Genomic DNA, 57671 nt, shown 5'->3' with positions numbered 1-57671 from the left:
CATAATCAATTTCTCCCAAGTATGTAAATGGTAGTGTCATAGCATGTATTTCAGTAAATTTACGAACGAATAAATGGCGGCAAGGTATATAGTTACGCCAACTATTAATGCTGTAAACCGAGGAATCTTGAATTTAAACTCTGAAATTATGAGATCCTCTATGCCGTTATTTGATTTTGCTACAATAAATGAACAGGAATTAAAAGGGAAGATTAAAACGGCTCACCGTAATACTGTTCGTATGATATTGAAGATTCTTGCTTATCAAGGCAAAGAGGAACTACTTCCCGAGAAATGGGAAATAGAGCATATTCTTCCTCAGATATGGCAATCAAGTTATTTTCCAAGCAATTCTGATGGTAAAAGAGCTAGTGGAACATATTGGAAATAAGATTCCTTTTGAGAAAAAGCTAAACATTATTGCAAGTAATGGATACTTTAAAAAGATACAAGAAGGTTACAATAAATCAAAAGTACAGTTTTTACTTGATCTTTCTAACCAGCATAATGAGTGGGGATTAAATCAATCTGAACTTCCAGTTCAAGAAAAACAATCTCCAGTTCCAAATGCTGAATAATCAAAGATAATTGAAGAGTTAAAAAGAAAAGGTTTAATTTAAGAGTATGTGTTGAATTATCCTAATTAAATGCAAACATATAAAAAATTATCATGGCAATAATAAAATAAATAAGGAGAAAGGGCTACAAAAATGCACTTTCTCCTTTTATAATTTTTACAATTCAGCTAGTTAATCAGAGAATTGGTTTCAAAAGAAAATGAAATTTTTCAGAGTGTCGAGTTTAACTTTTATTCCTCTACTAAATAATGGTAAATATCATAATGCACAGGTTGCTCTAGTACTAAATTCATCGTAACGACTGATAGATGATTTCCTTTTCCATCAGGCATTTTTTCGTTTTTTGCACTACCATCTGCAATATCTGCTTGGCCCAGGTAATAGAAATCTGTGCCTTCACCGTCATCTTTTTTCGTAAATAGATGAATTTTCATCCCTGCCTCTTTATAAGTTAAGATGTTCTTTACTTCAATGGAATCCAGTGTTAAACGATTGCGGGTGAACCATCTAAATAGTTCGGGTGCTAAAAATTCATCACCATAAGCTTGGCTTGTTTCGACTTCATCCTTTTTATGGTACGTAACAAAGATTGGGCAAGTGTTATGTTTTGCGCGGTAACCATAAATGGTTGATGAATCATCATGCGGCCAGTTCAATAATCGGCAAGCATCCCTACGGGAATATTTCTCAAATAACGTCATTGCTTTTGTTTTATCATACTTTTCATTTTTCACATAAGCACATTTTACAATATCCTCAATGTATCCTTTAAAATTTGAATCTCTCAAACTCTCTTGAATTTCTTTATTAAATTGATAGTGTCCATCAACGATTTCAATAACAGGCTTAAATTTATACTTTTTCACATCATTTTGAACATGGAATTTTAGTGAGAACATGTTTTCAACGGAATGAATTGTTGCATCATCTGCATATGTTCCAAATTCTTTTAATCTTTGAACGAAAGACTCTCTGGAAATTGATTCATCAGAAAGTAACGTTTCAATTAAAAGAATTTCGTGTACTCGTTTTCCATTCAAAAACTCTTTTGAAAACATTCCTAAAACAGATAATTCATATTCAGTGAGAGAAGGAATTGACTCCTTCATTTTCAATATGAAATTATAGTAGTTATCGGCATAACCTACAATAACTTCAGGGTCAATTGAGTTTTGCTTAATAAAGTCAATGAGGAAAGGGATTCGACCTAAACGATTTTTCAATTCTGTATAAGCATCCCGTAATGTTTTTAATGTCGATAAATTTGTATTGTTAATAGCATCAAAAATTTTCTTTTTGGCAATTTCCTCAAAGTTTATCGTCGACACGCCTTGTATATAGTCTGTATTTACCGTTTTTCGGCGGACGTTATCTTTGTTCATAGTTTGGTCCCCAGAAAGGGCAATCGGAATCAGATAGTTATTTTTATAGTTTCCGATAAAATCAATAATTGTTACATAATCTTTAGAATCGTGTTTACGTAGACCACGACCAAGCTGTTGTATAAATATAATGCTCGATTGTGTTTGGCGGAGCATTACGATTTGATTTAAGAATGGGATATCAATTCCTTCGTTAAAAATATCAACCGTTAAAATGTATTCGAGTTCACCACTATTCAATTTGTGAATTGCTTCTTCGCGCTCATTTTGTGAATTGTCACCAGTTAGCCCAATCGTTTTTAAACCTTCATGGTTTAAAGTAGTAGAAAGTTCATGAACTTCCTCCTTAGAACTACAAAACATTAATCCACGAATACGATCACCAGAATAGCCATAATAATTAATCTTCTCAATAATGTGTTTTACACGTTCAGAAGATACTAATTTTCGAAGTTCTGTTGTATCATCAATGGTTAAGCCATTTTTTTCATAGTCCAAAACACCAAAATAATGGAAAGGGCAGAGCATCTCTTCTTCAAGAGCTGCTTGTAGACGGATTTCATAGGCGATGTTGTAATCAAACAACTCATAAATGTTGAATCTATCTGTTCGTTCAGGTGTTGCGGTCATACCGAGTAAAAAATTCGGAGTAAAATAATTGATAATTTTTAAATAGGATTCAGCACCTGCTTTATGTACTTCATCTATCAACACATAATCAAACTGATCTTTCGCAAATTGTCGAAAGTAGCCATCTCTTGAAATTGTTTGGATCGTTGCAAATAAGTATTTAGCATGAACATCTTTTGAGGTACCGGAAAGAATGCCAAAATCATCTTCATGTCCACCGAGAATTTTCCGATAATCTTGCATCGCTTTCTTTAAGATTTGCTCACGGTGTACAATAAATAGCATTTTTTTAGGAGAAAAGCTTCGAACATCAAAAGCAGATAAATACGTTTTACCTGTACCTGTTGCAGAGATAATTAATCCTTTTTTAGCGCCTGTTGCACGAAGCGCATTTAATTGTTCCAGCGCAGCTGTCTGCATTTTATTTGGTTGAATAGCTAAGCTTTCAGCAAACGCATTTGTTAAATATTCAGTATTTAGTTCTAGTGTATTCGAAGTAGCATATTTAACAAAAGGTTGTAACTCGTAATATTGTTTGTAATTAGCAATCCATTCTTCCATTAAAGGAATCGCTTCATCCCAAGCATCTTCAAATTGATTTTTAAAATGATTAATAATTTCTCCACTTTCTAATGAAGTTAAAAATACATTCCACTCATAGTTTGCTTTTAAAGCACTGTCAGTTAAATTGGAGCTTCCGACAATTAAAGAGTAGTAGTCTTGATGTTCAAAAATATAGCCTTTTGAATGGAAACCTTTTTCACTAGTTACACGCACTTCAACGTTATCAAGTTTAAGAAGCTCTTTAAACATTTTCGGCTGGTTAAAGTTTAGAAACGTTGACGTTAAAATGCGTCCAGTTATCCCCTTTTGTTTTAAGTCGTAAAGCATTGTTTTTAAGGTTGCTAAACCACCTTCAGTAATAAAGGCGACAGAAAAAATAAATGTTTTACAAGTTTTTAATTCTTGAAGTATTGTCGATAAGACAGTTTCATGATGCTTGTTTGTTAAAAGTTTTGGTTTAAATTGTGCTGAGACTGTCTTGTTTTGATCGATAAATCCTTTGTAAAGGGAGTTTTCGATTTTTCGAATCAGTTGCTGTTGTTCCATTTAAATTCACATCATTTCATTCATTTTATTTTTCTTCCTTTGTGATCTTCTCTACTGCAGGTACATCTGCAGGGGAGAAATTCAGTTGTGTAAGTTTGTCTCACTTAACCCGTTTCGTGGCAGTATGTTCTAATGCGTTCGGTTGTCCATCTACTAATTTTGCTTTGTATGTTTCAAGTCGTACAATTACTTTTTCATATTCATATGTTGTTTCTTCTACTTTTGCACCTACTTGAATCGTACAAGTAAATTCCTCTTGAATTTCTCGTTTTAACGCTTGTTCAGGTGTTTTTCCAACTTCAATTTTATATCGAAAACGAAAAAAATGGAATCTTCTGTGCGTTAAGAAGTCCAGAAATGAATTTGGCGAATTATTGGGAATTTCCGATAATTCGAAATCCCATCACTAAACTCCTTAACTAAAATAAGCTAAGCTTAAATTGAAAAATAAAATAAAGGTGATGTATTATAAAAAAAAACAGTCCATGTTGTTGGTGTTAATTTACCATTTTAATTGATTTTAACATTTATAAAAATATGTACCTACCTTACACTTTGAATTTACCATAAAATCAGAATTGTTCAGAGCCTTCTTTATCAATTCTTTATTATTAGGTAGATGTAGCGTTGGGACTTTATCCATAGAATCACGAAAAGAAGGCAATTTATCCCACAAATTCTTTATTTGTTGATTAAATTCTTTTGAATTACATTTTATTATGTCACTTTTCTCTTTATATTCGGGATAAACCACTATAAAAAGAATGGGAAAACAAGTAGCGAAGCGAAAGTAACGGTTCTAGATGTAGCTGAGCCAGGAGCGCCTGTTGTGGGTGAAGTAAAAGATATATAGTAGAAACGTGTCAGGAAAAGCAGAGCCAGGAGCGAAAGTAATGGTAAAAACAGGTTCTAGGATATTAGGAACTGCAACAGCGGATTCAAATGGAAGCTTTAAGTTAACTCTTGAATCTTTGTTGAAAGCAGGGACAGTTTTAACAGTAACAGCTGAAAAAGATGGGGAAGCTAGTCCTGAAACGAAGGTAAAGGTAGTTGATGTAACTCCAACTGCACTACCAGTTGTTAATGAAGTAAAAGACAATAGCAAAAATGTAACAGGAAAAACTGAGGCGGGATCAAAAGTAACAGTAAAAGCAGGTTCAGAGGTTTTAGGAACTGCAAAAGCTGATTCTAAAGGAAACTTTACGATAACACTGAAATCAATGCCAAAAGCAGGAAGGATTTTAACAGTAACTGCTACAGATCAAGCAGGAAATAGTAGTAGAGCTTCCGAAGTTACTGTAAAGGATGCAATTCCTCCATCAAAACCTGTCGTAAAAGACATAACTAGTAAAGATAAGAAAATAACAGGAAAAGCAGAGGCAGGAACAAAGGTAACAGTAAATGCAGGAAGTAAGGTTCTAGGAACTGCATTAGCAGATTCAAAAGGAAACTTTACAATTACACTTAAATCCCCACTGAAAGCAGGGACAGTAGTGACGGTTGTTGCAAAGGATAAAGCTGGGAATGAAAGTACTCTGTTAAAAGTAATTGTAAAAAAATGAATAAATTAAAAAACTAAAGTTTACGGGCTGTCGGGAACATAATCTCGACGGCCTGTTTTTTGCTTTGGAGTTAATGTTTATAAGATTAAAAGAAATCATAGGATGGTGACAGGCATCCTAGATATGACACTATTCAAAATTGAAACACTATAAACAACCTTAGTTTGCCATCCTCCTTTTCTTAGGTACCAAATAAAAGGAAACAAAATAAGTAACACAACAATCTGTCCAATCTCAATTCCAAGGTTAAATGAAAACGTCTCCGTTACTGCTAAAGCTAACGTAATACAATGACCAACAGTAACAGCAGTTAAGATCTTTAAGTAATCACGGATCGTATAGCTGTTTTTTCATTATATGATCCTTCAAATTATAAGCCCCAATGTATTTTTATCATTCCTAAAATCATAAGTCTCTTTTTCCACATTCAGTATTTTGTTCTCTATTTTTATAGTATCATTGTCAATCCATTCAATGTTTAATGGACCCTCTACAAAATTATAATAAATAGTTTTTGATTTTTTAGTTTTATTATTAACTATTTCCACTCTCACATTTTTGTAATTAATGAAACCAGAATAATTATACATTCAGCATCAAAAGTACCCTTTGGAGAAGTTAATGATTTACTAAAATATCCTTCTGGTAAGAGTTTCGGATTATAAATCCAATTTAGGAAAAAAGTAGAAGAAAGTATTGCGCAAACAATAATAGATATGAAGTTATATCGTGGGAATTTTTTATTTCTATTAAAAAATCTTATTAATAGTCTTATTAACAAAAAAATTAGTAAGATAAAAGTTGCTATTGTTATTCCTATACCGAATATCATGACGACATTAAATAGTGTATTGTTCATATGATCACCTCAATCATAGATTAATATATTCTATAATATAACCTAATAAAATAATTATAGTTAGACAAATGTCTACTTCCTCAATTTTTAAACAAAAAAGCGACCGATCTTAGTCGCTTAAAACTCTGGTAAGTTACTTAAATTATTCTCTGGAATACCATCTGGTTCATTTCGAATGATCTCTCGACGGTATTTATGGATGATGTCTACATGAGAGAGTTTTCCTTGTTTGATTTCCTCTAATGCTTGAAGGTAATCTAACTCTCTATTTTGGCTCGTTTTAAATGCGATAAGGTCCCCATCGTCATTTTTTCGGACCGCCACAATGTGATCACGATCAAGCTCTTTTCTAACTTTTTCATACTCGCTTACTTGTCCACTGTCCTTTTTGTATTGTTCATATGCTTCTTCAAATCGGTCTGTCAATTTGACTCACTCCTTTATTCTCATTGTGACCCTTTAAAGAAATAGTATGAAGATTTTTGAATAACGTTATAGATGTAGTAACTCTTCTGATTATTTTACTCACTGTTTTATTATGTTTTTTCTTCAATGTCCTTCGTATATTCTAAAAAAATAGTAAGGTTTTGATTAATATATTGTTCAATAGCTGGTTTTGACTGAGTTATTTTAGCAGCTGTTATATCCCCATCTTACACTTGACTGGTTAAGAGTTTTATTCTATTCATATACAATGAAAAATTTATAAATAGTAATAGACATTTTCCGATATAATGAAGTTACATAATTTACCAATTTAGTTACTGAAGAGTATTTATTTACTATTAATAGAAAGTAGAAAACGATTTAGTGTGATTTACTATTTTTTTTTGATGGTAGGAAGTAATTCATCTTGGACCAAGGAGGGAGAACATGCTGAAACCAAAACGTTCTATTCGTCACTTTAAGGAAACAGCTTCACGTCAATTTACGGATCGTGAAATTCCAAGACAATCTTTTCGTAAAGCATTCAATTCATTAAGAAATGACCAATACAAGGTGCTTGTTTATTATGGGGTCGGTGGTGTTGGTAAATCTAGATTATTAAAAGAATTGCAAAATCAAACAAGTTCTCTAGATGATTCAGCTGTTAAAGTTTCAATTGATTTTCGAGAATCAAAACACCGTGATCCATCCGAAGCACTTATTTGGCTTAGACAACAGTTAACGAAAGAATATAACATCAAATTTACTACCTTTGATCTTGCTTATGCTGTGTATTGGAGCCGAATGAAACCACAACTTTTATTAAAATCAGAAGGAAGAGCAATTCCATTTTTAGAGGAAGGTAATTTCGTAGGCGATTTAATCTCGCAACTTGATAATATTCCAGTTGTACAGTGGATTCCAAAAACATTAAAACTAATTGACGGATTCGCTCAATATAAAGAGATTACAAAATGGTGGAATCGAACTGGTAAAGAGATTCTGTCAGATCTAAAAGACATGCATCCAAAAGATATTGAGGATATGTTCTTAGTCTATTGGACTGATGATTTAAGGGAATGGCTTAGAACATTTAATCGAAAAGCAGTTTTCTTTTTTGATACATATGAAGCACTTTGGGAACATGATCGTTCAAAGGGTTCGTTTTGTGAAAAAGATGAATGGATAAGGGAATTTATTCTTCAGTTTGAAGATGTTTCAGTTTTAAACGTCATTTGTGGGCGAGAAAAAATTACATGGGAAAATGAGAAACCTGAATGGGGAGATGTTGTTGAACAGCATTTAATAGGGGAATTATCTCCTGCAGATTGCATTAGCTTCTTAGACTCTTGTAATATTACGGATAAAAGTATACAAGAAACGATCATTCAAGGTAGTAGAGGGTTACCGTATTATCTAGATTTAATGGTAGATACCTATCAACTTGTTTCCAAAAAAGGTGAACCTACAGTTGAAGACTTTTCAAGTAGACCTAACGAAGTACTGCAACGATTTTTAAAGTACTTAGATCGACCTGAGAAAGAAACACTAAAAGTCTTATCTGTACCTCGTTTTTGGTCAGAAAGTTTGTTTGCTGATTTGGTTACGGAATTCCAGACATTTTATCAACCTACTGCTTTTGATGGTTTCTGTCACTTTTCTTTTATAAAAGAAATTGATCGAAGTGGTTACTGGTCTATGCATAAGCTAATGAAGGAAGGGTTATACGAACAAATTATAACCGTTTCTCCACAGCTACTTGATAAAGTACATTTATTTTTATTCAACTATTATACTGAGAGATTAATAACGAAAGACACGAGTGTTGAACGAGATACAGCATTTGTTGAAGGCCTATACCACGGTCAATTTATCTTAGATGAAAATGAATTAATAAATTGGATTTCTAGAAATTCTATCCTATTAATTAATGAAGGAAAGTGGCCTACACTTATCCAAGAATATTTAAGAATAATAGAAGGAAGCCTGTCAAACAAGAAATTATGTGCTTATCTAAATCACCAGCTTATCAGTTTATATATTTTAAAAGGTCAATATCAATTAGCAGTAAAGTGTAGTCAAAATGCTATGAAGTATTATCAAGAAGACCTTCATTCAATCACAAACAATACAACTTATAAAAATATGGCTGATATCCAGAAGAAACTCGGTGATTTATATCGAAATACGAATGAATACGAAAAAGCTGTTCAAGCGTTTACAGATGCATTAGATTATTTGAAGAAAGGATCTGGAGATGATGATCCACAGATAATACTAGATATAGCTTTTGTATCTACTCATCTTGGAAAAGTATTCAAATTACAATCTCGTTATGATGAAGCGATACAATGCTACGAGCTAGCGCTAGAAAAATGTAATAAACTAGTAAGTTCTGAACATAAATCATCTTCGCTTTATGCGGTATTAGGTGAAGTTCATGAAAAATTAGGAGAAATAAAGCATGGTGAGTTTCAGGAAAAAGAGAACAACGACCTAAGTCATTATTTTCTGGCGATTGATGCATACAATCATGCGTTACAAGATAAAGAGATTGAAAACTATATTCCAGTGCTTGCTCAACTAGGACTTACATATAAAAGACTTGCTGAAGCTTATTCATTGAATACCCATTCAAGTGAAAAACTTCAATACTTCCATCAATCTATTACTATATATAATGAGGTTATTAAAGTTGTACCAGATTATGTTGATGGGTATGAAAAGCGTGGTCATGCATCTGTTGATTTACTTGATCTATGTATTGATTTAGAAATGTATAAAGAAGGAATGGATAGCTTTAATCTTGCTGTGGATTCGTTCGAATTTGCTTTAGAGTTATCTGAGAAACAAGGAAGTTCACTAAATAGACTTGGTTCAGCATACCGTTCTCTTGGAAGGCTGCACCGAAAGCAAAAAAACTATTCATTGGCAATTCAAGACTGTGAAACCGCACTGCAAAAAAGTGATGAACTGTTTCGATATTCACCAGATTATATTTATGCTTATAACAGCAGAGGGAAAACGTACAAGGAAATGGGAGATTGTTATCTTGATATGGACAATAGAACTAGTGCAGTAAATAGTTTTAAAAAGGCAGCAGCATGTTTTGAAACAACGTTAAAGAAATCACCAAATTCGAAAACGGCGTTAACTTATCTCGAAAAACTGAATAAATTGACTCAATAATTAATATAGAATGGGTCAGTTGCTGTAGGTTTAAGATTTAATAGAATATAAGGTCAAGGGAGAAGAAAAATCATCTGATTATGATTTCTCTTCTCTTTTTTGTTAAGCAGTTTAAAGAGGAAAGTAATTCTTGTATAGAAGAGAGTATTGTATTCATAAAAGCCAGGTCAACTCCCAATGTCCGTTATTAGATTGAAAACACTAGTCTGGCTATCAAAGTAGTTATATATTATTGCTCATATCATAAATTTATAATAATGAGATCAAATAAATTAGGAGGCTTCTTATGAAAGCAATGGTGTGCACAAAATATGGACCACCTGAAGTTCTTCAGCTCAAAGAAGTTGATAAACCTACTCCAAAAGATAATGAAGTACTAATAAAAATTCATGCAACAACTGTCACATCAGGAGACTGTAGAATTAGAGGATTTAACAGTCCAATTTTGTTTTGGATCCCCATGAGATTAATTTTGGGTTTAAGTAAACCAAGAAAATCAATATTAGGGTCGGAGTTAGCTGGAGAAATTGTGGAAATTGGAAAAAATGTGACACGTTTCAAGGTAGGTGACCAGGTTTTTGCATTTCCAGGGATGCGTTTAGGAGCGAATGCGGAGTACACATGTCTACCGGAAGATGGATTTGTGGCAATCAAGCCAGCAAATAGCACCTATAATGAAGCTGCAGCTATTCTTTTTGGAGGAACGACAGCATTGCATTTTTTTCGAAAAGGGAACATCCGGAGCGGTCAAAAAGTTCTCATCTATGGAGCCTCAGGAGCAGTAGGGACATCAGCAGTTCAGCTTGCCAAATACTTTGGGGCAGAAGTAACTGGAGTTTGTAGTACCACAAATGTAGAATTAGTAAAATCTCTTGGTGCCGATCATATCATTGATTACACGAATGAGGATTTTACGAAAAGAGGAAAGCAGTATGATCTGATCTTAGATGCCGTTGGGAAAACTTCGAAATCTTGTTGTAAGAAAGTACTAACTCCGAACGGAACATTTGTGACTGTTGCAAGTAACGTGGCTAAGGTACTTCCTGAAGATTTAGCTTTTCTAAAAGTGCTAACTGAAAAAGGGAAGATTAAATCAGTTATTGATCGAACTTATCCCTTGGAACAAATTCCAGAGGCTCATCGATACGTAGAAAAAGGGCATAAAAAGGGAAATGTTGTGATAACGTTGGATCAGATTGTAAGTATTTAACAAAGATATTCTTTGTGTTTAACACGACACTTGTAAATAAAAAATTGCGAAGGCATTCTCTTAAATAAGGAGATACCTTCGTTTTTTTATTGTCTTTGTTAAAGTTTCAAGTTGATAATTCACATCGGAGAGTGACAGGCACTCTAGATAAGACAATTATTCTGATAATCTAAATTTTTTTTGAAAAATGTATTATAAAACTGTTTAAATTTTGTAAATAATCATAAAATTCCCTCCATTCATATTGACATGTAATTTTTAGGAGGCTAATATAATTGGGGAATCTTACAAATTTATTATATTTTCAGGAAGTAGGCACTTATTTTGTGAATTGTTTAAATTTTGTGGATTTTTAAGATTAATAGTTTCTTAGTTCTCAAATTGGTCAAATGCCAGTTTGACATAAAAATTATCGAGGGGGAATAAAATGAAGAAGCGTTTTAATGTTGTAGTATCACTTCTATTGATATTGTTATTAGTGTTGCCATATTCAAATTTTGCTCATGCTGCGACCACTGATGGAGATGGGGTAAAGCATATTACGATCTTCCATACTAATGACATGCATGGCCGTTTGGTTAGCAAGTCTGATGTGGTCGGTATAAATTACATAGCAGCCATGAAAAAAAGCGTACCGGACTCGCTGCTGATTGATGCAGGCGATGCTACGCAAGGTTTGCCATTTGCGAATATTAGTAAAGGTGCAGATGTAATCAAACTAATGAATGAAGCTGGTTATGACGGTATGACATTAGGCAACCATGAGTTTGATTTCGGATTGGACCAAGCCATTTCGAACGTCAAGCTTGCTAAGTTCACGATGGTTACAGCTAATACCTATTATAATGGCAATCTATTATTAAAGGACATGCAGCCGGGAAATAATGGTGCTGATTTTATTAAAACGGTCGATGGCGTTAAGATTGGATTCTTTGGAGTTACGACGCAGGAAACCGCATACAAAACTAATCCAAATAATATTAAAGGGGTTACTTTTGCTGATCCAATTGAAACTTCAAAAAATGAAGTAGCCAAATTGAAAAATGATGGTGCACAAGTTATCGTTGGGATTATGCATATCGGAAATGATTCATCAAGTGATCCGACCAGCGAAAAAATCGCCCAAAGTGTTTCTGGTATTAATGTCATTCTGGATGGACATAGTCACACAAAAGAAAATAAAGTCGTGAATAACACGTTAATTGCGCAAACAGGAAGCTATAACTCGAATGTAGGGAAAGTTGATATTACCGTTACCAATAATACTGTGACGGAAGCAACGGAAAGTCTTATTAATCCAGCAAAAGCCATGTCAGATTTCACGCCGGATAAGGCTGTAACAGCGCTCGTAAATCAAATCAGTGATTCACAAAAATCCTTTTCTCAAACAATTGTTGGTCGCACAAAAACGGCTCTTTGGGGCGGAACAGTTAATGCGACGTCTGTTGCAAGACTTGGAGAAACTAATTTAGGGGATATAATAGCGGATTCCATGATTTTTGGTGCTCAATCTCAAGTAAAAGGTACCAAGTTTGAAGGACTTCCAATCATTGCGCTTGAGAATGGCGGAGGTGTGAGGGACACTATCCAGACAGGATATATTAACAAAGAGCAGGTAATCGGTGTCCTTCCATTTGGGAATATTTTATCGTTGAAAGTGGTCACTCCGAAGATTTTATTTGAAACACTTGAAAACGGCGTTTCCAAAATAGGGGTTGATCCTAAAACAGGTATCGTTTCTGGTGCAGATGGCCGCTTCCCGCAAATTGCCGGAATGAAGTTTGAATATGATTCGTCACAACCTGCTTCGAACACGGATCCTTCAAAAGGTGCTCTTGTAACAGGTTCTCGTGTACAAAAAATAACATTAGACAATGGTACCATACTTGATCGTAATGATGATAAAACAGAAATTGTGTTAGCGTCCAATGATTTTGAAATTGCTGGTGGCGATGGGTACTCGATGCTAAAAAGCCTTAAGAACATTGGTGAAGGTGACGCTCTTGATGTATTATTCGAGAAATATATCAAGAAATTAACAAAAGACGGAAATGGTGTCTTCGCTATTCCAAGTAGCCAAAATCGAATTAAAGCGATTACTACTTATCAGTACCAACCATATTCAGCAACTGTCACTGTAAAAAATGGAACAGATTTAGTTTCTGGAAAAAGTGTTTCTTACTCTATTGATGGCCAAACTCCAGTTGCTGTTTTAACAGATGCAAATGGTGTGCTGACAATTACAAATATTCCATCCGGCCCTCATTCTGTAATGGTTACAGTGGATAACTTGGTTGCAGATGTCTTTGTAAATAATTTGATTTCTGGTTTTACAAATGTGACTGCAAACCTTGCTAATGTCGATGCAAAAATGGCGGAAGCAGTAAGCAAAATCATTGCTGCCCTTCCTGAATCTGTAACCATTAATGACGGAGAGACAATTAAAGCTGCAAGAGCGGCGTATAATGATCTTACAGATGCTCAAAAGGCTTTAGTAACGAACTATAGCAAGATACAAGACTCTGAGGAAGCACTTGCGAACCTTAATGCAGTAGATGATGTTAAGAAATTGATTGGTAAGCTTCCAGCTAAGGTTACTCTACAGAATGCACAACAGGTAGCCGAAGCAAGGGCAGCTTATAACAAATTAACAAATGATCAGAAAGTATTCGTTACAAACTACAATCATCTTGTTGCAGCGGAAAAAGCGCTTGCGGATTTAAAAAAAGTAGCGTCAGTGAAACTGAATGTAACATCTACGACAGTGAAAACTAAAGCGACGATAAAATTAGTTGCAACAGTCAGTCCATCTACAGCTGCAAATAAAAATGTAATTTGGACTTCAAGCAATCCAGCGGTAGCAACCGTGGATGCAAAAGGACAAGTGGTGACGAAAAAAGCCGGGACAGCGATTATTACCGTTAAAACTATCACTGGCAACAAAACGGCAAAATGTACAATTACCGTTGTTGAACCTGTCAAAAGTGTGAAGCTTTCAAAGGCCAAATTGACTTTGAAAGTTGGCCAAAAGTCAACTCTTAAAGCAATGATTAACCCATCAAATGCGACGAATAAAAAAGTCGTTTGGACGTCTAGCAACAAAGCAATTGCGACAGTTGATGCAAATGGTAAGATTATTGGCAAAAAACGCGGTACAGTCAAAATTACGGTTAAAACCGTTGACAGTGGAAAAACGGCAGTATGTACTGTGCAAGTTAAGTAAGAATATGTGCCGGTTTATAAGTAAACGCCCTTTATAGGGCGTTTTTTTAAGTTTTTGAAACCCTTGAGTCGTAGGGCTAAGTAAATTCATTTATTTACCTAAGTCTTGTAACACATTTTTTATTAAATAATAGGGGCAAAAGAGAAGATTTACCAATTGAGGCCGTTTAAACGCGAATGACATACTAAATTCTTTGAGGGAGGTTAATTTTCATCAATAGGTTCCATTAGTTTATAAAAGTGTCTAATTATATAAAACTAATCATCTAAATCAATTGTATTTTCCTTTATATTAAACTTTAATAATTGTCGCCCGTCATAAAACTTCTCATAAATCATACCCAATACATAGTAGAATACTAGACCGAAACAAATATGAATGAGTGTAAACTTAACGCCAAATGAAGCAATTTCATATACAATGGTTGGTAGCTTTGCAGTCGTCCAAACTCCTAAAAAAAATACAATGTAACGAATGCTTGCTCCCTTTTTTAGAAAAAGTACGGCCATTGGAAATGCTACATAAAGGGGACCTGCTGCAATGACTCCTAATAATAAGGAGAAGAAGGTGCCGTAGAGGCCAGATTTTTTTCCCATATATTTAATTAGTGTTTCTTTCTCCACCCATTTATCTAGCAAACTTACGAATAGTAAGACAGGAGGAAGTAGAAACAGCATATTTAAGATGTTTGTTCCTGTTATTTCAAATGCCTTCCAGCCAAGTTTAAAATTTATGAAAGTGAGTATGATGAGCCCAGAGAATAAAATAAAGAAGAAGCGATATTTTTTTACTTCATTCATCTCATCACCACCCAAATAATATACGCAAATAGTAGAGACATTACGATCCCGGCGGCATTGCGAGTATAAGCAAAACTTCGGCCAAATAATTTTTGTTCCATCGGTAAAGTTACGATTCCTACTGACATAAGTGTAGACATTAATACAGCTACTTGAGGGAGGCCAGCACCATTTTGGAGTAATGTATGCCCAAGAGGAAATACAATAAAGCTTGGAATTAGCGCAAAAGATCCAATTATTGTGGAATAGACAATTCCCATTATTCCAGATTTTTCTCCAATAATTGAAGAAATTAAGGATGGAGTTAGTAAAGATAATGAAAGTCCAACAAAAAGCATAATTGATAAAATATCCGGTAAAAGATTACGAAACATTCTCCATGACTTTAATAGAGCGTCTGTTGTTTTAGTCCGATCCTTCATAAAAGAAATACTTGTAAGAACAATCGCGATGGTGTAAAGGGCCACGCCATTAATCATGATTTGACTCCTTCCATTTTTTATATTTGTTTAAGAAAAATGATAAATTCTTAAGTTTTAATTCAAGAGTGATTTTAAATTCTTCTAATTTTCTTTTTCCAACTGAAGTCATTTTGTACATTTTTATCGGCTTATCTTGTTCAGATGTATCCAAATAGGACTCAACAGCACCTTCTTTCTCTAATTGTTTTAGTGTACGGTATAAGATGGCACTATCTATTGGATTGATGGGGAGCTCTTCCTCACATTTTTGTAAAAGCTTACCTCCATAGCAATCTCCATCTGTTAAAAACAGTAAAAGAAATGCATCTGTATGCCTCCCTGTATGTTTCATAAATAACTAACCTCCTGACACCATCATTTTAAAATCTATCCTGTTAATAACAATATACTGTTAATGACAGTAATATGTTCCTAACAGTATATTTTTCTTTCAAAAAATCAAATTGAAATTATAAAGATTTGCCACTCTTCGATATGTAGAACAAGGACATAAATAGAGAATTGTCATAGTTACGTTGGAAAATAATGTGAAAGGTTAATAGCGAGATTACAAATACACTGGATTACCTTTAATACTGATTTCATCTCCATTAATGATAATACTTAATTCATATATTTTGCTTCTCTTCACTATACATTAAGTTGAAGAGGCGGTATTGAAATGGAATATGTACACAGAAGAGTAACAATGCCTGACAATGCTAATTGGGCTGTTGAGGCGCGTGGACTTGTCAAACATTTTGGTGATAATCGAGCGGTTGATGGCGTTAATCTAAACGTGCGAGCGGGTACTATCTATGGGGTACTTGGTCCGAATGGTGCTGGTAAAACCACCACAATCAGAATGTTAGCTACCTTACTTCGGCCAGATGCAGGTTCGGCACGTATCTTTGGGTACGACGTAGTGAAGGAGCCAAACGAAGCGCGATCTTAAGATCATTCATTCGATAGTTAGTAGTGTAATTAAGATATGTAAAGTAAAAAAACTAATTAATAATGGTAGCAATCATTATTAATTAGTTTTTTCATTCGCCTTATTTTACTTCTATTCGTACCTTTGTTCCATCTTTTAAACCACTTAATTGATGGCTAACCCATGATCCAGCACCTCGATTGTCAGCTGACGGAATGAGTTCTACATCTGCTCCTGTTCCACCTTCTTTGCACATCGCCATTGGGTACTCGTCGCGGTCATATCCTCTTTTGGTTGCGATACCTTGAAGCGAATGCTTTCTATTCTCTTTTACTCCCTTTCTATCAATCGTGCAAATATGTGTAAATCCTTTTTTAAATGCGTGTTCCATATGTAAAGCTGTTTTTGGATAACGGTCGGAAGGTAAATAAATAACTTTATCATAGTTCGTGTCGTTTTTCGTAGTTGTATTATGATTGTGATGAAGTAATCCAGTGATGGAAGAAATCAATAGTATGACTATTATTAAAAAATGTTTTAAACTAAACTTTCTCATAGTTCCTCTTTTAAACCCCTTTATTTTACTTTCATAATGTTCTATTATAGCAAATCCCTCTGAAACTCTTAACAATTGTGGTTAAGAGTTTCATTGTGTTTAATAAAACTAGAATTGTAAATGTTATTTAAATTGTCGATAATTTTCTGTAAAAATACACTCTATTTCCGATATTAGTATAAATGACATAATTTTCCTTAAGTAAAAGTTCAGTTTGGTAGTGATATTATCTTGATCGTTTAGAAAATCTATGTCTTCTTTCATGATTTAATACTACCCTGGATCTATAATTCGCCACCGGATAATCCATCAATTTACTAAATCCATCCATATTTTTTATCTTTATCAAATCAAATATTATCTAGGAGGATATCATATTGAGTTCACATAGTTTTAAATTATGGAGCATCATGAGAGATGTTCGATCGGAAAATCCTGCAAAACGATACAAAGCTCTATTTAAATTAAACGAATTAAAGGAAAAAGAAACCGCTCCAAGGGGGATTGTGTTAGAGAAGTTAGTTAAAGAAGCAGCTCGTCCTTTTCCAGAACCGGTAGATGTTTGGGATGATCCAAGTTACCATCTGCTAAGATTTGTGAGTGATTTTTATGAAGATGATTTAGCTCAGTTGATGATCGACAACTACAATGGATTCAGCGTAAATGCAAAGGGAGAAGTTGTTCGCTATTTATGTGAGCTAAGCGGTGAAAAATATAGAGTACTTATTTGTGATTATTTAGAAGCTTCGTTAAAGGACAACACTGCTATTCTACCGCTCGATGCTTTATTTGATGAACCAAATCTTGTAAGAAGAATAGTCCAGAATTTTTATACCTATATAGAAAATGATTTTTATAAATATGAATTTTACCGGATGTTATTATTTTGTTTAAGAAATGAGTCGATCATACCGTTTAAGCATAAATATATAGTTCCTTTGCTGATTGAAGATTTTAAGAAGCTAAAAGAAGACTATTTACAGTACGATTCCTCCTACGATCCTAAATTTGTTTATAACAATTGGAAAGAAAACTATTTAGCCATTCGTTCTAATTTCGAGGTTTTACTGTCTCTTATCGAATTTTATTATAGTGATGATTTTGTTGGGACATTGAAAGAAGCAATGACATTTAAAGATCCACAAATAAAAACAAGGGCAGCCATCATCTCTTTACAAAAACAAATTGATGTAGAGGAAAAAATATTATTCGAGTGTGCTACTAATGTTGAAACTTCAGAATTGCTTTACTGGGAACTGCTTAGAATTCATAAAGAGCATCTATTTCCAATAAAAGAGAATAAACAGCATTATTTTGCCAAAAGTCATTTATTTAACCTTGTTATTGATAATAGTAATGAGCTTAGTTATCCAGATCAAATTGAGATTATTGAAAAAATATTTACAACAAATTACTACGGTCAAGGTATTCGATACTATTTCATCTCATTTATTCATGAAGATGAAAAGAAACTTGCTTGGGTAGGTGGATATGGTATTGATGATGAGGATGACTCAATTTATATGTGGGAAGGTACATATATAGATCAGAATAAATTTAGTGATTATTCTATCCAGGAACATATACAAAATTTCTTATATGACCGGAAAGAAATGATTAAAGAAATAGAGGAAACTGTTGAATTTACTAGTCGTCCACCAATATTCAAGATGAATCTATTTATTGCTGCTATCTATTGTTATTTTACGTTTGCAAGTTGGGGTGGATACTTTTTAGAAAATGATATGAATTCGTTGCGATTTGGAATAGTAATGGCAATTATCGGTACAGTATTTATTACATGGAGAATCATTCGTTACAATAAAGTTAAAGTTGAACTTAAGACCTTTACCTTAAGTTATCATAATGGCTTTAAGACAAAAGAGGTTCAAATAAATCACATCAATAAAATTTTAAATCGAAAGTCACCTATATTAACGAGAATTTTTAAAAGACAACCAAAAACTATCTTAATTTATAATGAAGAGAATGAACTGATACTTAAGATTCCTGCAAACTATGTAAATTATGAAGAGTTTTCGAAAGAGCTTTATTCTGGAACATTACATTTATCTGAACAACCGTACATTGAAGAGGCTAGTTAAGTCAAACAATGGCATTGTTCATAAGTAAATGAAAAACTGCTCTAAAATAAGGGGGAACCCTAATTTAGGAGCTTTTTTTTCGAGATCTTGTATACACAAGAAAAGGTTTTGTTTTAAAAAGCTAGAATTAAAAAAGAAAGAATATGGATCGTGAAGATGATTAATAAATATGAACAAGAACTGACGGATTTTTTATATAGGCTCTGGTTCCAATTATGAGGTTACAAGATTCATAAAGTAGGAGATGGTATCATCTTTATTGGAGAAGGAGAGATTTAATGAATATTACTTTTATGAAATTTTTCATTATACTCAATGTACTTTTTTTATTGATTTCTATCATCTTGTATTGGTGGAGAAATGAAAAATACATAATGTACTTAAGAGGAATTAGAAAGACTTACTATTTTGCCGGACTATCAGTTGTTTTAATCGGATATGGTTGGGGTAGGATAAACAATACTGATTGGAAATTAATTGGAACTATGCTAGGATGCATTGTATTTGTAGATTTAGCTATTTTCCTTACACCAAATATAACAAAACTATTTAACGCTGAGTTTCAGAATGAACAGCTATTAGAAGAATCGTTAAGAAAAATGAAGAAGACAGTTGATCATGTAACATTGAAGACAATTCAATTTAATTCAGTTATTGAATACAGTGATTATCATTTCAGGGAAAAAGAAGATCCTAAAAATAACGAGGAATATAAAAAGGATTTAGAGGAATATCTCTCAATGTATAATGATGTTTTTCAGTATGATATGAAAGTTCATAGAATAGATTCATCAACAGTTGAAATAAGAGATCAACATATGCAAACTATTCTCCAAAGTTTTCAGATGTGGAGCAATATAGAAATCCCAGGAAAGCAATATGAAGAAAATGTTAATACTCTATTACAAGAAAAGATCCTTGTCGTTGAAATTGATGAATATATCATTGCTTATTCTGAAGGTGTTCATAATTCATTTTTAATTGCTATCAAATCAAATGGTTCCCCAGTAAACGGAGTAGACGCATATTATATTATTTCACTTTGTAGAACATTTGAATGGTGGATGACATAAAGCAAAAGATGATGTAGGATTAAATTAATAGAAACGAATAGGAGGAGTAAACATGAGTACTAATTTAAATAGACCTTCCTCTAAGAAAAATTCGACAAGCAGTAATAGTGCAACTATTCCGATGAAAGAGTTGAAAATGGCTAATTCTTCTAAAAACATGGAAAAAAGCTTTGCTAATTTTTATGAAACCTATAAAGATGCAACAAAACTATTTAATGTAAAATAATTGGACAAGCACCGTATCAGGCGGTGTTTTTTTTGTATACTTAAAGAATAATTTGTCAATCATGGGTAATAAAAACCTATGAGGTAGATACAATTTATGTTTAAAAGAAGAAGCAAAGAAGAAGTTTCGAAGTTGAAAAGAACTAATCCTACTGGTTCGGAATTAAAGAAATCATTATCTAAAGATTTAAGAAAAGCGGAAGATGCACTTCGGATGTTACGTGGTGGTATTCCAAAACGAAAATAAGTAGTTAAGAAGAGAACATAAAGCATTTGGGAAGGTAGACTCCCTAAAGAGAAAAGGTACTCAAGTTGGTTTCAACAACCTCTTGAGTACCTTTTTTTATAGTTATTTTACAGTAAATAATCCAGATGTATTCCCAGGTAATAGTGAAAAATGATATTCCCCTTTTTGAGGGTCATCTAATAAAATGACGTTTGGACCCTTTTTTAAGGGGACATTCAAATGAAGGTCGTTAGAGATCAACGTTCTCTTCTCGTTGTCAGATTGATCTACATTAAAGACCACTTTTAGCATGGTTTGTGATTTGAAAATTGTATTTTTTGGATCTGGACCAGATGGCGTTACGTGAATGGTTGCTACTTGCATATCATTTACTTCATCTATAACAGCATTTTGGCTTTGAGGTTGTCCGAACATACCAATCGAAATATGATTCACATTTACTGCAATAATGATAAGGAGTAAAATAAGACCTCCTCCGAGCCCAACTGTAGGTCCGTAAGATGGCTTCTTTATTTTCTTTCCTTTAGTTCCTTTCTTTCCTTTATTTTGAGGTTCCGTCACTAGTAATTTATCAATCCATCTTAAGATCATATAAACAAAAATGATAAATAGGATCGCTACGATTAAAAAAGCAATGTCTGAGATAAATACCATATACCCCAGAACTAACCCAATTGTTCCGCCAATGAATCCAGATAGAATTTGGTTTAGCCCTTTGATTTTTAAATCAGACTCACCAACTAGTATGCCACTAACAATCGAAACGAATAAACAGATTATAGCCGATAACCAAATGTTGAAATTTGAAATCTGTATGATAAAAAATCCCATTGCAAGGGAAGATACGCAGGTTAGTAATGACACAATTTTTCTAGCTGAATCTGATAATTTCCCCTTATTTTGATAAATGTGATAAATACTATAGCAAATAATTAAAATGGAAATTAGTATACTTCCAATTTTCAACAATGAAAATACCCCCTACAACTTTTTGCCAAATTCCCAATCAGGATAGACATATTGAACCTTTGGTGCTTTAGCTGGTTCAGATTTTTCAACTTCTATTTTAATGACGGGTTGTCCATTAAACGTCGTTTTCCCAATTTTTCCTGTAATCGTTACCCAAGCATTATTTGGAAACTCGTTTGAATTGGCAGCTTCTACAATGATGCCGAATGGGGAAATATCAGCGATACAATGCGTCATTCCCATACGAGCAATAATAAATTGGTTACTTGTAAGACCTGATTCACGGTAAATAAACCCCATGATTTTGATTTCTTTCCCTTGAAATTTATCTACAAACATATTCATCGATTGCAGTTTTTCAATAAACCATTTATCCTGCATCTCAATAACATCTTGTTTGTACAAAAGCATCCCAAGTTTTGCATAATCTTTGTCATATACATTTGTTTTAAATAATTTTCTTAGTGCAGGGTCTTCGTTTCCATCCAATTCTACTTTCGCTCCATTATTTTGAGAGGTCATTCCACCTAAATTCATCCCTCTATTTGAAGCAAGTGAACTAGCAACAGATTGATTCGGTAATAGGAATCCGAGAAGGAGAGGTACTAAAAATAGTCCGTATATAACAAACGTTTTAAATGTGAATTTTTCCGAATGGTGACTATGATCGTGTCCGAATACATGATCATGGTCATGTCCACATTCGCAAATGATGACCGTTTTCTTCATAGAAAGAATAGCAATATAATATTGGAATGCAGAAACGATCATAAGAAACGTCACGGCTATTTTGACATAAATGACAAGCTGCGGAACGATAAATTGTAATATGTCACCCGTTATAATTAATTGCAAAATATAGAAAGAAAAGCCAAGAAGAATTGTTGCTTTCATAAAATGATGAATACTAGTTGAATTAATTTTTTTATTCAATCGAGTCACCTCTATAATATGGACTGTAGAACAAGTGTCCCAACAAAAACGAAAATGAAAACAAGAAGACTAAGTATTACGACAAATCTTGTTCTAAAAACAGCTAGCATCATTAAGATTCCTTTAATATTAATCATCGGTCCGAATACCATGAATCCAACTAATGAGCTTTTTGAGAAAATCGTTTGTAAGGATTGAGCAACGAACGCATCTGACGTAGAACAAAGTGAAAGGATAAATCCAAGCCCCATCATAACTAGGTTAGAGGCGGATCCACTTTTCCCTAATTCTATTAAACTATTTTGCGAGACAAAAACTTGAAGTAATCCCACAATGATCGAACCGAAAACTAAGTATTTTCCCATATCGAAAAATTCACTGACTGTATGTCCCATTACTTCGATTACTTTATTCTTAACGGTATTTTGGGAGTGATCATGTGAATGATGATGTTCATTATGTACGACTTGGACTTCTTCTCTTAATTGATTCGTTTTTACAAATTGGTAAACTATAAGACCAACGATTAGAGCTATTACAAAAGCTAGTCCCATTCTAGAAAAGGCTACAACAGGTTGATTACGAAATGCCGTTATCGTAGACAGAAATACAATCGGATTTAAAATTGGCCCCACTAATATAAATGTAGTTGCTACATATAAAGGCATCCCTTTTTTGATTAATTTCCGAATAGCAGGTACCATTCCACACTCACAAATGGGAAAAATGATTCCTAGTACACTAGCTGCAATGATTCCTAAGATTGGATTTTTCGGAATGAATTTTTGAATCATTTGGTCAGTTACAAACACCTGAAGTAATGCCGACACAAATACTCCCACTAAAATAAATGGCATTGCCTCAATAATGACACTAATAAACATCATCTTAAACAGTTGGAGTTTTGGACTTGTCCATATCGATCCAAAACCAACTGTAGATGAAATATATAAGAGTAATATGATTACTAGACTGATAAGGAATAGATAATGTCTATTAGACTTTAAAGGAGTATTTTTCTGTACTGCAGTATTCGACAAAAGCCTTCTCTCCTTTTATTTACGATAGTATTCTCTGAAACAACCATATTCCTCCTAACAGAAAAGCAATGGTTGAAATAGAGGTGATCGTGTATCTTGAATATTTTGAACGGTGTAAAAGAGCTAATAAAGGTAGTAAAAGAGCTATAATTGAAAGTTGTATAATCTCAATTCCAATGTTAAAACTCGCTAAATCAATTGCTAACTCACTTTTCGGAATATGCATTCCGACTAAAATATCTGCAAATCCCATTCCGTGAATCAATCCAAAGAAAAATGTTAAAACCCAGCGATGACTGACTTCTTTTCGTATAATATTATCAATCGCCACATAACAAATACTTAAAGCAATTGCAGGTTCCACAATAGATGGAGGAACATGAATGATTCCTAAAACAGTTAAGGTAAGGGTTAAGCTATGAGCAAGTGTAAAGGCAGTAATAACAGTTGCGAACTGCTTAAAGCTTTGTCTTGCAATGATAAGAGAAAGTAAAAATAGTAAATGGTCATATCCAGAAAGTATATGATTCATACCAAGTTTTAAAAATGAGAACCAATCATTTGAAATAGGTTGATCTGTTTTCGTATTTATATGAGTTGGTTGAACAGTATTTGAATTAGTAGAATTTGAGTGAAATCCTGCATAATCATTATCACTTAAGATCATAGACCATGTACGGTTTGTCCCAGATAATGCCGACGTACTGTTTTGATTACCATAATTAATTTTTACTAAATCTACATAATTCTTCGTATCATTTTGGTATAAATTATCGGTTAACGAGATTGATTGAGAAGGTAATAGTGCTGGATATGTAGCCACGAAATGAAGTTGTGTGTTTTCTCCTTTTCGATTTAGAGACATTTCTTCAATCTTCGACCAATTTTGTTCCTTATCATTAATTTTAAGTATTAGATGTTCTTGTAAAATCTTTTCCATCTTACTTTTTATGGCGTTGAACTCTTCAGGCTCTAACATGCCATTATGATTTACATCCCCACTAGTCAATTCAATGACAGATATTTCATCCAATAAGAAAGACAGCTTTGTTTGCTCTTTTGTAAGATCTAAAGTTGTAAAACTAGCACTATATGCATGAGCCTGTGCTACTTTCGATACAGGAGAAAATACCCATACAAATGAGATTAATAGAAGGAAAAAAATGCGAATTCGACTCAAGGAAAACCTAGTATTTAACATGTATGACCTCCTACTTATTGTTTGTGAGAGTCATGATTAATATAGCATAAATGAATTGTTAATTATGTAAAGAGTTGGTTAAGTTGTCAGAATTATATAGAATAATATTTTTTTTCATAATAGTATTACACTGTGTTCTAAGCTAAAAGAAGGAGGTTATCGTGAAAGAAGGGATAAGTTTAGTAGGAAAGTTATAGTTTATGGCACTAATTAATCTTGAATCATATTTTTATTCATATTATTAGGAGGTATATTATTTGTGAATATATCGATAAGAAAGTACAGGAAATGGGTAAGTCTAGTTATGCTGGCTTTTATGCTGATTTCTTTAGTGATTCCACCGAGTGTGAAGGCAGACTCAACGCCTGTTACTTTGGCGAAGTGGGATTTTACTAATGGTCAAGTTGAAGTACCGTCTAGTGGGATTGATGAAAACATTACGAGAACTATAAAATCGTTTGGGACAACGAGTCCCTCATATAGTACAGGACCTGGTACACCTAAAGTACCAGTTGCTTCCAATTGGAAATATGATACAAATGGTAATTCTTCGTATTGGAGAGTCTCGATATCTACTAAAAACTATTCAAATATTACTGTATCTTCCAAACAAAGAAGTTCTGGAACAGGTCCAAAAGATTTCAAGCTTCAATATAGTTTAGATGATAGCAATTGGTTAGATGTTCCAAATGGTAATGTTGCTGTCGGAAATGCCACATGGACTTCAGGTGGTCTTTTAACTAATATTCCATTGCCAGCTGACGCAAATGATAAAGACAATGTCTATGTAAGATGGATTGTATCTACAAATACTTCTGCTGCTGGTGGTACCTTAACAACTGGTACTAGTAATATTGCAGACATAGAGTTTAAGGGTCAAAGTATCGATTCAAACCAAACTCCAAACGAAAAAACAGCATTACCTGATGTATCAAAAATATCATTTGCAAACTATACGTCAGTTACAGGAGATGCCGGAGCGGTTCCAAGTAATGCAAAAGTAAACGTATATTTTGCCAATGACAATACCCCAGCGGTATCTGCTACAGCTAACAATGATGGTTCATTTAATATAGGAGGAATTACCAATCCACAATTTAAGGATGTAATCTACATCACTGCTCAAGAAACTGGTAAAGATCCAAGTGATAAAGTTTCTAAAAACTACAGTGGTGTTATTATGGAAAAAACAACAAAACCTGTTGATACGAAAATTATTTATGATTCTTACTCAACTGTTACTGGTACAGCAGGTGCAGTAGCAAATAATGCGACAGTAAAAGCTTATTATGATGACAACTCTGAAGTTGGCTCATCAACAGCTACATCAGATGGTTCATTTGCAATTGCAATTTCAAGCCCTAAACCAAAATCACAAATCTTCATTACTGCTCAAGAAGATGGAAAAATAGTGAGTGATAAAGCTACTGTAAATTACACAGGTGCTACACAAAAAATTTCACCGGGTGATGTTGTATTCAGTCAATTATACGTAAATGGTGGAAACAGTAATGCATTCTACAATACTAAATTTTTTGAACTTTATAATAATACGGATAAGGATATTGACCTATCAAACTGGTCGATAGCTTATACATCAGCGGCTACAATGAATTTTGGTGCCGGACAGCCTTTATTATCAGGTACTATTAAAGCACATGGATACTTTTTAGTTGCAGGTAGTTCTGGAGCAACAGGTCAACCACTTCCGGTAAAACCTGATGCCACCATTAATTTAAACCCTAGTGGTTCGGCTGGCGGTGCTTTAGTTCTTGCTAAAACGAAAACTGCGGTTAGTGGGGTTGATGATCCAAATGCAATTGATTTAATTGCATACGGAAATGGGACAGCAACATTTAAAAATCCACTATATTGGGGTAATCCAATTATCGATTCGACGATTGGTAGCGGAACACTATTACGTAAAACCAATATTGGATCAGATCCACGAACAGCATTTGGTCTTAGTAATGGTTGGTTTACAAAAGATCCATCTCAAGATTTCGTAATGAATAAACAGGCAGGTGCCCTAGCAGATACTGTTGATGAGATGGTAGTTCATAATTCAAATATCATGCTGTCTCCAGATTCATCAAAAATTACTTTTAAGCAGTCTTCTGGTACATCTCAGATTTCAGGACAATCAGGATCTGTTCCAGCTTCTGCAACGGTAAAAGCTTACGTTGAAAATAATGGTTCTTTACAGAGTGTAACACAAGCTACAGCTACTGCTAATGCTGATGGTTCATTTACCATGAGTTTTTCGAATACAGATTCAGTAGTTTATTTAACTCACACTGACAATACTCAACCAACACCAAAAGAGAGTATATACACTCGCATTAACGTAGAAGGTACTAATCCACCAATTACACCAATTGGTGAATTACGTAAAAATGATGCAAATGGTTTAGCGCTTAATACAGGCTATACGACTACAATTGAAGGTGTAGCTTCTACAGATAATGCACCAACTGGTACGAATTTCTTTATTCAAGATGCAACTGGGGCAATCAATGTTGTAAATAGCTCCTCACCAACAGAAAAAATTCAAGCTGGTCAAAAATTGAAAATTGATGGACGTGTTGTATTTTCAGCTGGAATGACACAGTTCGTACCTTCTGCAATTCAAACTGAAGGAAATGATGTAGCACCAATACCAACACCAGTCGCAATCGGTTCAATTGGTGAAGCAAATGAAGGGCAATTAGTTACATTTAAAGGAACGGTATCTAACGTACCAACTACAGGTCCAGTTTATGATGTGACTTTTAAAGATGACACTGGAAAGATGATCATCGTGCGTGTTCAAGGAACACTAGGAAATATTGAAAAAGACTCTAACTATACAATAACTGGAACAGTTGCTCAATTTAAAAAAGATCGCCCTTATATTGGTGGTTATTATGTCATTCCAAGAACAGCTTCAGATATTAAAGGTCAGTTACTTTTTAATCATACAACAATAACAAAAGCTTATGTGAACACTGACGTATCTTTTTCTGCTACTGCTAAAAATGTAGATTCTATCACTCTTTACTACAAAGGTAAAGATGATACTTCTTATCAGACAGTTAGTATGAGTTCAGGAGACGGTAAAAGTTATAACGGTAAAATTAACAAGGATGATGTTCCAAAAGGTGAATTTTACTATTACATGGAAGCAGTTAGTGGAAGTGATAAATTAACAAATGGTACTGCTTCAAATCCTAATAAAGTTCCTGTAGTAGTGGATAAAGATGGTCCGGCATATTCTGACCCATCACCTATGAATGGAGAAAGTATCGATACAAGACACCCAACGATTTCTGTGAAAATGGAAGATCCTAATGGTGTTGATACTAAGTCAGTAGACATCACTGTTGATGGAAAGAATTACACTTCAAAAGCAATTATAAGTGAGACAGATATTAAATTATCAATACCAGCTACGGAAGAATTAGCAGTAGGTGAACATGGAATTACTGTAAATGCAAATGATAAATTAGGTAATTCTTCAACTTATACTTGGAAATTTACAGTTGCTGAAAGATTTACTGGTGGCCACCATTATCGTGGAACAACACACAACCATACAAATATTTCTCACGATGCGACTGGAAGTCCTGAAGATGCATTAAAAGCGGCACAAAAATATCATTATGATTTCTTTGCTTTTTCCGATCATTCACATGACATTGATTCTAGCCTTGTAAACAAGGATACTGTTGACCGCAATGGCATGAAAGAACGTACTGGTGGAGCAGATTGGAAATTAACAAAAGAATTAGCGAAACAATATACAACAGATGGTCAGTTCGTCGTATTCCCAGGTTTTGAAATGACTTCAACGACATGGGGCCATTCAAATGTATTTGGAACAGACAACTTTGTTGATCGTGTAGTAGATGGTGGAGCATACCAAAATCTACAAAAATATTATAGCTGGGCGCTAACATATGATGATATTGTTGCCCAATTTAACCATCCGAAAATGTCTGCAAATGCGTTTGATAATTTCATTCCATACAATAAAAATGTAGATAAACTATTTACAATGCTTGAAGTAGGGAATGGTTCAGGAAAATATTCATACGCTAATGCAGAGGATAAATATTATAGTGCCCTTGATTTAGGATGGCATGTTGCCCCTACTTACGGGGAAGATAACCATGACGCTACATGGGGGCAAACGAAAAAACGTACAATTATTGTTGCGAAGGATTTAACAACTAATTCTCTTATGGACGCTATGAGACATATGCGTGTCTACATGAGTGAAGATCCAAACTTTACGCTAGATATGTCTGCAAGTGGTTTCTACATGGGGTCTACAACTGATACAAATACGTTGGACTTTAAGATTTCAGGTGAAGATCCTGTTTTAGAAAAAGCAACGGACCCAGAGTATAGCTATATTAAGACACCTTCAAATGATAATATTGCAAAAGTAGAATTAATCACAATTCATGGTAAAGTAGTAGATTCATATGTACCAACATCAGATACTACTTCATTTAATTGGTCACCAAGCTTAACTGTCGCTGGAGGTCAACAATGGTTTGTTGTAAAAGTTACACAAAAAGACGGTGATCAAATTTACTCTGCACCAATCTGGTCTCCTGCAAAGGACTTAGCAGTAGGTGTAAGTGATATCAGTACGACAGATGGAGCAATTGTGGGTGATGTTCAATCTAACTTAACAGCAGGTATAAGTAATCAAGGATCAATCAATGTAAGTCAATTAACAGCAAAATTCTACTATGACAATATTGATGAAAGTCATTTGATTGGTAGCTCAGTAATTGATTCACTTCCTGCTAATACTACAGGAAAAGCAAGTGTGATATGGACAAAACCAGTTGCGGGAAACCACAAAATTATTGTTACTCTCTCAGCTGCTGATGGCAATGATTTAGGTAATAATAAGTATGAACAAGATTGGACGATCAAAGCGCCGTTAAACAAAGTGATTATGATTGATGGCTCACATAATAATGAGAATACGAAGCAAGACACAGGTACTTATAAAGATAACTTCAAACTATTCACTACTTTAATGAAGCAACAAGGATATACAATAGCTGAAAATGCAGCACCATTAACTGACACTATATTATCTAATGTTGCTACTTTAGTGATTACACATCCTGCTTCAGCATATACAGCTAATGAAATTTCAGCTATTAATAAATTTGTCTCAAATGGCGGTTCATTATTAGTAACAGAAAAAAGTAACTTTGGTGGTTCAAACCAAAATATTAACAGCATCCTATCAGGTGTTAATTCTAGTATTCTAGTAAACAATGATGGAGTGTTCGATGAAACAACAGATGGTAACTTCTGGGGTACACCTTTAACATCAAATTTCTCAGTAAGATTACATCCAACACCAGTAAGCAATACGTTGACTGATTTTGTGCCGACTATTGAATATTACAGTGGAGCAAGTCTTGCTAAAAATGATGGAACTGGTATAAAAGTTCCTTTAACTGATAGTGATACTGTTACAGTACTTGTTAAAGGAAATGAGTCAACATTCCAAGATACAACAAGTATAAAATCAGATTCAGTTTCGTATAACGTTAAAACATCAAATGGTAAAAACGGTCCCCCATTATTAGATGTTAAAGGCGGATCTGCACTTCCAATGACTGCATCTGAACAAATTGGCAAAGGTAGAGTCATAGTTTCAGGTATGAATATCTTCAACGACAAACAAATGGATCAATCATTCAACCCGAAAGGAAATGATCCTTTTGCAATCAATGCTGTCAATTGGCTAAACCATTTAGAACCAAAAGTAAAGTCTATTGGAGATGCGAGAAATTTACCGGTTGGAACAGATACTGTGGTAGAAGGAACAGTGGTAACAACTGCATTCTTTGACGCAGTATATATCCAAGATAATACGGGCGGAATTATGGCCTTTAATGATGTACCTGCAGGAAGCTTACAAGAAGGCGATAAGATTCGTATTTATGGACATATTAAAACTTTCGAAAATAACTTGGAATTAGAATTCGGTAGTTTTGCAAATAGTATTGTGAAAATTGGTACTGGACCAAAAATTGTACCTAAATTTGTAAGTACTTTAGATTCAAAAGCAAAAGAAAACCAAGGTCAATTAATTAAAGTAAAAGGTAAAGTAACCTCAATTCCAGATGAAACATCTTATATTATAGATGATGGTTCTGGTGAAACGCTTGTATTTACAGATGGATATATTATTAACCAATCAGGTGATATTCCAAAGCTTAATATTGGTGACACACTAGAGGCAGTAGGTCTAACTGGTGAATATTCAGAGGGTAATCGGATTCGCGTTAGGGACACGAGAGAGTTAGTTAAAGTTAATGGTACTGATACAAGTGCACCAACAACAACGGTAACATTAAATCCATCAGAGCCAGATGGAACAAATGGTTGGTATAAAAATGATGTAACAGTTACTTTAACAGCAGCAGTTGGTTCAGCTAATGTTCTAAAAACAGAATATAGTTTAGACGGAGAAAATTGGATAGACTACGAGTCCCCATTTATAGTTTCATCTAGTACAAAAGTGTATTATCGAAGCACAGATATTGCAGGGAACCAAGAAACTGAGAAAGAATATAGTCTAAAACTTGATAAAACAGCACCAGTTACAACTAAAGAAGTAGATCCTTCGCAGCCAGAGGCAAATGGATCGTACAAAACAGATGTAAATGTCACGTTAAAAGCTACAGACGACTTATCAGGAGTTCAAAAAACAGAATATAGTTTAGACGGAGAAAATTGGACTAAGTACGACTCACCATTTAAAGTTTCATCAAGTACGAAAGTGTATTATCGAAGTACGGATAATGCAGGTAACCAAGAAACTCAGAACGAATTCTATTTACAAATTGATAAAGGTTCAGAAGGTGGAACAGAAAATAAAGCACCAGTCACCATTTTAGAAGTAGATCCATCACAACCAGATGGAACAAATGGATGGTATAAAAATGATGTAACAGTTACTTTAACAGCAGCAGCTGGTTCAGCTAATGTTCTAAAAACAGAATATAGTTTAGACGGAGAAAATTGGATAGACTACGAGTCCCCATTTATAGTTTCATCTAGTACAAAAGTGTATTATCGAAGCACAGATATTGCAGGGAACCAAGAAACTGAGAAAGAATATAGTCTAAAACTTGATAAAACAGCACCAGTTACAACTAAAGAAGTAGATCCTTCGCAGTCAGAGGCAAATGGATCGTACAAAACAGATGTAAATGTCACGTTAAAAGCTACAGACGACTTATCAGGAGTTCAAAAAACAGAATATAGTTTAGACGGAGAAAATTGGACTAAGTACGACTCACCATTTAAAGTTTCATCAAGTACGAAAGTGTATTATCGAAGTACGGATAATGCAGGTAACCAAGAAACTCAGAACGAATTCTATTTACAAATTGATAAAGGTTCAGAAGGTGGAACAGAAAATAAAGCACCAGTCACCATTTTAGAAGTAGATCCATCACAACCAGATGGAACAAATGGATGGTATAAAAATGATGTAACAGTTACTTTAACAGCAGCAGCTGGTTCAGCTAATGTTCTAAAAACAGAATATAGTTTAGACGGAGAAAATTGGATAGACTACGAGTCCCCATTTATAGTTTCATCTAGTACAAGAGTGTATTATCGAAGCACAGATATTGCAGGGAACCAAGAAACTGAGAAAGAATATAGTCTGAAAATTGATAAAAAGGCACCAGTCACAACTGTAGAAGTAGATCCTACGCAGCCAAATGGAGCAAATGGTTCGTACAAAACTGATGTAAATGTCACTTTAAGAGCAACAGACGACTCATCAGGAGTTCTGAAAACAGAATATAGCTTTGACGGAACAACATGGAAAACATACGAATCTCTATTTAAAGTTTCATCAAGTACAAAAGTGTATTATCGAAGTATGGATAATGCAGGGAACCAAGAAACATTGAAAGAAATTAATTTACAAATTGATAAAGGGTCAGGTAACGGATCAGATAATGGTTCAGGAAACGGATCAGGTAATGGAACTGATAAAACAGCACCTGTTACAAATGTAGGAGTAGATCCATCACAGCCAAATGGTACAAATGGTTGGTACAAAACAGATGTAACTGTTACTTTAAGAGCAACAGATGACTCATCTGGAGTTCAAAAAACAGAATATAGCTTTGATGGAACAAATTGGAAAACATACGGATCACCATTTAAAGTTTCATCAAGTACAACAGTGTATTATCGAAGTACAGATAAGGCAGGGAACCAAGAAGAACTGAAAGAAATTAATCTAAAGGTTGATAAATCAGTACCTGTCACAACTGTAGTAACAGATCCATCACAAACAAATGGCTGGAACAAAGAAGATGTAAAAGTCACTTTAAAAGCTACAGACGATTCATCAGGAGTTCAAAAAATAGAATATAGCTTTGACGGAACAAATTGGAAAACGTATGAATCACCATTTACAGTTTCTTCAGGTTCAAAAATGTATTATCGAAGTACAGATAAGGCAGGGAACCAAGAAGAATTGAAAGAAATAAACATAAAAGTAGATAAAACAGCACCTGTCACAACTGTAGTAGTAGATCCATCACAACCAAATGGTTGGTATAAAACAGATGTAAAAGTTACTTTAAAAGCTACAGACGATTCATCGGGAGTTCAAAAAACAGAATATAGTTTTGACGGAACAAATTGGAAACCGTACGAATCACCATTTACAGTTTCTTCAAGTACAAAAGTGTTTTATCGAAGTAAGGATAATGCAGGGAACCAAGAAGCTCAGAAAGAAATAAACCTAAAAGTAGATAAAACAGCACCTGTCACAACTGTGGTAGTAGATCCATCACAGTCAAATGGCTGGTACAAATCAGATGTAAAAGTTACTTTAAGAGCAACTGACGATTCATCAGGAGTTCAAAAAATAGAATACAGTTTTGATGGAACAAATTGGAAACCGTATAGTTCACCATTTATAGTTTCTTCAAGTACGAAAGTGTATTATCGAAGTGTGGATAACGCAGGCAACCAAGAAGCTCAGAAAGATATTAACCTCAAGGTTGATAAGACAGCGCCAATTACGATAGTAGATATGTCAGATCCTACCAAAAATGGTTGGTTTAATAAGGAAGTAAAACTATCACTTCAAGCAACCGATGAGAACTCTGGAGTTGATGTAACACAATATCGTATTAATGGTGAAAAATGGACAAATTATACAAAACCATTTACTTTATCAAATGATGGAAAGTATACGATTGAATACCGCAGTATAGATAAAGTTGGAAATACGGAAGCCACTAAATCGGTGGATGTGAAACTTGATCAAACTGCACCAAAAACGACAGTAGGTTCGCTAACTCCGAATAAAAATGGTTGGTTTAATAAGGAAGTAAAAGTAACACTTCAAGCCAAAGATGAATTATCAGGAGTTGATGGTACACAATATCGTATTAATGGTGGAGAATGGACAAAATACACGACATCATTTACGATATCAAAAGATGGGAAGTATAATGTTGAATACCGCAGTATAGACAAAGCTGGAAATACTGAAGCAATTAAATCGGTGAATGTGAAACTTGATAAAACAGCACCAATTGTGAAACTTTTAGTAGATCATCCAGTATTATCTCCAAATCATAAAATGGCGACAATTAACGTGAAAGTTCAACCTTTGAATAGCCTTTCAGGAATTGATACCATTAAATTAGAATCAATCAAAGCTAACGAAGCTCTAACTTCTAGTGATATTCAAGGTGCAAACTTTGGAAGAGAAGATTATACATTCGCTTTACTTGCAGATAGTAAAGGAAAAGCTAGAGTATACACAATCACATATGTAATAACTGATAAAGCTGGTAATGTTAATAGAGTCACAACAAGAGTAACAGTTTCAAAAGGGAAGTAAGAAAAAAGAGGCAGGAGTGCTAGTAACTCCTGTCTCTTTTTATAATGCTGTATACTAATTGAAAAAAACCAGAATGAAAATCATTCTGGTTTCCGTAAGTTTCTTCGTTCTCTAATTGCATCGAGGATGAGATTTTCAGTATTCTCATTCAAAGTATCAATACGTTTATTCAAATAGAAAGCATCAATCCATGTCCAAATAACTGAACCTATTAAAAGGATAATAAATATGTACATGAGTATTTCAGTAAATAAATTAAAATATTCCACTGTATAAAATAAAGTAATAATAGCAAAAAAAGGAATAATAGTAGTTAATAACATTGCTGTAGCATATTTATAATTCTCAGTATAGAAACGATGTCCTCCAATGAAATGCAATACAGCCCATAAACCCCAAGCTGCTTCTTTGCTTTTTTTCTTTTTTAACATTTCTGATTCAAGGACGGCTAGTTCTTCTAATGTAAGATCCATTTTAGAAATATTTAAGTTATACATAGTTAATGATTACTCTGCTAATCTAGAGTTCTGTTTAGCATTTTTTAATAAACGGATTTCTGAAATGACCTCATTTTCAATCTTATCATTCGTATTTTTAATCATACCGTTTAATAAGAATAGATCAATAAATGACCAAATGCCTAATCCACCAAATGTTAATAACATACCAACAGCCGTTCCAGTTTTACCTAAATAAAAACGATGACCACCGAATCCAGCAGTGAAAACCCAAAGTAACCATGTAGTACCAGTTGATTTTTGTTTTTTGTTCATCTCTGAACTAAGAAGTTGTAATTCCTCTGAAGTAAGATCTTGTTTTTGCATAATTGACATTTTCTATGCTCCAACCTTTCCTAAAAAAAAATTAATAGATTTTAATCTATTGAATATCTATTCTATCACCAAATTATGCTTAAATGTGTAGAATTTACTATTTTTTTGTAAAGATTTGGTTTTTAATGAAGAATTTTTAATTTGACGTAACATGAATTAGTAGTTCGATAGTAAGTGGTGTTAGCTTTGTTTAGCTGATATGTAAAGAAGGAAACACTATCATTTTAATTATAGTTTTCAATAAAAAGTTAAAATGAAAACAGTATTTTCCAAAGTAAAGCATGTTTTCATTTATGATTAATTATGGTGTAATATAGTGATAGAACATTATTTCATCTTGTTCTAAGTAGTGAGAGAAGTGAGGAATTAAGATTGAAAAAGTTTAAGAAGTTTTACTTAGAGATTACAAGTATCTGTAATCTTGCATGCAGCTTCTGTCCACCAACAGAACGTCAGAAACAATTTATTTCTATAGAGGATTTTTCAAAAAGATTAGATGAAATCAAACCATATACAGATTTCGTTTATTTACATGTAAAAGGTGAGCCATTGCTTCATCCTAAAATAGATCAACTATTAGACCTATGTCATGAAAAAGGATTTAAAGTTAATATTACAACCAACGGAACGTTAATTAATAAAAATAAACACAAACTATTAGGTAAACCTGCGCTAAGACAGATGAACTTTTCACTTCATAGCTTTGATGGCCATCCGGGTTCGGTTGATAAGGAAGGTTATGTAACGAGTGTTCTTTCATTTATTAAAGAAGCAACGAGCCAATCGGAATTGATTGTTTCCTTGAGACTATGGAATCTGACGCAAGATAATATGACAAATCTTGAAAGACAACGAAACCGCGAATTACTAGAAATTATTGAGAACGAATTTAATTTAGAATACAAGATTGAAGAGAAGGTTACTCCAGGAAGCGGTGTGAAAATTGCAGACCGTATTTACATCAATCAAGATTACGAGTTTCAGTGGCCTGCATTACACGAGGAAGAGGATGATGGAAAAGGCTTCTGTTATGGACTTCGAAATCAAGCTGGCATTTTAGCAAATGGAGTCGTTATTCCTTGTTGTTTAGATGGAGAAGGAATTATCAACCTTGGAAATATTAATGATAAATCCTTTTCTGAGATTATCGAAGGGGAAAGAGCTACAAATATTGTAGAAGGATTTTCACGAAGAGAAGCAGTAGAGGAACTGTGTAGGAAATGTGGTTATCGTAAAAGATTTGGAAAGTAGATTGAGAAGTTATAATATAAATGAATAAAATAGGCTGTATAGGAAGTTTAATTTTTTATGACTTCTATACAGCCTATTTTTTTATCTTATAAAATGTGCCATAAAACATACATCTTATTCCATCGATCACACATCTTATAAGATGATACTAAAAGAATCAATCATATATGTCACAGAAATGTACTGGGCAAAAACATGGTCAAGATGAATAGAAAGAGCTAGTATCGTTAACTACCAATGGCTAGGGCACTAAAAGAAACAGGTCCAATAATGTTTGCTTGTGTGTTAGGTGTAATATTTTCAGCTGTAAGCTGATAGCTGTTGGTTCCAGATGATAAATTTAAATCAATGGCTTGGAATGTAAAAGCGTAGTTTATTTCTGAACCAGCTGATTCTGCTCCAACTTGAGTATTATAGATTTCTAGTCCATTTCGAAAGATTCTAAACACAATTTGAGCAATATTTGTAATGCCTTCCACACCCACGGTTGAAATTAGCTCAACGCGATTATTCATTGAAGAAGAGGAGGGGATGTTTATTTGAATCGAAGCTAAAAGAGCACTATCTGGAGTTTGTGGAATTGGAAAAGCAATTCCTGGGTCAAAACCGTTTAGAGGCTGAGTTGCTTGGTAATCAAGAACTTGTCCCATTTAATCAGCTCCTTATGTATGATGCTATATGTTATGGTTTTTATCAGAGCTTGCTTGTGTAGTAAACCAAGCCTTGTTATTTTCTTAAATTTTGTTTAATTAAACTGTTCTGGAGCCTTATTGAATTAGGTGACTAATATAAGCCCTCAAATTAAAAACCTCATTTTGTTTTATCTAAAAGAAAAAGGTGCAATCTCAATACCACTGAGATTTGCACCTTTTATCATTATAAAGCTATTTTTTGATCTGTGTTTTCTTCAATTTTATGACCTTCCCATTTTGTAATGACAAGGGCTGCCAGTGAGTTACCGACAATATTTACAACTGTTCGTGCCATATCAAGGATTCGGTCAATTCCTGCAATAAATGCAAGTCCTTCAACAGGTATCCCTACGCTTCCAAGTGTTGCAAGAAGAACAACAAACGAAACACCAGGAACTCCAGCAATACCTTTTGAAGTGATCATTAATACTAAAACCAATGTGATTTGATGAGTGATACTCAAATGAATTCCATACATTTGAGCGATAAATAAGGCTGCAATCGCTTGATATAGAGTAGATCCATCAAGGTTAAAGGAATAACCAGTTGGAATTACAAATGATGTAATAGCCTTTGGACAGCCTAAGTTCTCCATTTTTTCCATGATTTTTGGAAGAACAGTTTCTGAACTAGCAGTTGAATAACCTAATAAAATTTCATCTTTTAAATACTTTAATAGTTTAAAAATATTATATCCAGCTATTTTCGCAATTAATCCCATCACGACTACAATAAAGAAAATCATCGATCCATATACTACTAGGGCTAGTTTCCCCAGAGGGATTAAAGAAGATAAACCGAATGTAGATACTGTCACACCAATTAAGGCAAATACGCCAAAAGGTGCTACTTTCATTATTTGGTTCGTTACATAAAACATGGCTTCTGCAGTTCCTTTAAAGAAATTCAGAATCGGTATTCCTTTTTCACCAATTGCAGCTACCCCTAATCCAAACATAACTGAGAAGAATATGATAGGAAGCATGTCCCCATTCGATAAGGATTGCATGATATTTGTAGGTACGATATTCACAAAAGTATCGACCATTGAATGCGTTTCTGTTGTTTTCGCAGTAGTGACATACGCACTAATATCAGATTTAGCAAGATGTGAGCGATCGATACCTGTTCCAGGATGGAATATGTTTGCGGCCAAAAGCCCAACTAATATAGCAATTGTCGTAACAATTTCAAAGTAAAGAATGGTTTTCCCGCCAAGTCTCCCTACTGACTTGATATCCCCTACACCTGCAACACCAACAATAATACTGGAAACTACTATTGGGATTACAATCATTTTGATTAAGTGAATGAAAACGGTTCCAATCGGTTGTAGATACTGAGTCACATGGGGATTACCATAAAAGACTCCTCCAACCACAATACCAAGAACTAATCCTATAAAAATTTGCCAAGCTAACCCGACTTTTTTCATTGTTTGTCTCCCCCCGATGCTTATTTTTTATGAAATTATATTTATGAAATTATTTTAATATATATTTATTCATATTAACAATATATAATATAGATAAGAATCATCTCAATTTAAGATAGGAAGGTTTTATGGAACTAAGACAGTTAAAATACTTTATAGAGGTTGCTAAGGTTGAGCATTTTTCTATGGCTGCAGAAACCTTGCATGTTGCACAGTCTGCATTAAGCCGTCAGATCGGTCTCCTAGAAAAAGAATTAGGTGTAGAGTTGTTTGCGAGAGAAGGGCGAAATGTAAAATTAACCTTAATTGGAAAATTATTTGCAGAACAGGCAATGATTGCATTAAAGGCGATAGACAATGCAACTCAACTAATTGAAGAATATTTAGACCCAGAACACGGGACAATCCGGATCGGTTTTCCGTCTAGTATAGCGAGTAGCACCTTGCCAACCATCATTTCACCTTTTAAAAAAGAGCATCCTGAGGTAAGGTTTCATTTGCGACAAGGATCCTATAAATTTCTAACAGAGGGAATCAAGAATAGGGAGATTGATTTAGCATTTATCGGTCCTGTTCCTCAAAGTGATCCAGATTTACATGCCGATATCCTTTTTTCAGAGTCTTTTGTTGCACTCGTACCTATAACTCACCCTCTTGCAGAGAAAGGTAGTATATCATTAGCTCAATTATGGCAGGATTCTTTTGTATTATTTCCAGAAGGTTTTGTTCTTCGTAAACTAGTAGTAGATGCTTGTCACCAGGCTGGCTTTAGGCCCTTTGTTCCTTTTGAGGGTGAAGATTTGGATGCGATAAAAGGATTAGTTTCAGCAGGGATCGGCGTCACTCTTCTCCCTGATACTACGCTCATTGATAATATGCCTAATGGAACCGTAACATTAAAAATCAGCACTCCAGATGTGAAAAGAACAGTAGGAGTCATTATTCCCAAAAATCGAGAGCTTTCTCCTTCAGAAAAACTGTTTTATGAATTTGTACTGAATTACTTTAAGGATATAATTTTTTAGGAATATGTGAGTTACTATGAATCATATATAAGTTACACAAAGTCAGATTTAATAGAAGTGTCAAAGAACAATTTAATGTCTTTGATGCTTCTTTTATTTGGTGAAATTTATTGAAGTAGTCACTCTCTTGTCGGGAGTGGCTTTAACTTCATAGATTGTATTTTGTTTTTAGATACGCGGACTACCTTACCACAAATTGTTATAAAGCAAACGAAAGAAATTGATCTTGGATATGAATTGTTACTTTAGGGTACATGAGAGTTTTCCCTTTCAATGGCACTATGGAAAAAATACCATTTTTAAAATACAATAAAATCAGACTATTTAGATAACTGGGGTGTGGGATGATTGAAACGAATGCTTGCTATAAGTGATATTCATGGGGATTTAGAAAAATTAGAGAGGCTTTTAGAGCTTGTTCATTATGATAAAGACCGAGACCAGCTACTGTTTTTAGGTGATTATGTGGATCGGGGGCCAAATTCGAAAGCTGTTTTAGATAAAGTCATTCATCTGAAAGGTGAGGGAGCGATTGCCTTAATCGGCAATCACGAAAAGATGATGATAGATGCTTTTAATGGTGATCAAATGAACTTGAAAAGATGGTACTACAATGGCGGAATAAAAACACTTCAAAATTACGGATATAAAATTGAAAAGGATGATTCTGAGTATTGGTATAAGACCGACGAAATGCCAGAGCTTATTCAAATGAATGATGACATCCGCACACATATTGAAATATTAAAAGAGTTTCCATACTACTATGAAACTGATACCCACGTACTTGTTCATGCAGGAGTTCATCCGGAATTACCATTAGAGTCAACAGAATCTCATACATTAGTTTGGATTCGTGAGGAGTTCCACAAGGGTTACAAAGGGGGAAAGACCATTATATTCGGACATACACCGACAAAGCATTTGCACGAAAGTAACGATGTATACTTTGGGGATAATAATATCATTGGAATCGATGGCGGCTGTGCATATGGTGGAAGATTGTATTGTTTGGAGGTTGGGAGTTCACAAGTTTTTTATGTTGAATAGTACATAATTCAGTAAGTAACAGGACTATTTACAATAGGACATTCTCAACACTTTCGCAATGAAGGAATAGCTAACATATTAAAGTCAATAATGAAACTTTAGAGTAGTTACGGTGAACCGTATTATTAGTAAATGAGGTTTTTGCGAAAAAAGTAACAGCACCCTCTAATTTGATGGAGAGGTGCTGTTTTGTGTTTTGAATGCATAGATGAACATTTATTGATGAATGATTGCTTTGCTCTAGCAATGAATTTTTTTTTGCTTAATCTGGATTTTCTCTAAACGAAGAAAAAGAATGACTAATAAAAATGGCTGAATTCCACCACGCTTTTACTTACATTAATATTCTCCTTTAATGACAAAATACGAGCCTCGAATTGTTCCAGCTAATTTAGATTTCTGCCTAGCAAACTTAAACTTCTCTTCTAACTCCTTTGGTACCTCCATCCCCTCAGAAAGCTTAAAACCAACAGCTCTCTTCTTAGGGTCATCAACCGTATACATAACGTTGATTACAAGACCATCCTCATAAATGACGTAGGCAAATTTGATATTTTCCACTTGAAAACGTGACGTTTCTAAAGGTTTGGCCGCAAACTCAATATCACGTTCTTCTTTCAATATTCGGTTCACATAATCAAGGGTCTCCTGGCTTTCACTAGCTGGTACAACTGTAAATTCATGCTTGTATTTGTTCATAAAGTAACGGGCTTCATTAGCACGTAACCCTGCAAGCGCTTCTGTTACAGGTGAAGATTCTAAACCAACCGTAGACACATTTTTAAAATCAACGATATGAGACAATGTCATCTCTCCTTTTATCTCCTTATTTTCTAACAACAGGAATCCACATTTCACCAAATACTAAGCCGTTTCGCAGCCCCATTTCAACCGTTGTATTTGGTGCACCAACATAGGCAAAATTCGTTGCTTCTGGCAAGACTTGACCAAAGGCAATGCCAGCAAGCTTATTACTCAACTCATCAGCCGTATTCGCTTCCCCTTTAACAACTAGGTATTCCCCTTTAGGAAATTGAATAACTCTGGATGCTTCTGGAATCGATTCCTCTGTCATGACACCAGCATAATGCATCATCTTGTTATTCACCGCTTCGTTCACGGCAAAAATGTAGTCATTTGTGGCTATGGCTTTTAAATTGTCAAGCCTTCCATCTTGTTTGACGGCAAACCAAAAGTCTTCCTTTTCCTTGTTTATGCCAGCATAGTCTGTGTAATGGCTCTTAAGCTCAGTGCCAATACCTAAAACGGTAAAGCTGTCTTTTTCTTCTAGGGTATAATTTGCCATTTTCAAAACCTTCCTCTTTTTTAAATTAATCAAATGATTTGTCTTTTCACTTGATGAGTTTATAATAATCTTAAATCATGTCAAAAAATGATACTGTTTAGGAGGCCACGATGAAAAAAGTTGAACGGATAAATATCATCATGCGGTATATTAACAATCGCGCCCACTTTACAATTTCTGAAATCATGCAAGAATTTAATATCTCTCGTTCGACAGCTATTAGAGATATCAGAGAAATTGAAGCTATGGGGATGCCACTTGTCGCTGAAGTTGGAAGGGATGGGGGTTATTTTGTTATGAACAACTCTGTCCTGCCCACTGTTCGCTTTACCGATAATGAGATTAAAGCTCTTTTTATTGCCTTTATGGCCACAAGAAATAAACAACTCCCTTATCTAAAGAGTCGTCAGTCTTTAGCAGAAAAATTACTAGGCCTCATCTCAGAAAACCAGCAAGATGACCTTGTTCTTTTAAATCAAATCTTGCTTTTTGAAGGGACCAACCCCTATAATCCCGACTTACTTGATCTGTCGGACCTACCTCATCCTATGTTAGAAAAACTCATCCAAATCCTTCTTTTGGATAGCTATTTATTGATTACCATCAAAGAAGAGAAGGAAATAAAGTCTTATCCAATTTATCTCTTGCACCTTTATCAGGAAAAAGGCCTGTGGATGATTGAAGGCTTTGACTTAAAGGATGAAAAGAGGCAGATTTTCCCTGTCGACAATCTTACCAATGTCAAACCATACCCTACGAAAATAAGATTGAGTAAGAAAAAGATTTTAGACAAACTAAGTAAGCAGGGAGAAGTAATTAACCTTGTCCTTGAACTTGGTCCAAAGGCGATTGCACAGTTCAAAAAATACCACCCTTTAAAAGTTGCGATTTCCTATACGAATCCTTACCAAACCACAGCCATTCTAAAGACTTTTATAAATGTTAATAATCTCGAAGAATTGACCGAAATAACAAATTGGCTGCTTTTCCTAGGTGGGGATATCAAGGTCAGGGAAGTACCAGAAGAAGTCTTAGAAGGTTTACAAGAGAGATTATCCTTATTCTGCCCATAAGCAGTGCTAGTTAAAACCCAATAGGGGCTTTAATATATTTTCATCAGAATCAATACAGTTTGGTGTTAAAAATAGTAGTATAATATAGAATGAGGTGTTAATAGAATGGAAGATATAACCTTAGGCTTACTACTAGATGTCATTGGTGAACTATTTTCAGATGAAATTTCAATTGCTGTTTCGAATACAAAAGAATATATCTACTATCGGCCAAGTAAACGAATTGATTTAAAAATAGGAGCCGGGGACCCTATAAAGGAAGGGACGATTGCCCATAAAGCAATAGTGACGAAGCAAAAGGTCTCTGAGTTTATTGATCGGAATGTTTTCGGAATTCCTTATCATGGTATGGCAGTACCATTTTTAAATAATGGAAAGCTTGAGGGGTGCGTGACAGCAATTTATCCAGCATTAACGGATGGAAAATCGGTCGTTACCTTAAAAACAACGGACGGCTGGATTCCGATTCCTTTTTCAAAGGTCGTTTATTTAGAGGCTAAAGATAAAAAGACGTATGTTAATTCAGAAGAGTTATCAGGAACACATAAATACTCTCTGCAAGAATTCGAATACTTGCTTCCGAAAGATTCATTTATTAGATGCCACCGTTCATTTATTGTAAATGTTAATCATATTAAAGCGATTTATCCTGATACCCATTCTACCTTTTTGCTTTCGATGGATAATGGTGAGAGGGTACCAGTTAGTCAATCATACGCTAGTTATTTTCGGAAGCTTCTAGGATTTTAGAATTTTCTGCTTTGGAACCTAAATTTGCTATTTTATCTGAATTTTCGGTATTGTGCACTAAAATTCTTATCTTGATGGTGTTAATGTGTAAAATAATGATAACTATTCATTAAGAGAGGGATTAATTATGGAGATTAATTTAGAGCGAATCAGGGACCATCGTTTAAAGGAACGGGTAGTTACACCTGAAGAAGCGGCTTCCTGGATTGAAAGTGGAATGACTTTAGGCTTAAGTGGTTTTACTCGTGCAGGTGATGTGAAAGCGGTACCATTTGCGCTAGTAAACCGAGTTAAATATGATAAGTCTTTTAAAGTAAATGTCTATACTGGAGCTTCCTTAGGTTCGGATGTGGATAAATTATTTGCTGAAGCAGGAATTTTAGGAAAAAGATTGCCGTTTCAAGCCGATGCAACCATGCGAAAAGGAATTAATAATGGAGACTTTTTATTCGTAGATCAGCACTTGTCTCATACAGCAGAGCTACTCCGTGCTGACGTTATGGATATTGATGTCACTATTTTGGAAGCGATTTCAATAACTAAGGACGGAATGATTATTCCAACTACTTCAATTGGAAATTCTTTAGCGTTTGCCCTCAATGCAAAGTCCATTATTATTGAAATTAATATGGCACAATCTACACAACTAGAAGGGCTGCATGATTTATATGAACCTGGGAAACAAGGATCAAGGCTTCCAATTCCGCTCGTTAAACCGAATGATCGAATTGGAACGGTAGGCATTCCGATTGATGTTGAAAAAGTAAAGGGTATTGTGTTTACGAATCAGCTTGATTCGCCATCGACGATTGTTCCTCCAGATGAAGAAACAGTTACAATGGCACAACATTTAATAGAGTTCCTTCGAAAAGAAGTAAAAATAGGCCGATTAACGAAAAGTTTAGCCCCATTACAATCGGGAATTGGTTCAGTGGCAAATGCAGTGCTACATGGATTGTTAGATTCGGAGTTTCAAGATTTAGAAGTTTATTCCGAGGTATTACAGGATGCGGTATTTGATCTTATGGATGCTGGGAAAGTAAGTTTTGCTTCCTGTTGCTCCATCACGCTTTCCGAAAAGAAAATGCAACAGGTATTTTCAAACTTTGAAACATATCGCAACAAAATAATAATGCGCCCGCAAGAGATTTCCAATCATCCTGAAATCATTCGACGCCTTGGTTTAATCTCGATTAATACTGCTTTAGAATTAGATCTATACGGAAATGTCAATTCTACTCATGTTTTAGGTACAAAAATGATGAACGGTATTGGAGGTTCTGGCGATTTTGCCAGAAATGCACGCCTAGCTATCTTTGTTACTAAATCCATTGCCAAAGGTGGTAACATTTCAAGCATCGTTCCTTTCGTCTCTCATGTAGACCATACCGAGCACGATGTAGATGTTATCGTTACTGAACAGGGTTATGCTGACTTAAGAGGACTAGCGCCAAGGGAAAGAGTGGAACTGATTATTGAGAATTGCGCACATCCAATGTATCGTGATCAGCTACGAGCTTATTTCCAAGAAGCACTAGCAGGAGGTGGTCAAACTCCTCATGTTTTAGAAAAAGCTTTTTCTTGGCATACGAATTATGCTAAAAGCGGAACAATGCTTGCAGCAACAGTAGAAACCGTTTAGGTATGTATCATAAGTAAATGATGTTTTGAAAAGTTTATTTGATGTGAAAATCTAGATTAAATTGTGTACGATTCCTTAACTAGTATGAATAAATTATGGCCTAATTAAGAAATAATAAGCCAGTCTCTCACCCCGATAAAACAGTGAGGGACTGACTTCACTATAAATAGTATCAACCTAAATTGTATTGTTAAATGCAATAGATCTGTTACTAAGGTTAAGAAAAACATTATTTCTTATTCCGCCTTGGCCTTTTGCAGTTGTGTTGGGAGGCGTTCCTCGCAAATTATCTTTGTTTTGAGTTGTATTATTTATCTGCAAATGATAAGCCCCTTAATAATCTTATTCTGCCTTAGCATTTTCTCTTTTATATAGATAGAGCCCATAATCTTGCATCACCGATGAGTATCCCAGTTGTCTTAGCATTGTTGCGATATTACCACGGTGGTAATTTCCATGAGTAACAACGTGGAGAACTGATTCAGAAATAGACGTTTCCAATAATCCAACATAAGGATTATTAACTACAATGACCTGATCCATATTTACTTGATTGAATAGAAGTGATTTGTTTTTGAGGGATAAGTCATCATAGAGGGTTTCCATTTCTACAATCTCTTTTGATTCGATCTGTTTTTGTAATTTACTTGCCAATGCCATGGCTTCATTCATAGTTTGACCGGAGATAATATCAAACCATGCTTGCTCAACGAGATAAATATGGGTTAACAATTGTGAAATGGAAGAATAGCCACTTTGTATGTCACTATGATAAATGTCCTTTGGAAGTTCTTTTAGACGATTAATCATTTCTTTGTTTGCCCAAACATTGTAATCATACATATCTTGTATGGGATTCTTTTTCAATTAATTATCCTCCTTGTTCCACAATGGTTAATTATCAGTGTATGGTATATTATATCAGTGATTGAAGCGTATGATTCGTTTATCGAGGATATTATTTAATCAATTTTAGAAAAAGCTTTCCATATTTTGTGTTCATGGAATTTCTCCTAATTTTTAAATCTTATTTCGATAAGCTGAAAAAGGTGCACTCTCAAACCCCCGAGATTGCACCTTTTACCTTTATAAAGCTATTTTTTGATCTAAGGTTTTGAAGCTGTGGTTTGGTTAAACTAGTTTTCTAAATATATGTGGAGCTCTCAGAATAACAGTTTATTTAAATTCTATCTAAACAAAAAGCAGAAAAATACGTCTTTTTTAGAAAGAATAATCCAGGATGTGAAAGTTGAACTTTTCAATAAAATCTTTAAGAATATTCGATATATTCTACATTTGAGATATGAATTGTTTCATAATCATCTAATTTATTTGTGTCAAGTAACAATTGAATCCGAAATTTTGTTTCTCCTACTTCTTTAATAACACCTTCGATTTTTTCTCCGTCAGGACCTCTATTTAAAAATACATTAACTGATTGCCCAGTTACTTCAGCATATTCTAAAGCTTTTCTTATTCCTTTTAATTTTTTATCTTTACTCAAGTTATATACCTCCTTTCCTAAATATAATTAATAGTATTTAAGAAGAACTGACATCTGTTCGAAAATCTACAGACTTAACAGCATGTATAGCTACAATAGCTTTGTCAATATCTTCTCCCACTTCAACAGGTTCATTTGGTTCTAACCAAGCACGAAAAGAAGTCTCCCATAGTGCTTCTACAATTGCCCCTTCTAATGTAGCACCACTTCTGAGATTAATATCAACCTGCTGTCCAGTTTTATAAGCAATATATAACGCTTTTTCAACGTCTAGCTTTTTAGTCATATTTTTACCTCCCTTCTAATTATCCTTATTGTTTGTTTAAGGCACTTCTTAGGTAAAATGTGTAAGATAATCCTAGTACCTTAAGAAAAAATGATTAAGAGGCTGTACAATCTATTTTTCTTCACAAAAATTAAGAGATTAAAAACCTCTACATTCAATAGTATGTAATGAAAAAAATATATCTTGTACATTAGTACTAAATACAAAAAAACGGGGTATTCTCAGTGTTTATTAGTTCTTTTACTAATCACCAAGAAATAACTACATAAATCATATTTCGATGCATAATGGAGAACCGTATCGTAAATAGTGGTAAAGTGAGTATCTGATATAATTATTAGTAAAAGTTTATTAATATGTGATAGGTGGATATTGATTAAAAACAGAGGCAATAATCTTATTGGATCTGTTTATTTTCTTTTTATGTATGATCAACTTGATCTATGCAGCTTTGGAAGATGATGTGAAAATCAAAAGAATCTGATAAAATTGAAATGACTTAAAAACATAGTAGATTGTGAAAGGGTAAAGGCAAATCAATGAATTACGATAAAGTTCAGCAAATGCAAATCAATAAAGTAGTAGAGTATATTGAAAAACATATTCATGATCCTCTTCCACTTGAAAAGTTGGCACAAGTGTCTACGTATTCTCCGTTTCATTTTCAACGATTGTTTAAAGGAATTATTGGCGAAACTCCGGCTGGCTATGTAAAAAGACTGCGTTTGGAGAATGCGGCTCATTTATTAATTTATGAACAACAATTACCGATTACTCAAATTGCTTTAATAAGTGGTTATTCATCATTGTCCTCATTTACATATTCATTTAATACTTATTTTAAAACGAGCCCAAAAAGCTGGAGAGAAGGAGCTTATTTACAAAGATTTCCTCGTGAATATCAAAATCGCAAGAATTCTAAACAAGTAAGCACAAATAAGAAAGTAGGAAATGAACAGAGCACTTATAATGAATTTAAATGGTTAGATTTATCAAAAGTACAAGTTGTTCAGTTGCCAGAGTGCACTACAGTAAACAGGTATACTATTGGATCTTACATAAATGGGATCCCAGATGTGTGGGAAGATCTCTATCGATGGTCAAATGCGAGAGGTCTAGTTGAACAGGATACAATGATGTTCGGTGTACCGAGGAATAATCCTTACATCACACTACCAGAAAATAGTCGTTATGATTGTCGTATCGCTATTCCGAATCGTGGGGAAATAAGTCTTGATGACGAAGTGACCTATACATTTAGTGGTGGGAAATATGTATTATATACTTTTGATGAGCCTGTAGAGTATAGTGAAAGAAGTATGTTGATTGAATGTTACTCAGAATTGTATAGCTATTGGTTACCGATTAGTGGTTACAAATACTTGGGGAATCCGATCGAACTTGTGCACATTGAGGAAGTAAATGGGACACTCAATCATACTTGCAGAATCAGTGCGATCGCTTTAGCCATTGAACCTAAATAAAACGGAGGTAAATATATGTCAATTGATTTAAGTGCGTTAAATTATCTTGCTATTGTTGTTGGTGGAATCATGTATATGATTTATGGCGCAATCTATTATTCGATATTAGTAGGGAAGGAAAATCAAAGCAAAGGTGCATTAAAATATGTAATCTCAGTGATCGTTGCATTTATTAGTTCTACTTTTATAGCTATTCTTGTTCAAGCGACTAATGCTCATGGTTTGTTAGAAGGTGCTGTTGTTGGTTCTATCATTGGCATTCTTATTTCAATTGTTTATTTGAAAAATACATTATTTGGACTTGTAAATAAGAGGAATTTTTTGATTGCGATCGGTGACCATTTGCTTATTTTTACCTTACTAGGAGCACTTCATGGCCTTTGGGGCTAATCGTTAAGTTTATATTAATTGAATTGAGTTAAAGGATGGATCTCTCATAAATACGGGGATCCATTTTTTTAAAAAAATTTAGATCTATTAAATTAGTATTATACCAAAACACGAATTCCCCCAAGTTCCCCCAAATTCTATTTTTCAAAAATCCAAGAGAAACAAAGGGATAGGTTGAATGTTCTGAATTTTGACATCATAAAATAACAAAATTTGCTATACATTTTTCACGAAATTCCCCCAATTTACTGTCCATAAATCCACAAGTATAATTTAAAGTAGAAAGTTTTTTCTGAATATTTATAAAATTTAATTATTTGAGAGGAGGAAATGAATAATTTGCGCAATAAATTAAATTTTTGAAAGGATATGAATAATATGAGGCGTCGAAAAATGAAAAAGATGATCATGTCAATGTCGCTTGCAATTTTTATGCTGTTAAGCAATTCGCTTCCGACGTTTGCCATGACAGGTGGAAAAGCTGAAAATACAAGTCCTTCTACTCAAATAGGAGAGACATCTGTAAAATCTGGTCAATCTGCCGAAATAGGCAGTAATAGCAATCAAGCGCAAGATTTGCAAAACTTATATTTACAAAAGCTTCAGTTTGACCCGAAGTTGCTAGATTCGTCAAAATCCCTAGATTTAATCATTCAATTTGATGTTGATCCAGCGCCAATCCAAATGCTGAATCAACAAAAAAATGATTCATCAGCTGGTGATAACACGGCCTCTATTAATAAACAAAGTACATCATCTGTCACACTTAAAAGTGCTGAGGCAGCTGTCAATCAAACTCACAGCAATTTTAAGAGTTTCGTAACGAGTGAGTCTAAGGCTTTGAAAGATGCTGGCGTAACTAACCCTATGAAAATAGGAAGAGAGTATACTCAAGTATTTAACGGCCTAGCTGTTAAAATGTCTACGAGAGCCCTTAATGATATGTTGGCACTGCCATACGTAAAGAGCGTTTATCTTAACGTTAAGTATGCGCCAATTCCTGCTTCACAGGTGATCGACGGTCCTGCGAGTGTTACAGGTGACGGGAAGGTTTCTACAAAACAAACGAATCCAAATTTGTTGTCCGTTATACGTACAAATCGTAGTAACGTAAAATCAACTAGCGATACTTCCGATAGCCCTGTTAAATCAGGAGATTCATTCAACCCGCTGACTGTTCCTGTTCCAGAACCAGGTCAAGAAGGCCCAAAATCGGGTGAAACAGCAGTTCTCGATTGGTTGAAAATCCACGATCTTCAAAATGAAAACATTACAGGGAAGGGCGTAAAAGTCGGCGTTATTGACACAGGAGTCGACTATAACCACCCAGACATCGCTGGTGAATATCAAGGTGGTAAAGATTTTGTAGACTATGACAACGACCCGATGGAAACGGTATATTCTGACTGGTTGACTGCGAAGAATGCGAATGATGCACTTCCGCCTGAACAGAGAGATCCAAACTTCCCGACAGATTACCATAATTATATTACTTCTCACGGAACTCACGTTGCAGGGACAATTGCAGGTCAATCACGTAACAACTCTCCATATGCTGTTAGAGGTGTTGCGCCTGAAGTGCAGTTATATGCTTATCGTGTTTTAGGTCCTTACGGTGGTAGTGATGAGTCTGTTATTGCTGGAATCGAACAATCCTACATGGATGGATGTAAAGTGATTAACCTATCACTTGGTATGAATCTTAACGATTCGTTATCTTCCAATTCTGTTGCGATCAATAATATTACTGACCTTGGCGTAACGGCAGTTATTGCTGCAGGCAACGCTGGTCCGGGCGTTGGCACAGTGGGAACCCCAGGTTCTGCTGCTAAGGCGGTTACGGTCGGAGCTATAACTTATCCGAAACAAGTTCCAACATTTGATATTCATTCATATGGTGCAACGGGACAAGAATCATTTTCCATTTTTAATACTCGTTTGATTGGAACGGATTTTTCGGAATCAAATACTAAGCTTAGCGGTTCCACTCAGTACGACATTGTCGATGCTGGATACGGTACTTCTGCTTGGTACGATGATCTTCGGAAAAAAAATATCAACGTTGCAGATAAAGTTGTACTTGTAAAGCGTGGTGCTGCGAGTGTAAACCAGCTCATGATGTATGCGGCTGAGCAACATGCTAAAGCCATGATTTTGTGGAATCCGACCGACAATCCAGATCTTATTTTTGATGAACAAGGCTATTATCCGTTTTATCTGGGGGCATTCGGCGGTGCAGTCTACACTTTGCAAATAGGCAAGAATGAGGGTACAGACTTCTATAATGCCTTTAAAAACGGTACGGTTAAGACGATCTCTGTTTCAAATGCTAGCGACTACAAGATGGGCGGAAATACGCTTGCGCCTTTTAGTTCGACAGGTCCAGTTACAGGGTCGCTTGCAATCAAGCCTGACGTTATTGCTCCAGGTGTCGATGTTTTCTCGACCGCGCCTTATGATATTTGGGAACCAGCTAACAAAGACTATTCGAATGCTTACCAAACGATGTCGGGTACATCAATGGCAACTCCTCATGTTGCTGGTATGGCTGCATTGATTTTGTCGTCTCATCCGAACTATAAGCCTGAGGACGTTAAAGTAGCATTGATGCAAACTGCAGACCCTATTAGCACACAACAAAGTCTATTTCAAATCGGTTCTGGTAAAGCAGATCCTTATCAAGCTGTGCATACAGATATGCTATTTAAGGTAAAGGACTTTATTCAATCACGCTCGTCAACCGATGCGTCATCCAGTTCCAATATTATTAGTGTAGAAAATACAACATCTTCATTTTCGTTTGGTTATACACCGCGTCAAGAAGACGGTTCTGTTTCGAAAACAGGTGACTTATATATAACCAATAACGGTGCTGCTGCTAAAACTTTCGACACAAAGAGCGTTTTCTTTAAGGATACGTTTGTGACCGACGGACAAGATGGTACAAAACAAGGCGCTAAAATTAGTTTAAGTGATGCGACATCGCCTGCAACCGAATTAACTTCGATCAATGTTCCAGCAGGTGGCACGGTTCATCTTTTAGCAAAATACACTATGCCTGCTTCGGCTGCAAGTGGATACTACGAGGCGTATATAAACTTTGTTAATCCAGATAGCCCTACTGAAACCTATCGTATTCCTCTTGCTATTAACGTTCAAAGTAGAGGTATAGATTTCAGGGTTGAAAGAAAAGCATTTACACTTGGCGGCAAGAAGAACTTTAATCCTAATACGTATGCAGTTACTCCAGCAGCCTTTGCAGGAGTGAGAGTGAAAAGTCCGATTGACCCTACCTATGGACTTAAGCTTTATGTCATGGATATAACAGGTAGTAATTATATAGGTTTTATCAGTTCATCCAGCTCTTCTTACTTTACGCTAGGAGATTTAAAGCATGTACCTTTTATGCTAAACGGAGCTTATTACCCTTATCCTGCTCCTATTTCCAAGGATGATCCTAATCTTTCTACGAAGCTTACACAACAATTGTCACAGACAAAAGTAACTGACGAAGGCGGATACGTTATCCAGGCTCGTGCAATAGACGCTTCTACTGGCAAGCTTTATGAATTAAATAGCTCAGTTTACGTTGATAACACGGCTCCGACAGTGCAAATGGATGCAGGAAGCGAACCGGGCATTTATGAGATTGACCCTAACGGTCCTTTGACAGACGGCGGGTTAAAATGGTTCTCAGGAAAAGCTTACGACTCGAACGTTGATTATATGAAGAATGTTGGTAAGGAAACATCTGTTCCTAAACCACCGGTCTATGACACAGATACGAGCGTGAGCCAATCTTTAGGTAAAATAGACGGTATGCTAGGCGATTCAAACGATAACCCGTATGTCAATTACTTCTTGAACTTAGATGCAGACGGAAAATTTAAATTTGGTATATCCAAAGATGACCTCGTGAATACGGATAAGGACCCTTATAAAGAAATGTATGGGACACAGTTCAGATTTTACCCAGAAGATTACTCCTATGCAGGGAATCTTGAAACGCAAGGACAATATTATTACTTTGTTAAAAAAGGCAACGAGTATGTAGTTAACAGATTTAAACGTTTGGAAACACCAGGATCGACAACGTTAAATGGGATTGACCCTGCTTTCCTTGTTGACAAAACATTAGTCTCCAAAGGCGATAACTTTCAATCAACATTGTCCATTAAATATCCTAAAAATGTTGTAGGTGCCAAGTTCTATATCGACGAGCTTCCGTTTGCAGATATTAAGGATATTGACTTTAGTGCACAATACAAAGCATTTTTAGCATCCAAAGGAATTACAACTGATAAAAGTTGGATTCATCAAGACCTGGACATCAATGGTGATTTTATGTTCCATTTCAATCTACCTGCAGATGTTCAATCCCAAGGTGTATTGAATTCAGCAGACACAATGAGCGACGGTGTTGCACAGGAAATGCCTATACTTGATATTACTTACAAAGTTACGAACGATGCCGGATACGATACAGTGTGGCTTCAAGGATCGGCTAATATCCCGGAAATCACAACGTACAGCGGTGGTACGACCGGAATGGATCGTGTTCCAACATTCCTTGATAAAAAGCTTTTCATTAAAGGCGGGGCATCTATCAGCGGTAATATTCAACCGGAAGGATTCCAATCGTATCCGACATCGAATATATACGGTAGAACAACACCAATCACGGCCACTGATTCTGGCGTCGAGGTTAAATTTGAAGATCCGAATACAGGCGGTATTACTTCTGTATTGCCAATAGCACCAGATCCTGGAGGCACCGCTTCAAGTGATAACCCAGGCATCAATAATATTGGCTTATTTACAACAGATCTTCCGATGCCGGCTGGCACGAAGCCGTACAATTTTACAATGAAAATGCCGGGGCATTTAACTTATTATGGAACATTAAAAATGAACCCCTCGGGTCAATATAACTATGCAGCAGGAGGAAACTATAAAGTTCCTTATGGTGTTATGCTTGCGGGTGATGTAAACGGCGATGATGTTATCGATATGAGAGACATCGAGGCGGAATGTGCTGCATACAACGCCTATGTTGCAACAAAGTCAACTTACACAAGAGCAGCTGATTTAAATTTTGACAACGTAATTGATTATAATGATTTTGCTTACATTGTTAAAAACTTCGGCAAATACAATACAACTGCTCCTAATGCAGCAGCTTTAGCAGGAACTATTATCTCAACAACGAGTGCAGAGATTCAGTTAACCGGATTTAATACGATACCAAGCGGTTCGGATTTAACTGCGTTTAACACTGTAGTAAAACCAGTACCATATATTAAAACAAGCGATGCAAATGCTTTCGTAAATTACGGCAAAGTAAATCCGTTTCAAATGTTTTCAGTCGTTTACAAAACTCCAGACCCAGCAACGGGTGCTTCTACAGTTACGCAAATAGAAGATGCCGCTTGGAGGGCTGCCGTTGACGGCGCTGGCGGACAAATCCTTATTGATGGCGTCGACCGTAAAGCAGCTACGAATGTGTATAATGGCGTTACCGTTAATTCGATTGTTAGCAAAGTTGTTTCTAACAAAGGACAATACGAATTTGATCCATCGTTGTTTGAAAAATCGGGAGCCCACACGATTGTGTTTAAAGCTCCGGGCTATATGGATCGCACCTTGAAATTTAAAATGCAAGATGGTATCGGTAATAGCTTTAACCTATTTGCGCCGAATAATGTTGCAACAATTGGAAAAGCATTAACATTTAGTCGTGGAGATGGCACAGGTCCCACAGCTGCGCACTATCGCGATATTTGGCAGCCGAATATTACTTCAATAACTGTAACAGATCCAGACAATAATGTTGTTGCAACCTATAAGGGAACTGAACTTGCAGCGCTCTTTAACCATGTGACGCCGCCAAACGCAACAACATTTAACTTTACAATTCCTGAAGGGGTTTTCTCGAAACCTTCGAAACAGGTCGGACCATATATCTATGATTGGAATATTACAATAGCAGCGAACAATTACTCGTCGTATACATTTGCACAAAGAATTAATGCTGTAGCGGCTCCAACGTTGACTGCTGAATCGAATCGATACTTTAATGATAGTAACTCAAACCCGATTTCTATTGGAGTTGTGGCCACAAACGATTCACAAGCGTGGAGAGATGCGATTACAGCCGTGCAAGTTGGCGGTACTACGATACCGAGAGCTGACTTTGTAGATAAAAACATCACTATAGGTGCTCCTGGAACGCCTATAAAGATTGATAAATCGCTGTTTACAGTGCCAGGAAGCATAACGATCAAAGTAATCACAACAAATTACCAAACTGCGACAGTTGATCAGCCTTTCTACAAGCAAGGTGTAACGCTTACAAGACCAGCAGGTACAATATATGCTGGGCAAGACCTAGTAATGACATTTACTCCTGGTACAGCAGCATCTGATTGGATATCTGCAGTGAAGACAACTGGCAATATTAAATTTAACGGAAATACAATCAAAACTAGAGTTGTCATTGATGAAACAGCAGGAACATTAACGATTCCATATGATTTGGTAAGAACAGATGGTAGTGGTGCAGTTTCAAGGAGTTTAGTTGTTACAGCTCCGGGTTATGCTGACAATAGTGTAACTGCAACTGTTACACCGCAAACTGCGCCTGCACTTACGCTTTCCACGCCTGTAGGAACACCACAGTTTGGCGACACCATTACTTACACAATTAACGGTGCTGATAATCAGTTGTGGAGAAGTTCAATTTTACTTGCGTCAACGTCAGATACATCGATTGACAATGGCGATGTTACAATTCAGTTTACATCAGCTACATCGGTAAAACCTTTTGTAACAACATCTGTAACAAATGGTACAGGGGCAGTCACGATTGACGGAAATGCGACACAGTCAAATACTGCTGTAGGAAATAAGAACATTAAGTTCAAATCGCCTTACTTTACACCTATTACAATTGCTCAACCATTTGCTCAAAGAACAGCACCAACGCCTACTTTGGCACCAAGTGGTGTTGGCAAGCCAGTGATTCTTACTGTACCGAACAATGATGAAAACATGAAATGGGCAACTGCTGCAAAGGCAGTTTCAGGTGATATTACGGTGGGAGGAGTATCGATTAAAGCGGATACGACTATTTTGCCAGATGCAGACAATATCACGCTTACACTCCCAGGTGCGGCGTTTTCAGCGAAAGGCAAAATTGCGATTACGTTTAAAGCGTATTGCTATCCTGATACGACCGTAACTCAAGAGGTTATGAGCAATCCGCCAGTGTTTGCTTCAAAAATTGCATATACTCAAGAATCTTCACCAATAACTATTAGTTACACATCCGATTCAACATGGCTTGCAGCAGCACCAGTTGTTTCGATGAATGGCAAAGTAGTTGATCATAGTAAGTACACGATTTCAGCTACAGAGTTGACATTTGTAGATAGAACATTATTCGAAGGAGTAGGTGATTATAAGTTTACAATTTCTGCTTCTGGTTATATCGATGCCACATTTGATATTTTCGTAAATAACAAGTTGGCGCATTTAATCACAGCGACAGCTGAAAGCAATGGTACGATTAGCCCGAGCGGCAGCGTTTCTGTGAATGACGGAACAAATCAAACGTTTACAATCACACCGAATAGCGGATATGAAATTGATACGTTGAAGGTTGACGATGTGGATGCAAAGGCAACAAATAACACCTACACGTTTACGAACGTAACGGGCGATCATACGATCAATGTAACATTCAAGAAAATCGTTCATACAATCACAGTAACAGCTGGAAGCAATGGTACGATTAGCCCGAACGGCAGCGTTTCTGTAGATGAAAGAACAGATCAAACGTTTACAATTACACCGGATAGTGGATATGAGATAGACTCGTTGAAGATTGATGATGTAGATGAAAAAGCAACAAACAACATTTACACGTTTACGAACGTAACGAGCGATCATACGATCAATGTAACATTCAAGAAAATCGTTCATACAATCACAGTAACAGCTGGAAGCAATGGAACCATTAGCCCGAATGGCAGCGTTTCTGTGGATGAAGGAACAGATCAAACGTTTACAATTACACCGGATAGTGGATATGAGATAGATTCGTTGAAAGTTGACGATGTGGATGAAAAAGTAACAAACAACACATACACGTTTACGAACGTCACGAGCGATCATACAATCAATGTAACATTCAAAAAAATCGTTCACACAATCACAATTACTGCAACAGCTGGAAGCAATGGTACGATTAGCCCAATCGGCAGCGTTTCTGTGGATGAAGGAACAGATCAAACATTTACATCCACACCGGATAGCGGATATGAGATTGA

At 35.2% G+C, this 57671-nt stretch carries 41 protein-coding genes and 2 pseudogenes (1 of these 43 running past the window's edge); 21 read left to right on the top strand and 22 right to left on the bottom strand.

Features of this window, described 5'->3' with window-relative positions; all coding sequences use genetic code 11:
* Positions 1 to 76, bottom strand: a pseudogene (locus J5Y03_RS00670) (DUF3427 domain-containing protein) (its annotated part extends 89 nt beyond the left edge of the window); the annotation flags it as partial.
* A gap of 84 nt (positions 77 to 160) precedes the next feature.
* On the opposite strand from J5Y03_RS00670, the gene J5Y03_RS19720 reads away from it, so the two are divergent.
* Together J5Y03_RS19720 and J5Y03_RS19715 are read left to right on the top strand one after the other, a co-directional pair.
* Positions 161 to 391: a hypothetical protein gene (locus J5Y03_RS19720; protein ID WP_245208677.1), complete on the top strand. Its 231-nt coding sequence runs from the start codon at positions 161 to 163 to the stop codon at positions 389 to 391.
* On the top strand, positions 372 to 578 hold the full coding sequence (locus tag J5Y03_RS19715; RefSeq protein ID WP_245208676.1) for a hypothetical protein: 207 nt from the start codon (positions 372 to 374) through the stop codon (positions 576 to 578). Before J5Y03_RS19720 ends, J5Y03_RS19715 begins: the two co-directional genes overlap by 20 nt.
* Before the next feature lie 230 nt (positions 579 to 808).
* Here J5Y03_RS19715 and J5Y03_RS00660 read toward each other — a convergent pair whose 3' ends face one another.
* Together J5Y03_RS00660 and J5Y03_RS20160 are read right to left on the bottom strand one after the other, a co-directional pair.
* On the bottom strand, positions 809 to 3700 hold the full coding sequence (locus J5Y03_RS00660; protein WP_209401331.1) for a DUF3427 domain-containing protein: 2892 nt from the start codon (positions 3698 to 3700) through the stop codon (positions 809 to 811).
* Positions 3701 to 3900: 200 nt separating this feature from the next.
* Positions 3901 to 3945: a hypothetical protein gene (locus tag J5Y03_RS20160; RefSeq protein ID WP_407648389.1), complete on the bottom strand. Its 45-nt coding sequence runs from the start codon at positions 3943 to 3945 to the stop codon at positions 3901 to 3903.
* Positions 3946 to 4560: 615 nt separating this feature from the next.
* On the opposite strand from J5Y03_RS20160, the gene J5Y03_RS00650 reads away from it, so the two are divergent.
* Positions 4561 to 5262, top strand: coding sequence for an Ig-like domain-containing protein (locus J5Y03_RS00650; RefSeq protein ID WP_322099528.1), 702 nt, complete (start codon positions 4561 to 4563; stop codon positions 5260 to 5262).
* A gap of 365 nt (positions 5263 to 5627) precedes the next feature.
* Here the strand turns inward: J5Y03_RS00650 and J5Y03_RS20155 are convergent, their stop codons facing one another.
* Together J5Y03_RS20155 and J5Y03_RS00640 are read right to left on the bottom strand one after the other, a co-directional pair.
* The gene (locus tag J5Y03_RS20155; RefSeq protein WP_209401327.1) at positions 5628 to 5852 is read right to left on the bottom strand and encodes a DUF5412 family protein; all 225 of its coding nucleotides are present in this window, start codon (positions 5850 to 5852) and stop codon (positions 5628 to 5630) included.
* A gap of 386 nt (positions 5853 to 6238) precedes the next feature.
* Positions 6239 to 6547: a DUF3892 domain-containing protein gene (locus tag J5Y03_RS00640; RefSeq protein ID WP_209401325.1), complete on the bottom strand. Its 309-nt coding sequence runs from the start codon at positions 6545 to 6547 to the stop codon at positions 6239 to 6241.
* 447 nt (positions 6548 to 6994) lie between these two features.
* Between J5Y03_RS00640 and J5Y03_RS00635 the strand changes: the two genes are divergently transcribed.
* The 3 genes from J5Y03_RS00635 (at position 6995) to J5Y03_RS00625 (ending at position 14169) form a co-directional block, all read left to right on the top strand.
* Entirely contained in the window at positions 6995 to 9736 is a 2742-nt protein-coding gene (locus J5Y03_RS00635) for a tetratricopeptide repeat protein (RefSeq protein ID WP_209401323.1), read from the top strand.
* Between the two features lie 286 nt (positions 9737 to 10022).
* A complete protein-coding gene (locus J5Y03_RS00630; RefSeq protein WP_209401321.1) occupies positions 10023 to 10946 on the top strand; it encodes an NAD(P)-dependent alcohol dehydrogenase in 924 nt (307 codons plus the stop codon).
* 427 nt (positions 10947 to 11373) lie between these two features.
* Complete coding sequence (locus J5Y03_RS00625; protein WP_209401319.1) at positions 11374 to 14169, top strand: Ig-like domain-containing protein; 2796 nt, start codon at positions 11374 to 11376, stop codon at positions 14167 to 14169.
* Positions 14170 to 14426: 257 nt separating this feature from the next.
* Here the strand turns inward: J5Y03_RS00625 and J5Y03_RS00620 are convergent, their stop codons facing one another.
* From J5Y03_RS00620 to J5Y03_RS00610, 3 genes are read right to left on the bottom strand one after another with little or no spacing between them, the layout of a single operon-like run.
* Entirely contained in the window at positions 14427 to 14969 is a 543-nt protein-coding gene (locus J5Y03_RS00620) for a permease (protein WP_209401317.1), read from the bottom strand.
* Complete coding sequence (locus J5Y03_RS00615; RefSeq protein WP_209401314.1) at positions 14966 to 15448, bottom strand: hypothetical protein; 483 nt, start codon at positions 15446 to 15448, stop codon at positions 14966 to 14968. Before J5Y03_RS00615 ends, J5Y03_RS00620 begins: the two co-directional genes overlap by 4 nt.
* Complete coding sequence (locus J5Y03_RS00610; protein ID WP_209401312.1) at positions 15441 to 15782, bottom strand: PadR family transcriptional regulator; 342 nt, start codon at positions 15780 to 15782, stop codon at positions 15441 to 15443. Before J5Y03_RS00610 ends, J5Y03_RS00615 begins: the two co-directional genes overlap by 8 nt.
* 330 nt (positions 15783 to 16112) lie before the next feature.
* On the opposite strand from J5Y03_RS00610, the pseudogene J5Y03_RS00605 reads away from it, so the two are divergent.
* Positions 16113 to 16379 (top strand): annotated as a pseudogene (locus J5Y03_RS00605) (ATP-binding cassette domain-containing protein); the annotation flags it as partial.
* Positions 16380 to 16485: 106 nt separating this feature from the next.
* Here J5Y03_RS00605 and J5Y03_RS00600 read toward each other — a convergent pair.
* Positions 16486 to 16920: a NucA/NucB deoxyribonuclease domain-containing protein gene (locus J5Y03_RS00600; protein ID WP_209401310.1), complete on the bottom strand. Its 435-nt coding sequence runs from the start codon at positions 16918 to 16920 to the stop codon at positions 16486 to 16488.
* A 377-nt stretch (positions 16921 to 17297) separates the two neighbouring features.
* On the opposite strand from J5Y03_RS00600, the gene J5Y03_RS00595 reads away from it, so the two are divergent.
* From J5Y03_RS00595 to J5Y03_RS00580, 4 genes are all read left to right on the top strand, one after another.
* Complete coding sequence (locus tag J5Y03_RS00595; protein WP_209401308.1) at positions 17298 to 19025, top strand: hypothetical protein; 1728 nt, start codon at positions 17298 to 17300, stop codon at positions 19023 to 19025.
* A gap of 278 nt (positions 19026 to 19303) precedes the next feature.
* On the top strand, positions 19304 to 20098 hold the full coding sequence (locus J5Y03_RS00590) for a type II toxin-antitoxin system SpoIISA family toxin (RefSeq protein ID WP_209401306.1): 795 nt from the start codon (positions 19304 to 19306) through the stop codon (positions 20096 to 20098).
* Positions 20099 to 20150: 52 nt separating this feature from the next.
* Positions 20151 to 20324, top strand: coding sequence for a hypothetical protein (locus J5Y03_RS00585; protein ID WP_209401304.1), 174 nt, complete (start codon positions 20151 to 20153; stop codon positions 20322 to 20324).
* A gap of 96 nt (positions 20325 to 20420) precedes the next feature.
* Positions 20421 to 20570 (top strand): hypothetical protein, encoded by a 150-nt coding sequence (locus tag J5Y03_RS00580; RefSeq protein WP_209401302.1) that lies wholly within the window; start codon positions 20421 to 20423, stop codon positions 20568 to 20570.
* Between the two features lie 102 nt (positions 20571 to 20672).
* Here J5Y03_RS00580 and J5Y03_RS00575 read toward each other — a convergent pair whose 3' ends face one another.
* Genes J5Y03_RS00575 through J5Y03_RS00560 form a run of 4 tightly spaced genes read right to left on the bottom strand, consistent with a single transcriptional unit; the run spans position 20673 to position 24713 of the window.
* Complete coding sequence (locus J5Y03_RS00575) at positions 20673 to 21539, bottom strand: hypothetical protein (protein ID WP_209401300.1); 867 nt, start codon at positions 21537 to 21539, stop codon at positions 20673 to 20675.
* 12 nt (positions 21540 to 21551) lie between these two features.
* A complete protein-coding gene (locus tag J5Y03_RS00570) occupies positions 21552 to 22472 on the bottom strand; it encodes a TIGR03943 family putative permease subunit (RefSeq protein ID WP_209401298.1) in 921 nt (306 codons plus the stop codon).
* 11 nt (positions 22473 to 22483) lie between these two features.
* Positions 22484 to 23512: a permease gene (locus J5Y03_RS00565; protein ID WP_245208675.1), complete on the bottom strand. Its 1029-nt coding sequence runs from the start codon at positions 23510 to 23512 to the stop codon at positions 22484 to 22486.
* Between the two features lie 19 nt (positions 23513 to 23531).
* Positions 23532 to 24713 (bottom strand): HupE/UreJ family protein, encoded by a 1182-nt coding sequence (locus J5Y03_RS00560; RefSeq protein WP_209401296.1) that lies wholly within the window; start codon positions 24711 to 24713, stop codon positions 23532 to 23534.
* 259 nt (positions 24714 to 24972) lie between these two features.
* Between J5Y03_RS00560 and J5Y03_RS00555 the strand changes: the two genes are divergently transcribed.
* A complete protein-coding gene (locus J5Y03_RS00555) occupies positions 24973 to 34620 on the top strand; it encodes an OmpL47-type beta-barrel domain-containing protein (RefSeq protein WP_209401293.1) in 9648 nt (3215 codons plus the stop codon).
* An 80-nt stretch (positions 34621 to 34700) separates the two neighbouring features.
* Here the strand turns inward: J5Y03_RS00555 and J5Y03_RS00550 are convergent, their stop codons facing one another.
* Together J5Y03_RS00550 and J5Y03_RS00545 are read right to left on the bottom strand one after the other, a co-directional pair.
* The gene (locus J5Y03_RS00550; RefSeq protein WP_209401284.1) at positions 34701 to 35117 is read right to left on the bottom strand and encodes an NINE protein; all 417 of its coding nucleotides are present in this window, start codon (positions 35115 to 35117) and stop codon (positions 34701 to 34703) included.
* A gap of 9 nt (positions 35118 to 35126) precedes the next feature.
* Positions 35127 to 35453 (bottom strand): TM2 domain-containing protein, encoded by a 327-nt coding sequence (locus J5Y03_RS00545; protein ID WP_209401282.1) that lies wholly within the window; start codon positions 35451 to 35453, stop codon positions 35127 to 35129.
* Positions 35454 to 35825: 372 nt separating this feature from the next.
* On the opposite strand from J5Y03_RS00545, the gene J5Y03_RS00540 reads away from it, so the two are divergent.
* Positions 35826 to 36704 (top strand): radical SAM/SPASM domain-containing protein, encoded by an 879-nt coding sequence (locus tag J5Y03_RS00540; protein WP_209401280.1) that lies wholly within the window; start codon positions 35826 to 35828, stop codon positions 36702 to 36704.
* Between the two features lie 227 nt (positions 36705 to 36931).
* On the opposite strand, the gene J5Y03_RS00535 is transcribed toward J5Y03_RS00540, so the two are convergent.
* Entirely contained in the window at positions 36932 to 37354 is a 423-nt protein-coding gene (locus J5Y03_RS00535) for an exosporium protein C (RefSeq protein WP_209401278.1), read from the bottom strand.
* Positions 37355 to 37580: 226 nt separating this feature from the next.
* Positions 37581 to 38831, bottom strand: coding sequence for a cation:dicarboxylate symporter family transporter (locus J5Y03_RS00530; protein ID WP_209401276.1), 1251 nt, complete (start codon positions 38829 to 38831; stop codon positions 37581 to 37583).
* Positions 38832 to 38959: 128 nt separating this feature from the next.
* Between J5Y03_RS00530 and J5Y03_RS00525 the strand changes: the two genes are divergently transcribed.
* Both J5Y03_RS00525 and J5Y03_RS00520 read left to right on the top strand, forming a co-directional pair.
* A complete protein-coding gene (locus J5Y03_RS00525) occupies positions 38960 to 39856 on the top strand; it encodes a LysR family transcriptional regulator (protein WP_209401274.1) in 897 nt (298 codons plus the stop codon).
* 348 nt (positions 39857 to 40204) lie between these two features.
* Entirely contained in the window at positions 40205 to 40906 is a 702-nt protein-coding gene (locus tag J5Y03_RS00520; RefSeq protein WP_209401272.1) for a metallophosphoesterase family protein, read from the top strand.
* 339 nt (positions 40907 to 41245) lie between these two features.
* Here the strand turns inward: J5Y03_RS00520 and J5Y03_RS00515 are convergent, their stop codons facing one another.
* Positions 41246 to 41710, bottom strand: a complete 465-nt coding sequence (locus J5Y03_RS00515) for a phage tail protein (RefSeq protein WP_209401270.1) — start codon at positions 41708 to 41710, stop codon at positions 41246 to 41248.
* 22 nt (positions 41711 to 41732) lie between these two features.
* On the bottom strand, positions 41733 to 42212 hold the full coding sequence (locus J5Y03_RS00510; RefSeq protein ID WP_209401268.1) for a GyrI-like domain-containing protein: 480 nt from the start codon (positions 42210 to 42212) through the stop codon (positions 41733 to 41735).
* 110 nt (positions 42213 to 42322) lie between these two features.
* On the opposite strand from J5Y03_RS00510, the gene J5Y03_RS00505 reads away from it, so the two are divergent.
* The 3 genes from J5Y03_RS00505 to J5Y03_RS00495 all read left to right on the top strand — a co-directional run bounded on the left by J5Y03_RS00505 (position 42323) and on the right by J5Y03_RS00495 (position 45677).
* Entirely contained in the window at positions 42323 to 43285 is a 963-nt protein-coding gene (locus tag J5Y03_RS00505; RefSeq protein ID WP_209401266.1) for a helix-turn-helix transcriptional regulator, read from the top strand.
* Positions 43286 to 43390: 105 nt separating this feature from the next.
* Positions 43391 to 44035, top strand: coding sequence for a LytTR family DNA-binding domain-containing protein (locus J5Y03_RS00500; RefSeq protein ID WP_209401264.1), 645 nt, complete (start codon positions 43391 to 43393; stop codon positions 44033 to 44035).
* A 127-nt stretch (positions 44036 to 44162) separates the two neighbouring features.
* Complete coding sequence (locus J5Y03_RS00495; RefSeq protein WP_209401262.1) at positions 44163 to 45677, top strand: acetyl-CoA hydrolase/transferase family protein; 1515 nt, start codon at positions 44163 to 44165, stop codon at positions 45675 to 45677.
* Between the two features lie 342 nt (positions 45678 to 46019).
* Here the strand turns inward: J5Y03_RS00495 and J5Y03_RS00490 are convergent, their stop codons facing one another.
* From J5Y03_RS00490 to J5Y03_RS00480, 3 genes are all read right to left on the bottom strand, one after another.
* Positions 46020 to 46520, bottom strand: a complete 501-nt coding sequence (locus J5Y03_RS00490; protein ID WP_209402168.1) for a DinB family protein — start codon at positions 46518 to 46520, stop codon at positions 46020 to 46022.
* A 427-nt stretch (positions 46521 to 46947) separates the two neighbouring features.
* Complete coding sequence (locus J5Y03_RS00485) at positions 46948 to 47181, bottom strand: hypothetical protein (protein WP_209401260.1); 234 nt, start codon at positions 47179 to 47181, stop codon at positions 46948 to 46950.
* 37 nt (positions 47182 to 47218) lie between these two features.
* Positions 47219 to 47467: a hypothetical protein gene (locus tag J5Y03_RS00480; RefSeq protein WP_209401258.1), complete on the bottom strand. Its 249-nt coding sequence runs from the start codon at positions 47465 to 47467 to the stop codon at positions 47219 to 47221.
* A 539-nt stretch (positions 47468 to 48006) separates the two neighbouring features.
* Between J5Y03_RS00480 and J5Y03_RS00475 the strand changes: the two genes are divergently transcribed.
* From J5Y03_RS00475 to J5Y03_RS19950, 3 genes are all read left to right on the top strand, one after another.
* Complete coding sequence (locus J5Y03_RS00475) at positions 48007 to 48951, top strand: AraC family transcriptional regulator (protein WP_209401256.1); 945 nt, start codon at positions 48007 to 48009, stop codon at positions 48949 to 48951.
* Between the two features lie 15 nt (positions 48952 to 48966).
* Positions 48967 to 49341, top strand: a complete 375-nt coding sequence (locus J5Y03_RS00470; protein ID WP_209401254.1) for a DUF1761 domain-containing protein — start codon at positions 48967 to 48969, stop codon at positions 49339 to 49341.
* Between the two features lie 393 nt (positions 49342 to 49734).
* The coding region (locus J5Y03_RS19950; RefSeq protein WP_209401252.1) for a S8 family serine peptidase at positions 49735 to 57671 on the top strand (7937 nt) is incomplete at its 3' end.

The sequence above is a fragment of the Gottfriedia endophytica genome, assembly GCF_017814275.1.
Lineage (GTDB): Bacteria > Bacillota > Bacilli > Bacillales > Bacillaceae_G > Gottfriedia > Gottfriedia endophytica.
Note: the sequence above shows the minus strand (reverse complement) of the source record. Positions and strands in the feature narration are given on the sequence as shown.

What these genes read in the sequence shown, in the direction of transcription:
- J5Y03_RS00620 (WP_209401317.1), bottom strand. Translation starts at nt 14,969, where the DNA reads ATGAATGAAGTAAAAAAATATCGCTTCTTCTTTATTTTATTCTCTGGG.
- J5Y03_RS00590 (WP_209401306.1), top strand. Translation starts at nt 19,304, where the DNA reads ATGAATATTACTTTTATGAAATTTTTCATTATACTCAATGTACTTTTT.
- J5Y03_RS00610 (WP_209401312.1), bottom strand. Translation starts at nt 15,782, where the DNA reads ATGAAACATACAGGGAGGCATACAGATGCATTTCTTTTACTGTTTTTA.
- J5Y03_RS19720 (WP_245208677.1), top strand. Translation starts at nt 161, where the DNA reads ATGCCGTTATTTGATTTTGCTACAATAAATGAACAGGAATTAAAAGGG.
- J5Y03_RS00505 (WP_209401266.1), top strand. Translation starts at nt 42,323, where the DNA reads ATGAAAAAAGTTGAACGGATAAATATCATCATGCGGTATATTAACAAT.
- J5Y03_RS00530 (WP_209401276.1), bottom strand. Translation starts at nt 38,831, where the DNA reads ATGAAAAAAGTCGGGTTAGCTTGGCAAATTTTTATAGGATTAGTTCTT.
- J5Y03_RS00525 (WP_209401274.1), top strand. Translation starts at nt 38,960, where the DNA reads ATGGAACTAAGACAGTTAAAATACTTTATAGAGGTTGCTAAGGTTGAG.
- J5Y03_RS00490 (WP_209402168.1), bottom strand. Translation starts at nt 46,520, where the DNA reads ATGTATGATTACAATGTTTGGGCAAACAAAGAAATGATTAATCGTCTA.
- J5Y03_RS00550 (WP_209401284.1), bottom strand. Translation starts at nt 35,117, where the DNA reads ATGTATAACTTAAATATTTCTAAAATGGATCTTACATTAGAAGAACTA.
- J5Y03_RS00660 (WP_209401331.1), bottom strand. Translation starts at nt 3,700, where the DNA reads ATGGAACAACAGCAACTGATTCGAAAAATCGAAAACTCCCTTTACAAA.
- J5Y03_RS00510 (WP_209401268.1), bottom strand. Translation starts at nt 42,212, where the DNA reads ATGGCAAATTATACCCTAGAAGAAAAAGACAGCTTTACCGTTTTAGGT.
- J5Y03_RS00600 (WP_209401310.1), bottom strand. Translation starts at nt 16,920, where the DNA reads ATGAGAAAGTTTAGTTTAAAACATTTTTTAATAATAGTCATACTATTG.
- J5Y03_RS00635 (WP_209401323.1), top strand. Translation starts at nt 6,995, where the DNA reads ATGCTGAAACCAAAACGTTCTATTCGTCACTTTAAGGAAACAGCTTCA.
- J5Y03_RS00585 (WP_209401304.1), top strand. Translation starts at nt 20,151, where the DNA reads ATGAGTACTAATTTAAATAGACCTTCCTCTAAGAAAAATTCGACAAGC.
- J5Y03_RS00625 (WP_209401319.1), top strand. Translation starts at nt 11,374, where the DNA reads ATGAAGAAGCGTTTTAATGTTGTAGTATCACTTCTATTGATATTGTTA.
- J5Y03_RS20155 (WP_209401327.1), bottom strand. Translation starts at nt 5,852, where the DNA reads ATGTATAATTATTCTGGTTTCATTAATTACAAAAATGTGAGAGTGGAA.
- J5Y03_RS00630 (WP_209401321.1), top strand. Translation starts at nt 10,023, where the DNA reads ATGAAAGCAATGGTGTGCACAAAATATGGACCACCTGAAGTTCTTCAG.
- J5Y03_RS00545 (WP_209401282.1), bottom strand. Translation starts at nt 35,453, where the DNA reads ATGTCAATTATGCAAAAACAAGATCTTACTTCAGAGGAATTACAACTT.
- J5Y03_RS00475 (WP_209401256.1), top strand. Translation starts at nt 48,007, where the DNA reads ATGAATTACGATAAAGTTCAGCAAATGCAAATCAATAAAGTAGTAGAG.
- J5Y03_RS00470 (WP_209401254.1), top strand. Translation starts at nt 48,967, where the DNA reads ATGTCAATTGATTTAAGTGCGTTAAATTATCTTGCTATTGTTGTTGGT.
- J5Y03_RS00560 (WP_209401296.1), bottom strand. Translation starts at nt 24,713, where the DNA reads ATGTTAAATACTAGGTTTTCCTTGAGTCGAATTCGCATTTTTTTCCTT.
- J5Y03_RS00535 (WP_209401278.1), bottom strand. Translation starts at nt 37,354, where the DNA reads ATGGGACAAGTTCTTGATTACCAAGCAACTCAGCCTCTAAACGGTTTT.
- J5Y03_RS00480 (WP_209401258.1), bottom strand. Translation starts at nt 47,467, where the DNA reads ATGACTAAAAAGCTAGACGTTGAAAAAGCGTTATATATTGCTTATAAA.
- J5Y03_RS00495 (WP_209401262.1), top strand. Translation starts at nt 44,163, where the DNA reads ATGGAGATTAATTTAGAGCGAATCAGGGACCATCGTTTAAAGGAACGG.
- J5Y03_RS00500 (WP_209401264.1), top strand. Translation starts at nt 43,391, where the DNA reads ATGGAAGATATAACCTTAGGCTTACTACTAGATGTCATTGGTGAACTA.
- J5Y03_RS00580 (WP_209401302.1), top strand. Translation starts at nt 20,421, where the DNA reads ATGTTTAAAAGAAGAAGCAAAGAAGAAGTTTCGAAGTTGAAAAGAACT.
- J5Y03_RS00615 (WP_209401314.1), bottom strand. Translation starts at nt 15,448, where the DNA reads ATGATTAATGGCGTGGCCCTTTACACCATCGCGATTGTTCTTACAAGT.